Origin of the sequence: Seohaeicola zhoushanensis (genome assembly GCF_014656415.1) — a bacterium.
Taxonomy (GTDB): Bacteria; Pseudomonadota; Alphaproteobacteria; order Rhodobacterales; family Rhodobacteraceae; genus Seohaeicola_A; species Seohaeicola_A zhoushanensis.
In genome coordinates, this window is sequence record NZ_BNCJ01000024.1 from 1 (window position 1) to 56,508 (window position 56,508).

At 64.8% G+C, this 56,508-nt stretch carries 50 protein-coding genes and 2 tRNA genes (1 of these 52 only partly in view); 21 read left to right on the forward strand and 31 right to left on the reverse strand.

Translation table 11 applies throughout. From position 1 onward, the window contains the following. Positions 1-498: 498 nt before the first annotated feature. Both IE266_RS22995 and IE266_RS23000 read right to left on the reverse strand, forming a co-directional pair. A complete protein-coding gene (locus IE266_RS22995) occupies positions 499-957 on the reverse strand; it encodes a DNA polymerase III subunit chi (protein ID WP_189682484.1) in 459 nt (152 codons plus the stop codon). A gap of 1 nt (position 958) precedes the next feature. Then, a complete protein-coding gene (locus tag IE266_RS23000; RefSeq protein WP_189682485.1) occupies positions 959-2,437 on the reverse strand; it encodes a leucyl aminopeptidase in 1,479 nt (492 codons plus the stop codon). Between the two features lie 134 nt (positions 2,438-2,571). Here IE266_RS23000 and lptF point away from each other — a divergent pair, with 134 nt between their 5' ends. The 7 genes from lptF (at position 2,572) to IE266_RS23035 (ending at position 11,097) form a co-directional block, all read left to right on the forward strand. After that, positions 2,572-3,705 (forward strand): LPS export ABC transporter permease LptF, encoded by a 1,134-nt coding sequence (gene lptF, locus IE266_RS23005; RefSeq protein WP_189682486.1) that lies wholly within the window; start codon positions 2,572-2,574, stop codon positions 3,703-3,705. Then, the gene (lptG, locus tag IE266_RS23010; RefSeq protein ID WP_189682487.1) at positions 3,702-4,802 is read left to right on the forward strand and encodes an LPS export ABC transporter permease LptG; all 1,101 of its coding nucleotides are present in this window, start codon (positions 3,702-3,704) and stop codon (positions 4,800-4,802) included. Before lptF ends, lptG begins: the two co-directional genes overlap by 4 nt. Next, positions 4,799-6,943, forward strand: a complete 2,145-nt coding sequence (locus IE266_RS23015) for an LPS-assembly protein LptD (protein WP_189682488.1) — start codon at positions 4,799-4,801, stop codon at positions 6,941-6,943. The genes lptG and IE266_RS23015 overlap by 4 nt, the downstream gene beginning before the upstream one ends. After that, a complete protein-coding gene (locus IE266_RS23020) occupies positions 6,934-8,160 on the forward strand; it encodes a peptidylprolyl isomerase (RefSeq protein WP_189682489.1) in 1,227 nt (408 codons plus the stop codon). The genes IE266_RS23015 and IE266_RS23020 overlap by 10 nt, the downstream gene beginning before the upstream one ends. After that, positions 8,157-9,119 carry a 4-hydroxythreonine-4-phosphate dehydrogenase PdxA gene (gene pdxA / locus IE266_RS23025; RefSeq protein WP_189682490.1) on the forward strand — a complete coding sequence of 321 codons (963 nt, stop codon included), beginning with the start codon at positions 8,157-8,159 and terminating at the stop codon, positions 9,117-9,119. Before IE266_RS23020 ends, pdxA begins: the two co-directional genes overlap by 4 nt. Positions 9,120-9,207: 88 nt before the next feature. After that, positions 9,208-10,362 (forward strand): cytochrome P450, encoded by a 1,155-nt coding sequence (locus tag IE266_RS23030; RefSeq protein WP_189682491.1) that lies wholly within the window; start codon positions 9,208-9,210, stop codon positions 10,360-10,362. Positions 10,363-10,401: 39 nt separating this feature from the next. After that, positions 10,402-11,097 carry a M48 family metalloprotease gene (locus IE266_RS23035; protein ID WP_189682492.1) on the forward strand — a complete coding sequence of 232 codons (696 nt, stop codon included), beginning with the start codon at positions 10,402-10,404 and terminating at the stop codon, positions 11,095-11,097. Here the strand turns inward: IE266_RS23035 and IE266_RS23040 are convergent. Genes IE266_RS23040 through glnE form a run of 4 tightly spaced genes read right to left on the reverse strand, consistent with a single transcriptional unit; the run spans position 11,094 to position 15,932 of the window. Further along, positions 11,094-11,633 carry an RSP_2648 family PIN domain-containing protein gene (locus tag IE266_RS23040; protein WP_189682493.1) on the reverse strand — a complete coding sequence of 180 codons (540 nt, stop codon included), beginning with the start codon at positions 11,631-11,633 and terminating at the stop codon, positions 11,094-11,096. The genes IE266_RS23035 and IE266_RS23040 overlap by 4 nt on opposite strands. Then, positions 11,630-12,838, reverse strand: coding sequence for an RSP_2647 family RNA methyltransferase (locus IE266_RS23045; RefSeq protein WP_189682494.1), 1,209 nt, complete (start codon positions 12,836-12,838; stop codon positions 11,630-11,632). Before IE266_RS23045 ends, IE266_RS23040 begins: the two co-directional genes overlap by 4 nt. Before the next feature lie 39 nt (positions 12,839-12,877). Further along, positions 12,878-13,156, reverse strand: a complete 279-nt coding sequence (locus tag IE266_RS23050; RefSeq protein ID WP_189682495.1) for a hypothetical protein — start codon at positions 13,154-13,156, stop codon at positions 12,878-12,880. Further along, positions 13,149-15,932, reverse strand: a complete 2,784-nt coding sequence (gene glnE, locus IE266_RS23055; RefSeq protein WP_189682496.1) for a bifunctional [glutamate--ammonia ligase]-adenylyl-L-tyrosine phosphorylase/[glutamate--ammonia-ligase] adenylyltransferase — start codon at positions 15,930-15,932, stop codon at positions 13,149-13,151. Before glnE ends, IE266_RS23050 begins: the two co-directional genes overlap by 8 nt. An 86-nt stretch (positions 15,933-16,018) precedes the next feature. Between glnE and IE266_RS23060 the strand changes: the two genes are divergently transcribed. Beyond that, entirely contained in the window at positions 16,019-16,486 is a 468-nt protein-coding gene (locus tag IE266_RS23060) for a YbaK/EbsC family protein (protein ID WP_189682497.1), read from the forward strand. Between the two features lie 55 nt (positions 16,487-16,541). Here IE266_RS23060 and IE266_RS27215 read toward each other — a convergent pair whose 3' ends face one another. The 6 genes from IE266_RS27215 to IE266_RS23090 form a co-directional block, all read right to left on the reverse strand. Continuing rightward, complete coding sequence (locus IE266_RS27215) at positions 16,542-17,939, reverse strand: calcium-binding protein (protein WP_189682498.1); 1,398 nt, start codon at positions 17,937-17,939, stop codon at positions 16,542-16,544. Between the two features lie 105 nt (positions 17,940-18,044). Then, positions 18,045-19,958: a calcium-binding protein gene (locus IE266_RS23070; RefSeq protein ID WP_189682499.1), complete on the reverse strand. Its 1,914-nt coding sequence runs from the start codon at positions 19,956-19,958 to the stop codon at positions 18,045-18,047. A gap of 104 nt (positions 19,959-20,062) precedes the next feature. Next, positions 20,063-21,190, reverse strand: coding sequence for a peptide chain release factor 2 (gene prfB, locus IE266_RS23075; RefSeq protein WP_189682500.1), 1,128 nt, complete (start codon positions 21,188-21,190; stop codon positions 20,063-20,065). 88 nt (positions 21,191-21,278) lie between these two features. Then, entirely contained in the window at positions 21,279-23,870 is a 2,592-nt protein-coding gene (locus IE266_RS23080) for a penicillin-binding protein 1A (RefSeq protein ID WP_189682501.1), read from the reverse strand. Between the two features lie 97 nt (positions 23,871-23,967). Continuing rightward, positions 23,968-25,179: an N-acetylmuramoyl-L-alanine amidase gene (locus tag IE266_RS23085; RefSeq protein ID WP_189682502.1), complete on the reverse strand. Its 1,212-nt coding sequence runs from the start codon at positions 25,177-25,179 to the stop codon at positions 23,968-23,970. Then, positions 25,176-26,321 carry a pyridoxal phosphate-dependent aminotransferase gene (locus IE266_RS23090; protein ID WP_189682503.1) on the reverse strand — a complete coding sequence of 382 codons (1,146 nt, stop codon included), beginning with the start codon at positions 26,319-26,321 and terminating at the stop codon, positions 25,176-25,178. Before IE266_RS23090 ends, IE266_RS23085 begins: the two co-directional genes overlap by 4 nt. Positions 26,322-26,416: 95 nt before the next feature. Here IE266_RS23090 and IE266_RS23095 point away from each other — a divergent pair, with 95 nt between their 5' ends. Continuing rightward, the gene (locus IE266_RS23095; protein ID WP_189682504.1) at positions 26,417-27,169 is read left to right on the forward strand and encodes a DsbA family protein; all 753 of its coding nucleotides are present in this window, start codon (positions 26,417-26,419) and stop codon (positions 27,167-27,169) included. Here IE266_RS23095 and IE266_RS23100 read toward each other — a convergent pair. The 5 genes from IE266_RS23100 to hemA all read right to left on the reverse strand — a co-directional run bounded on the left by IE266_RS23100 (position 27,166) and on the right by hemA (position 32,152). Continuing rightward, the gene (locus tag IE266_RS23100; protein WP_189682505.1) at positions 27,166-27,840 is read right to left on the reverse strand and encodes an RES family NAD+ phosphorylase; all 675 of its coding nucleotides are present in this window, start codon (positions 27,838-27,840) and stop codon (positions 27,166-27,168) included. The two genes, IE266_RS23095 and IE266_RS23100, sit on opposite strands and share 4 nt — an antisense overlap. Next, a complete protein-coding gene (locus IE266_RS23105) occupies positions 27,837-28,331 on the reverse strand; it encodes an MbcA/ParS/Xre antitoxin family protein (RefSeq protein ID WP_189682506.1) in 495 nt (164 codons plus the stop codon). The genes IE266_RS23100 and IE266_RS23105 overlap by 4 nt, the downstream gene beginning before the upstream one ends. 56 nt (positions 28,332-28,387) lie before the next feature. Then, on the reverse strand, positions 28,388-29,509 hold the full coding sequence (gene ispG / locus IE266_RS23110; RefSeq protein ID WP_189682507.1) for a flavodoxin-dependent (E)-4-hydroxy-3-methylbut-2-enyl-diphosphate synthase: 1,122 nt from the start codon (positions 29,507-29,509) through the stop codon (positions 28,388-28,390). A 64-nt stretch (positions 29,510-29,573) separates the two neighbouring features. Beyond that, complete coding sequence (locus IE266_RS23115) at positions 29,574-30,800, reverse strand: helix-turn-helix domain-containing protein (protein ID WP_189682508.1); 1,227 nt, start codon at positions 30,798-30,800, stop codon at positions 29,574-29,576. Between the two features lie 128 nt (positions 30,801-30,928). Next, complete coding sequence (gene hemA / locus IE266_RS23120; protein WP_189682509.1) at positions 30,929-32,152, reverse strand: 5-aminolevulinate synthase; 1,224 nt, start codon at positions 32,150-32,152, stop codon at positions 30,929-30,931. A gap of 557 nt (positions 32,153-32,709) precedes the next feature. On the opposite strand from hemA, the gene IE266_RS23125 reads away from it, so the two are divergent. Continuing rightward, a complete protein-coding gene (locus IE266_RS23125; RefSeq protein ID WP_189682510.1) occupies positions 32,710-34,089 on the forward strand; it encodes a M20/M25/M40 family metallo-hydrolase in 1,380 nt (459 codons plus the stop codon). Between the two features lie 86 nt (positions 34,090-34,175). Next, entirely contained in the window at positions 34,176-35,054 is an 879-nt protein-coding gene (locus IE266_RS23130) for an alpha/beta fold hydrolase (protein WP_189682511.1), read from the forward strand. Here IE266_RS23130 and IE266_RS23135 read toward each other — a convergent pair. Beyond that, entirely contained in the window at positions 35,051-36,670 is a 1,620-nt protein-coding gene (locus IE266_RS23135; protein ID WP_189682512.1) for an acyl-CoA dehydrogenase family protein, read from the reverse strand. The two genes, IE266_RS23130 and IE266_RS23135, sit on opposite strands and share 4 nt — an antisense overlap. Positions 36,671-36,814: 144 nt before the next feature. Here IE266_RS23135 and IE266_RS23140 point away from each other — a divergent pair, with 144 nt between their 5' ends. The 3 genes from IE266_RS23140 (at position 36,815) to IE266_RS23150 (ending at position 39,177) form a co-directional block, all read left to right on the forward strand. Further along, positions 36,815-37,606: a glycoside hydrolase family 25 protein gene (locus tag IE266_RS23140; RefSeq protein ID WP_189682513.1), complete on the forward strand. Its 792-nt coding sequence runs from the start codon at positions 36,815-36,817 to the stop codon at positions 37,604-37,606. 63 nt (positions 37,607-37,669) lie between these two features. Beyond that, positions 37,670-38,566: a 2-dehydro-3-deoxygalactonokinase gene (locus tag IE266_RS23145; RefSeq protein WP_189682514.1), complete on the forward strand. Its 897-nt coding sequence runs from the start codon at positions 37,670-37,672 to the stop codon at positions 38,564-38,566. After that, positions 38,563-39,177 carry a 2-dehydro-3-deoxy-6-phosphogalactonate aldolase gene (locus IE266_RS23150; RefSeq protein ID WP_189682515.1) on the forward strand — a complete coding sequence of 205 codons (615 nt, stop codon included), beginning with the start codon at positions 38,563-38,565 and terminating at the stop codon, positions 39,175-39,177. Before IE266_RS23145 ends, IE266_RS23150 begins: the two co-directional genes overlap by 4 nt. A gap of 123 nt (positions 39,178-39,300) precedes the next feature. Here IE266_RS23150 and IE266_RS23155 read toward each other — a convergent pair. Together IE266_RS23155 and IE266_RS23160 are read right to left on the reverse strand one after the other, a co-directional pair. After that, a tRNA-Asp gene (locus tag IE266_RS23155) sits at positions 39,301-39,377 on the reverse strand. 185 nt (positions 39,378-39,562) lie between these two features. Then, positions 39,563-39,639 (reverse strand) — tRNA-Asp (locus tag IE266_RS23160). Positions 39,640-40,094: 455 nt separating this feature from the next. Here IE266_RS23160 and IE266_RS23165 point away from each other — a divergent pair. Beyond that, complete coding sequence (locus tag IE266_RS23165) at positions 40,095-40,718, forward strand: hypothetical protein (protein ID WP_189682516.1); 624 nt, start codon at positions 40,095-40,097, stop codon at positions 40,716-40,718. 330 nt (positions 40,719-41,048) lie between these two features. Here the strand turns inward: IE266_RS23165 and IE266_RS23170 are convergent, their stop codons facing one another. The 6 genes from IE266_RS23170 to IE266_RS23195 all read right to left on the reverse strand — a co-directional run bounded on the left by IE266_RS23170 (position 41,049) and on the right by IE266_RS23195 (position 50,240). Then, positions 41,049-41,597 (reverse strand): hypothetical protein, encoded by a 549-nt coding sequence (locus IE266_RS23170; protein ID WP_189682517.1) that lies wholly within the window; start codon positions 41,595-41,597, stop codon positions 41,049-41,051. Positions 41,598-41,623: 26 nt separating this feature from the next. Beyond that, positions 41,624-46,012, reverse strand: a complete 4,389-nt coding sequence (locus tag IE266_RS23175) for a calcium-binding protein (RefSeq protein WP_189682518.1) — start codon at positions 46,010-46,012, stop codon at positions 41,624-41,626. A gap of 614 nt (positions 46,013-46,626) precedes the next feature. Further along, positions 46,627-48,174: a relaxase/mobilization nuclease domain-containing protein gene (locus tag IE266_RS23180; protein ID WP_189682519.1), complete on the reverse strand. Its 1,548-nt coding sequence runs from the start codon at positions 48,172-48,174 to the stop codon at positions 46,627-46,629. Next, positions 48,171-48,524: a plasmid mobilization protein gene (locus IE266_RS23185; RefSeq protein ID WP_189682520.1), complete on the reverse strand. Its 354-nt coding sequence runs from the start codon at positions 48,522-48,524 to the stop codon at positions 48,171-48,173. Before IE266_RS23185 ends, IE266_RS23180 begins: the two co-directional genes overlap by 4 nt. A gap of 638 nt (positions 48,525-49,162) precedes the next feature. Further along, positions 49,163-49,531 carry an ankyrin repeat domain-containing protein gene (locus IE266_RS23190; RefSeq protein ID WP_229864414.1) on the reverse strand — a complete coding sequence of 123 codons (369 nt, stop codon included), beginning with the start codon at positions 49,529-49,531 and terminating at the stop codon, positions 49,163-49,165. Further along, positions 49,518-50,240, reverse strand: a complete 723-nt coding sequence (locus IE266_RS23195; RefSeq protein WP_189682521.1) for a hypothetical protein — start codon at positions 50,238-50,240, stop codon at positions 49,518-49,520. Before IE266_RS23195 ends, IE266_RS23190 begins: the two co-directional genes overlap by 14 nt. Before the next feature lie 134 nt (positions 50,241-50,374). Between IE266_RS23195 and IE266_RS23200 the strand changes: the two genes are divergently transcribed. The 6 genes from IE266_RS23200 (at position 50,375) to IE266_RS23225 (ending at position 54,430) form a co-directional block, all read left to right on the forward strand. Then, positions 50,375-52,018, forward strand: coding sequence for a type IV secretory system conjugative DNA transfer family protein (locus tag IE266_RS23200; protein WP_189682522.1), 1,644 nt, complete (start codon positions 50,375-50,377; stop codon positions 52,016-52,018). Continuing rightward, the gene (locus tag IE266_RS23205; RefSeq protein WP_189682523.1) at positions 52,015-52,509 is read left to right on the forward strand and encodes a J domain-containing protein; all 495 of its coding nucleotides are present in this window, start codon (positions 52,015-52,017) and stop codon (positions 52,507-52,509) included. The genes IE266_RS23200 and IE266_RS23205 overlap by 4 nt, the downstream gene beginning before the upstream one ends. Before the next feature lie 140 nt (positions 52,510-52,649). After that, positions 52,650-53,426, forward strand: coding sequence for a vWA domain-containing protein (locus tag IE266_RS23210; RefSeq protein WP_189682524.1), 777 nt, complete (start codon positions 52,650-52,652; stop codon positions 53,424-53,426). Between the two features lie 11 nt (positions 53,427-53,437). After that, positions 53,438-53,599 carry a hypothetical protein gene (locus IE266_RS23215; RefSeq protein ID WP_189682525.1) on the forward strand — a complete coding sequence of 54 codons (162 nt, stop codon included), beginning with the start codon at positions 53,438-53,440 and terminating at the stop codon, positions 53,597-53,599. Then, positions 53,596-54,156: a hypothetical protein gene (locus IE266_RS23220; RefSeq protein ID WP_189682526.1), complete on the forward strand. Its 561-nt coding sequence runs from the start codon at positions 53,596-53,598 to the stop codon at positions 54,154-54,156. The genes IE266_RS23215 and IE266_RS23220 overlap by 4 nt, the downstream gene beginning before the upstream one ends. Positions 54,157-54,169: 13 nt before the next feature. Further along, complete coding sequence (locus tag IE266_RS23225; protein WP_189682527.1) at positions 54,170-54,430, forward strand: hypothetical protein; 261 nt, start codon at positions 54,170-54,172, stop codon at positions 54,428-54,430. A gap of 43 nt (positions 54,431-54,473) precedes the next feature. Here the strand turns inward: IE266_RS23225 and IE266_RS23230 are convergent, their stop codons facing one another. The 5 genes from IE266_RS23230 to IE266_RS23250 all read right to left on the reverse strand — a co-directional run. After that, entirely contained in the window at positions 54,474-54,722 is a 249-nt protein-coding gene (locus tag IE266_RS23230) for a hypothetical protein (protein WP_189682528.1), read from the reverse strand. A 437-nt stretch (positions 54,723-55,159) separates the two neighbouring features. Further along, on the reverse strand, positions 55,160-55,408 hold the full coding sequence (locus tag IE266_RS23235; protein WP_189682529.1) for a hypothetical protein: 249 nt from the start codon (positions 55,406-55,408) through the stop codon (positions 55,160-55,162). A 97-nt stretch (positions 55,409-55,505) separates the two neighbouring features. Beyond that, positions 55,506-55,871 carry a phosphoglycerate kinase gene (locus IE266_RS23240; RefSeq protein WP_189682530.1) on the reverse strand — a complete coding sequence of 122 codons (366 nt, stop codon included), beginning with the start codon at positions 55,869-55,871 and terminating at the stop codon, positions 55,506-55,508. Between the two features lie 283 nt (positions 55,872-56,154). Beyond that, the gene (locus IE266_RS23245) at positions 56,155-56,466 is read right to left on the reverse strand and encodes a hypothetical protein (RefSeq protein WP_189682531.1); all 312 of its coding nucleotides are present in this window, start codon (positions 56,464-56,466) and stop codon (positions 56,155-56,157) included. Then, positions 56,463-56,508 carry the 3' portion of a DUF2958 domain-containing protein gene (locus IE266_RS23250; RefSeq protein WP_189682532.1) on the reverse strand. It continues 359 nt past the right edge of the window, so 46 of the gene's 405 nt are visible here — the last part of the coding sequence; its start codon lies beyond the right edge, outside the window — the gene reads right to left on this strand; the stop codon is at positions 56,463-56,465. Before IE266_RS23250 ends, IE266_RS23245 begins: the two co-directional genes overlap by 4 nt.

Consider the following 56,508-nt stretch of genomic DNA (forward strand, 5'->3'; position numbering starts at 1 on the left):
ATGGCCTCCTTGCCTCAAAATTAGCGAAGAAGGCGTCCACGATACACGGGGCTATTCAGCGCCCTATCATCACCTTCCCCAAAGTGGACATTTTGTGTGCAGCAGACAAAATCATAATAGTGCGCTCCAAACGGCAACTGCGACATGAGACGTCATTCTTCCCCCGCGCCTTACAAGATTTCACCAACACTCCGCCTTCCGTTCCAGAAAGCAGTGCGTTTCCGAGCGGGAAATCTCCCGGAAGCCGTGACGACGGTAGAGCGAGCCGACCGGGTTCCGGTGCAGATGCTTGAGCCTGACAGGCAGGCGCAGGCCATCCGCCACGGCGAAGGCGTGCGCGAGGATGGATGAGCCCGTTCCACGGCCCCAGTGGTCCGCGAACGGATAGAACTCTCCGATTCTTATGTGATCCGGCTGCCTATGGAGGGGTAGCGTCCCGAGTCTCTGCTCCGAACGCCTTGTTTCGAGGAAGGGTTTCTCCCTGACGTGGCGCGCGTCTCAGCCCTTCTCGGCCTTCTTCTCCCAGCGACCCGACTCCTCGGACCAGTATTGCGCGGCGCAGCCGGCGTCAGTGAGCGCCTTCCACTGGGTGCGGGCGCGGTTCAGCGCGGCCTCGTCGTTGCCGTCGAAGAGGATGCAGACCCGCTCCATCCGGGCCACCTCGTCGGGGGCCACATCGGCCCCGTCCACCGCCATCAGGCAGGCGGGGCCATTGGCCGCCTGCCCCGTGGTCAGCAGGATCGGCTGGGCCGCGTCATGCGGCCCGCCCGCCAGCCCATGGGGCAGGAAGCCTTCTTCGGGGCCGAGCCAGAGCCGGTCGTCGAGCCATTCCATCCGCGCCTGTTCGCGCCCGCGCACCGCGATGCGCCAGCCCGCCTCGCGCGCCTTGCCGAGCAGCACCGGAAGGGTCTGCTCCAGCGGGTTGCGGGTCAGGTGGTAGAAATAGGCGGCCCCCATCTCAGCCCTTCTCGCAGGTGTCGGCGATCATCCGGTTCAGCGCGGCAACGCCCCAGCCGGTCGCGCCCTTGGGGGCGAAATCGGTGTCGGACTTGACCGAGGCCATGCCGGCGATGTCGAGGTGGATCCAGGGCATCCCGTCCTTGACGAAGCGTTGCAGGAAGGTCGCCGCCGTGGCGCAGCCCGCCGGGCGGCCGCCGCTGTTCTTGATATCGGCGATGCGCGACTTGATCTGCTCGTTGTAGCCGCCGCCCGTCGGCATCCGCCAGGCGCCCTCGCCCTCGGCCCTGGCGGCCTTGAGGAAGCTTTCGCAGAAGGTGTCATCGTTCGAGAAGACGCCGGCATATTCATGCCCCAGCCCGATGATGATGGCCCCGGTCAGCGTGGCGAGGTCGATCATGCCGGTCGGCTTGAAGCGCTCCTGCGCGTACCACATGACGTCGCAGAGCACGAGGCGGCCTTCGGCGTCGGTATTGACCACCTCGACCGTGTCGCCCTTCATCGAGCGGATGACGTCGCCGGGCCGGGTGGCATTGCCCGAGGGCATGTTCTCGACCAGGCCGACGAGGCCGACGACATTGGCGCGGGCCTTGCGCAGGGCCAGCGTGCGCATGACCCCGGCGACGACGCCCGCGCCGCCCATGTCCATGGTCATGTCTTCCATGCCGACGGCGGGCTTGAGCGAGATGCCCCCGGTGTCGAAGACCACGCCCTTGCCGACGAGCGCCAGCGGGGCATCGCCCTTGGCGCCGCCGTTCCAGCGCATGACCACCACGTAGGAGGGGCTGTCGGACCCCTGCCCGACCGAGAGCAGCGTGCGCATCCCGAGCTTTTCCAGCGCGGCCTCGTCCAGCACCTCGACCTCGAGCCCCACCTCGGTCAGGGCCTTGAGGCGGTTGGCGAATTCGGTGGTGGTGAGCACGTTGGCGGGTTCGTTGGTGAGGTCGCGGGTGAAGAAGGCGCCCTCGGCCACCGCCAGCAGCGGCGCGGCGGCGGTTTCGGCGGCGGCGGGGTCGGCATGGTGGATCACCGTCTCGGCGGCGGGCTTGCCGACGTCATCGCCGGTCTTGTGCGCCTCGAAGCGGTAGTCGCGCAGGGCGATGCCCAGGGCGAGTTCGGCGACGTTCTTCATGTTGCCGGCCATCACCGTCAGGCCCTTGCCCGCCTTCGCCTTGCCGAGCGCCGCGCCGGCCTTGCGCAGGTCGAGCCGCGCGGCATTGCGCGGCAGCACCAGCACGTCGAGCGTCTCGGCGGCGAGGCCCGCGGGCATCTCCAGCGTGATGACCTGCCCGGTCTTGGCCTTGGCGAAACGTGCGCTGGCGACGAGGCGTTCGAGCGCACCGCGGCTCAGCCGGTTCACCCGCCGCGCCACCGTGTCGAGCTTGCCGTCGGGCGGCACGACGATGGCGAGCCGGCCCTCGGCCGAGGCCATCGCGTCGAGATCGGTCGCGGTGAAGCGGATCGGGGTCGGTGCAGTCATATTCAGCTCCTTGCAGGGATCCGCCCAGAGGTAGCGCGCGCCGTGCCCCTTGGCCAGATAGCAGTTTTCCCCGCCCGACTATTGCATTAGGATTGCATCAACGGCCAACACAATACAGGCGCCCGGGGGTCCAAGTGTCACGCTACGACAGATACGTCCTGTCGCAACTGCTGCTTTTCTTTGGATTCTTCGCGCTTGTCCTGGTCGCGGTGTTCTGGATCAATCGCGCGGTTGTGCTCTTCGACAGGCTGATCGGCGACGGCCAGTCGGCGCTGGTCTTCCTGGAATTCACCGCGCTTACCCTGCCCAACCTGATCCGCATGGTGCTGCCGATGGCGGCCTTCGCGGCGGCGGTCTATGTGACCAACCGGCTGAACAGCGAAAGCGAGTTGACGGTGATGCAGGCGACCGGCACCGGGCCGTTCCGGCTGGCCCGCCCCGTGCTGGTCTTCGGCCTGATCGCTGCGGGCATGATGAGCGTGCTGACCCACATCCTGATGCCGGCCTCGACCAGCCAGCTGGCGATCCGCGAGGCCGAGGTCTCGCGCAACGTGACCGCGCGGCTGCTCTCGGAGGGCAGTTTCCTGCACCCGGCCGATGGGGTCACCTTCTTCGTGCGCCAGATCGACCGTGACGGCACGCTGAACGACGTCTTCCTGTCGGACCGGCGCAACCCGGCGCAGAGCGCGACCTATACCGCCGCGCGCGCCTTCCTGGTGCGCGAGGGCGACCGGGCCAATCTGATCATGGTCGACGGCATCGCACAGCGCCTGAACAATGCGGCCAACATGCTCTCGACCACGGCGTTTCAGGATTTCTCGTATGACATCACCGCGCTGGTGCGGAAGGAGACCGAGGCCGCACGCGATATCCGGGCGATCCCGACGGTCGAACTTTTTACCGGCCAGGCCCAGATCCTCGCCAACGAGAAGTTCACCGCAGGCGAGCTGGCCGAAGAGCTGCACCTGCGCTTTGCCCGCGCGTTGATCTGCGTCTCGGTGGCGCTGATCGGCTTTTCCTCGCTGATGCTCGGCGGCTTCTCGCGCTTCGGGGTCTGGCGGCAGGCGCTGGTGGCCTTCGTGCTGCTGATCGTACTTGAAGCGCTGCGCGGCGTGGTCGACGGGCCGGTGCTGGACAATCCGGCCGCCTGGCCGCTGATCTATCTTCCGACGGTGGTGGGGCTGGTGATCTCGGGCATCTTCCTGCGCTTTGCCGGGCGGCCGCTGCCGCGGCTCTTCGGGCGACGCGCGGCGGAGGTGGCAGCATGATCCTCGACGGCTATTTCGCGCGCCGCTTCCTGCAGAGCTTCCTGCTGATCCTGGCGGTGTTCCTGACGCTGATCATGCTGATCGACCTGATCGAGCAGCTGCGCCGGTTCGAGAACGCCGACCTCGGTTTCGGCCAGATGGCGACGCTGATGCTGCTGAACGTGCCCGGGTCGATCAAGGACATCCTGCCGCTGCTGATGATCCTGTCGACGGTGGTGCTCTTCGTCAGCCTGGCGCGCAGCAGCGAGCTGGTGGTGACGCGGGCCATCGGGCGCTCGGGGATCCGGGCGCTGGCGGGGCCCTGCCTGGTGGCTCTGGTGATCGGCGCGCTGGCGGTGACGATGCTGAATCCGATCGCGGCGGCGACCTCGAACCGCTACCAGCAGCTGGCGGATACCTATCAGACCGGCGGCCCGGCGGCGCTCTCGCTTACCGGCGAAGGACTGTGGATGCGCCAGGGCGGCGCGCAGGGACAGGCGGTGATCCACGCCACCGGCTATGGCGGGGCCGAGCCGGTGACGCTCTACGGGGTGACGATCCTAAGCTATGCGCCCGGCGGCGGGCCGGAACAGCGCATCAGCGCCGAGAGCGCGCAGCTGGCACCGGGTGAATGGGTGCTGAGCAAGGTCAAGGTCTGGCCGCTGGCGACCGGGCGCAACCCCGAGACGGCGGCCAAGTCGGTCGACACCCTGCGTCTGCCCACCACGCTGACCGACGACCGCATCCGCGAGAGCATCGGCCAGCCCAACGGCATCTCGATCTACGACCTGCCCGGCACCATCCGCGCACTGCGGCAGGCGGGCTTTGCCACCCGCAAGCAGGAAGTCTGGTACATGGTCGAGCTGGCCCGGCCGCTGTTCCTCCTGTCGATGGTGCTGATCGGCGCGGCCTTCACCATGCGCCACACCCGCTTCGGCGGCACCGGCATCGCTGTGCTTGCAGCCATCCTGCTCGGTTTCGCCTTGTATTTCGTCCGCAATTTCGCGCAGATCCTTGGAGAGAACGGCCAGATTCCCGTGATCCTGGCCAGTTGGGGACCGCCCATAGCGGCGATCTTCCTCGCCCTTGGACTGTTGTTGCACGCGGAGGACGGATGAGTCTGCTTGCCCGTTTCCTGGTGATCGCCGCCCTGGTGCTGCCCTTCGACGCGGCAGCCCAGGGGCGCGAGCCGCTGTCCGCCACCGAGGAGGAGGAAGGCCCCGCCGTCCTGGTGGCCGACCGCGTCTTCATCACGCCCGAACGGGTGCTGGTGGCCGAGGGCCATGTCGAGGCCTTCCAGGGCGATATCCGCCTGCGCGCCCGGAAGATCACCTTCGACCGGACCGAGGGCAAGCTTACCATCGAAGGCCCGATCCGCATCGACCAGGGCGGCACCATGGTGGTGCTGGCCGACTTTGCCGAGCTCGACAAGGGCCTACAGAATGGCCTGCTGACCGGCGCGCGCATGGTGCTCGACCAGCAGCTGCAACTGGCCGCGCTGCAGATGGCGCGGGTGAACGGGCGCTATACCCAACTCTACAAGACCGCCGTGACCTCGTGCCATGTCTGCGGCGACGGACGCCCGCCGCTCTGGCAGATCCGCGCCCGCACGATCACCCATGACCAGGAGGAGCGGCAGCTCTACTTCCAGGGCGCGCAGTTCCGCATCCTCGACGTGCCGGTGATGTATTTCCCCGGAATGCGCCTGCCCGACCCGACGCTGGAGCGGGCAACAGGCTTCCTGATCCCCTCGGTGCGCTCGACCTCGAACCTCGGCACCGGGGTCAAGATCCCGTATTTCTTCCGGCTGGGCGATCATGCCGACCTGACGCTTGCGCCCTATATCTCCTCGGCCACGCGCACGCTCGAATACCGCTATCGCCAGGCCTTCCGCAAAGGCCGGATCGAGTTCGAGGGCGCGCATACGCGCGACGACCTGATCTCGGGCGAGACCCGCGGCTATATCTTCGGCTCGGCCCGGTTCGACCTGCCGCGCGATTACAAGCTTGAGTTCTCGCTGCAGCTGGCCTCGGACAATTCCTACCTGGTGGACTACGGCCTGCCCGATCTCGACCGCCTGCGCAGCGAACTTTCGATCAGCCGCTACCGGCTCGATACTGCCTTCCGCACCCGCCTCATCAACTTCGAGAGCCTGCGCGACGCCGACGACGAATCCCTGCTCCCCACCATCGTTGTCGACGCCTCCTTCGAGCGGCGCTTCTTCCCGAAGGTGATCGGCGGCGAGGTGCGCACCTCGTTCCTGCTGCACACGCACCGGCGGCCGTCGAACATCGATATCCTCGGCCGCGACATACGCCGGGCGACCGCCGATGTCTCGTGGCAGCGCTTCTGGCTGATGGACAACGGTCTGCGCACCGATTTCGAGATCGGCGTGGCGGCGGATCTGTTCCAGGTGCGCCAGGACAGCACCTCGGAATCGCGGTTCAACCGGATCACGCCGCGCAGTGCGATCAAGTTCAGCTATCCGATGGTCATGAGCACCGGCAGGGTCACACATTACCTCGAACCGGTGGTGCAGATCGGCTGGACCAACGTGCACGGCCTGAACCCGCCCAATGACGAGAGCACCTTCGTCGAGTTCGACCAGGGCAACCTGCTGGCTCTCTCGCGCTTTCCCGCGCCCGACCGCCGCGAGAGCGGCACGACGGTGGCCTACGGTCTGAACTGGGCCGCCTATGGCGCCAAGGGCTGGCAGGCCAATGCCACCATCGGCCAGGTGCAGCGGCGCGACGCCAACCCCGACTTCACCAGAACGTCTGGCCTCTCGAGTACCACCTCGGACGTGCTGGTCGCCGGCCAGATACGCTTTGCCGACAAGCTTTCGCTGACGGCGCGGACCCTGCTGGACGATACCTTCAGCCTGTCCAAGGCCGAGGTGCGCGGCGACTGGACCTCGTCCCGCGCGCAGCTGGCCGGCACCTATCTCTGGCTGGGACCCGACCCGGCCGAGGGCCGTGCCCAGGCGCTTTCCGAGATCTGGCTGAACGGCGGCTACCAGATCGCCACCGGCTGGACCGCAAGCGCCAGCCTGCGTTACGACATTTCCGACCAGCGGGCATCCCGCGCCGGCCTTGGCTTCGTCTATCGCAACGAATGCGTAACGGTCGACCTTGGCCTCAACCGGCGCTATACCTCGTCGACAAGTATTGAGCCGTCCACCGATATCGGCTTTACCATCTCGCTGAGCGGGTTTTCGGTGGACGCGGAACCAAACAAGTACAGGCGATCATGCAGTTGAAAGTTTCCATCCTGAGGCGGCCGCTGGCCGCGCTGGCACTGGCGGCCGGTCTCTGTGGCCCCCTCGCGGCGCAGGGTCTGTTCTCGCCGGCGATCACGGTCAACGATGACGTCATCACCAATTTCGAGCTGGAACAGCGGATCCAGTTCCTGACCCTGCTGCGCGCTCCCGGCGATCCGGTCGAACAGGCCCGCAAGGGGCTGATCGACGAGCGGTTGCGGATGCAGGCCGTGTCCAAGACCGACATCGCCATCACGCCCGAGCAGGTCGATGCGGGGATCAACGAGTTCGCGCAGCGCACCCAGCTTTCCGGGGCCGAGCTCCTGAAGGCGCTGGCCGAGGGTGGCGTCGAACCGCAGACGATGCGTGATTTCGTCCGCGTCGGGCTGGCCTGGCGCGAGTATGCCGGCCGCAACTTCCTGGACAGCGCGCGGCCGACCCGCGCCGAGATCGACCGCGCGATAGCCCGTGACAGCTCGACGACCGGGGTTTCGGTTCTGCTGTCCGAGATCATCATCCCGGTGACGCCCGAGACGCTTCAGGATGCCGAGGCGCTGGCGCTGGAGATCTCGACCATTCGCAGCTACGACGCCTTCGCGGCAGCGGCGCGGCAGTATTCCGCTGCCTCGACCCGCGATATCGGCGGCCGGTTGAACTGGCTGCCGCTGACCAACCTGCCCCCGGCGCTGCGCCCGGTGATCCTGGCGCTGAAGCCGGGCGAGACCTCGTCGCCGATCCCGCTGCCCAATGCGATCGCGGTGTTCCAGATGCGCGGCACCCAGGAGACCGCCGGCAAGCCGGCCAGCTATTCGAAGATCGACTACGCGATGTATTACATCAACGGCGGCCGCTCTCCCGAGGCGCTGGCCTTGGCGCAATCGCTGCGCGAGCGGGTCGACCGCTGCGACGATCTCTACGGCATCGCCAAGGGCCAGCCCGTTACCGCGCTCGACCGCGTGCAGGAAGCTCCCGGCCAGATCCCGCGCGACGTGGCGCTGGAGCTCGCCAAGCTGGATGACGGCGAGGTCTCGACCAACCTGACGCGCAACAACGGGCAGACGCTGGTCTTCCTGATGATGTGCGGGCGCACCTCGCAGGAGAATGCCGAGCTGTCGCGCGATGACGTCGCCAACGCGCTGACCCAGAACCGGGTCTCGGAGCTGGCCGACGCCTATATCGCCAAGCTGCGCAACGAAGCCCGCATCGTCGAGCAATGAGCCTCCCCGTCGCGCTGAGCTGCGGCGAGCCGGCGGGCATCGGCCCGGAGATCGCCGTGCGCGCCTGGGAGGCGCTGCGCGAAGATTGCCCGTTCTTCTGGATCGGTGACCCGCGCCACCTGCCGCTGGGCGCGCCGGTGGCGCTGATCGACAGCCCCGAAGAGGCGGAGGCGGTGTCGGCCCGCGCCATGCCGGTGCTGGCCCATGCCTTTGCCGCGCCGACGGTGCCGGGCACGCCGGACCCGGACAATGCCACCGGCGTGATCTCGGCCATCGAGCGCGGCGTGGCGCTGGTGCACCGGGGCGAGGCCTCGGCCATCTGCACCGCGCCGATCCACAAGAAGGCGCTGATCGACGGCGCCGGGTTCGCCTATCCCGGTCATACCGAGTTCCTCGCCGCGCTGGCCGGGGTCGAGCGGGTGGTGATGATGCTCGCAGGCGAGCAGCTGCGCACCGTTCCGGCGACCATCCATATCGCGCTTTCCGAGGTGCCGGCGCAGCTGACGCCAGATCTGCTGCGCGAGACCATCGCCATCACCGACGCCGGGTTGCGCAGCCGCTTCGGCATCGCCAATCCGCGCATCGCGGTGGCGGGCCTGAACCCCCATGCCGGCGAAGGCGGCAAGATGGGGCGCGAGGAACTCGACTGGATCGGCCCGCTGGTGGCGGCGATGGCTGCCGAAGGCATTGGCGTCTTCGGCCCGCTGCCCGCCGATACCATGTTCCACCCGGCGGCACGGGCGCGCTATGACGCGGCGGTCTGCATGTATCACGACCAGGCGCTGATCCCGATCAAGACGCTGGAGTTCGACTCGGGCGTGAACGTGACGCTGGGCCTGCCCTTCGTGCGGACCTCGCCCGACCACGGCACCGCCTTCGACATCGCCGGCAAGGGCATCGCCAGCCCGGCCAGCCTGATCGCCGCGCTGAAACTGGCGCGCGACATGGCGGCGCGCTGACCCCATCCGCGCTTTCCCGCGTTGACAGCGCCGCCCGGCCCGCCTTGACTGGCCGTGACACGCCGCCAGCCTGGGAGGAGCAAGCGCCATGTCCGACGCGCCGGTCGTCCATATCGACCTTGCCGCCTTCGCGGCCGATCCCTACCCCGCGCTGGCGCGGATGCGGGCCGAGACGCCCATCGCCTATGTCCCGGAACTGGGCGCCACGCTGCTGACCCGCCGCGACGACGTCCACCGCGAGGAAAAGCGCATCCATGTCTTCTCGTCCCTGCAGCCGCAGGGGCTGATGACCCGCCTGATGGGCGAGAACATGATGCGCAAGGATGGCGAGGCCCATATGGCCGAGCGGCGCATCCTCTTCCCCGCCGTCAGCCCGCGCACCGTGAACGACCACTGGCGCGCCATCTTCGCAGAACGCGCGGCCGAGATCCTCGACCGTCTCGCGCCTCTGGGCGCCTGCGATCTTGTCCGCGACTATGCCATGCCGGTCTCGGCCGAGGCATTGAAGGCGATCACCGGGCTGACCGGCATGACCGCCGCCCATATGGACGAGGTCAGCCAGGCGATGATCGACGGCTGCGCGAATTACGCGAGCCTGCCCGAGGTCGAGGACCGCTGCAACGCCGCCACCGCCTCGATCGACGAGCATATCTCGCGGATGTGGTCCGACCCGCCGCCGCGTTCGGCCCTGGCGGTGATGATCGCCGGGGGCATGAGCGCGTATTCGGTGCGCGCCAATATCAAGCTCATCATCTCGGGCGGCCAGAACGAGCCGCGCGACGCCATCGCCGGCACCATCTGGGCGTTGCTGAGCCACCCGGACCAGCTTGCCTGCATCCGGAGCGGCCAGAATACCTGGCACGAGGCCTTCTCGGAATACGCCCGCTGGATGGCCCCCATCGGCATGTCGCCCCGCCGGGTGGCGCAGCGCGATACGGTGGGCGGCGTGACCTTCGAGTCCGAGGACCGCGCCTTCCTGATGTTCGGCTCGGCCTGCCGGGACGAGGCGCATTTCGTTTCCCCCGAGCGTTTCGACATCACCCGCGACACGCAACCGGCGATCAGCTTCGGGGCCGGGCCGCATTTCTGCGCCGGGGCCGCCGCCGCGCGCTGCATGATCGCCGATGTCGCCCTGCCGATGATCTTTGACCGCCTGCCGAACCTGCGCCTTGCCGGAGAGGTCGCCGTCACCGGCTGGGCCTTCCGCGGTCCGGTCTCGGTTCCCGTGGCCTGGGACGCCTGACCCCTTGCCGCGCCCCCTCGCCCGCGCCATATCGGTCTTATGCTGCGCCTGACCCCGATCCTGCTTGCCATCCTCTATGCGGTCGTCTGGTACCGTATTTCGGTCTGGCGCACCCATCGCGAGCTTGACCAGAAGTCGACCGAGCTGGCCGACCCGCGCCTGAAGGCGCTGACCGACCGGCTGGCGGCGAGCCTGGACCTGCCGCGCATCAAGGTCTTCATCTACGAGATCGCCCCGGTGAACGGCCTTGCCGCGCCGGACGGGCGGATCTTCATCACGCGCGGGTTCTACAAGAAGTTCCTGAGCGGCGAGGTCTCGGGCGAGGAGATGGCCAGCGTCATCGCGCATGAGCTTGGCCATGTCGCGTTGGGGCACGCGCGGCGGCGGATGATCGACTTCTCGGGGCAGAACGCGCTGCGCACCGTGCTCATCATGCTGCTGGGGCGTTTCGTGCCCATCGTCGGGGTCTGGATCGCCAACATGCTGACCACGATGCTCGCCGCCCGCCTGTCGCGCGGCGACGAATACGAGGCGGACGCCTATGCCGCCGCGCTGCTCACCAAGGCGGGGATCGGGGTCGGCCCGCAGAAATCGCTGTTCCGCAAGCTCGAAGGGCTGACGCAGAGCAATTCGGGCATGGCCCCGGCCTGGCTGATGAGCCACCCCAAGGTCGAGGAGCGCATTGCAGCGCTGGAGGCGCTGGAGCGGCGCTGGGGCACGCTGGAACCCGTCTAGGCCAGCGCCTTGCCCAGGCGCGGCAGCCGCGCCTTCTTCATCAGCGCGCGCATCTCCCAGGGTTCGCCGGAGAGCCGTATCGCCTCGTCGAGCACCGCCTGCGCCACGGCGCGGATGCCCTCTGGGTCGGCCTGCCAGAGCCCGTGCAGGAAGGCGTCGGGGTCGGCCCGGCTCAGGCCCTCCTCGGCCAGCACGTTGCGCGGGAAGTCGGCCGCGTTCATCGTCACGATGACATCGGCATGGCCCGCCACCGCCGCCGCCAGCACATGCACGTCGGCCGGGTCGGGCAGCCAGAGCCGGGCCTCGATCCCCGGCGCGGGCGGCACCTCGGCGTCGGGCCATTGGCGGCGCACCTGCGCGATCTCGCCGCGCGCCTGCTCCTCGCCGCCGGGGCCGAGCTTGCGCGCCGCGCGGGCCCATTCCTCGAGGATCCGCGCCGACCAGAGCGGGGTGTAGCGCCCGCCCTTCGCCGCCCCCAGCAGCACCTCGCGCATCACCGTCGGATAGAGGACGCAGGTGTCGAGCAGGACCTTCACAGCCGGAAGAACACCGCCTTGAGATAGCCGCTTTCGGCCAGTTGCGGCAGCTGCGGGTGGTCGGCCCCGGCGAATCCGGTGTGCAGCAGCTGCGCCGAGCGCCCGGCCCGCCCGATGCCGCGCAGGCTCGCCTCGCGGAAGCGGGCGAGATCGGCGGCATGCGAGCAGGAGCAGAGCACCAGGTAGCCGCCCTCGGCCACCAGCGGCGCGGCCAGCCGAGCGATCCGCTCATAGGCGCGCAGGCCGGCGTCCAGCGCCTGTTTCGAGGGCGCGAAGGCGGGCGGGTCGCAGATCACCAGATCGAACCGCGCGCCTTCCTGTCCCAGCGCGGCCAGCACGTCGAAGGCATCGCCCTGCCGGGTGGTGAACTTGCCCGCCACGCCGCTGGCGATCGCCCCCGCCTCGGACAGCGCCAGCGCCGGGCCCGAGCCGTCGACCGAAAGCGCGCTTTCCGCCCCGCCCGCGAGCGCGGCCAGCCCGAAACCGCCGACATGGCTGAACACGTCGAGCACCCGCGCGCCTTTCGCCAGCCGCGCCGCGAAGGCGTGGTTGTCGCGCTGGTCGAAGTAGAGGCCGGTCTTCTGCCCGCCGGTCAGGTCGGCCATGTAGGTCGCGCCGTTCATCGGCACATGCACGGGCGTGTCCGGCGCGCTGCCCAGCAGCACGCCGGATACATCGTCGAGCCCCTCGAGCGCGCGCGTCCTGCCGCCAGCGTTCTTGAGAATGCAGGTCACGCCTGTCACTCCGGCCAGCGCCGCCGCCAGCGCGTCGAGATGGGTCTCGGCCCAGGCCGCGTTCGGCTGCACCACGCAGGTCTCGCCAAAGCGGTCGATCACCACGCCGGGCAGCCCGTCGGCCTCGGCATGGACCAGCCGGTAGAAGGGCGTGTCGAACAGCCGCTCGCGCAGCTCCAGCGCGCGCTTGAGCCGTACCGCGAACCAGGCCTGGTCCACCACCGCCGCCGGGTCGCGGTCGAGCATCCGGCACATGATCTTCGAGGCCGGATTCACCGCCACCAGTCCGAGCGGCGCGCGCGCCTCGTCCTCGAGCACCGCCAGCGCGCCGGGCAGCAGCGCCTTGGTGCGCCGGTCGGTCACGATGTCATTGGCATAGACCCAGGGGAACCCGCGCCGGATCGCCCGCGCGTCGGATTTCGGTTTCATCCGCACCCGAGGGTGCTCGAACATTTCGGAAGGTGCTGTCATGGCGCCCTCATACGCGCAGACGCGGCGGCGCGGAAGGGCTTACGATGTGCCCCGAGGCCGGCTCCGCCAGCCGCCGCGCCGCCTTGGGGGCGCGGCGCGCTCCAGCCCGGCGCGCAGAACCTCGGTCATCGGGTGCTCCGGATCGCCATAGGTGGCCAATAGAGTCTCGATGGCCGCGCGCACATCCGCCCCCGCCGGCAGGCTCAGCGCCCAGTCGAGAAAGATGCTGCGGCACTCGGGTTCGGTGATTCCCTCGATCCGGTAGGCCTCGCGCACCAGGTGCTTGGGGTCGCTCGGCGGACCCGCCCGTTCAGTCATCCAGGTCCTCCCCGCCGACGACACGGTCGATCCGTTCGGCAGCGTCGGCATAGGCATCGGCCAAGGCCCCGCGCAGCACCTCGATGGTCTCGAACCCCGCGCTGCGGCAGAGGAAGTCCTGCCCGCTCTCTCCCAGCTTCATGTCGTCCGGCGCCTCACCCGAAAGCAGACGCAAGGCCGTCTGCACCTGCCAGTAGAGCCGGTAATGCGTGGTCAGCGCATCGCCATCCGCGGCGGAAAGCCAGCCGCAGGCGACACCGCCCTCCAGCCCCGAGATCACGTCGCGCGCCGCCAGGCCCGCCAGCAGCGCGCCCGACTGCGCCACCAGCTCGATATCCTGCAGCCGTCCTGCGCCGGTCTTGATGTCCCAGAGCCCCGCCGGGACCTTGGCCTCGGCGATCCGCGCGCGCATCTCGCGCACTTCGCGCAGCACCTCGTCCCGTGCGCGGGGCGCGGCGATCACCTCCTGCCGGAAGGCCTCGATATCGGCGGCGAGGCTTTCGCCGCCCGCCACAACCCGCGCCCGGGTCAGCGCCAGGTGTTCCCAGACCCAGGCGCTGGTCTTCTGGTAGTCGCGGAAGCTCGCCCAGCTGGTCGCCACTGGCCCCTGCGTGCCCGAGGGGCGCAGGCGCATGTCGACCTCGTAGAGCCGCCCCTGCGCCATCGGCGCGGTCAGCGCGGTGATCAGAGCCTGGGTGAGGCGCGCGTAATAGGTCCGTGCCGCCAGCGGGCGCGGCCCCTCCGAGCTTTCGACGCCCTCGGGGTCGTAGATCACGATCAGGTCGAGGTCGCTCTCGGTATTGAGCCGCCGCGCGCCGAGCGAGCCCATGCCCAGCACCGCCGCACCCCGGCCCGGAGGCGCGCCGTGCTTGGCCGCGAACTGGGCCTGCACCAGCGGGAAGAGCGCGCCGATCACCGCATCGGCGAGATCGGCATATTGCGCGCCCGCTTCCTCGGCCCCGATCAGCCCGCGCAGGTGGTGCACGCCGATGCGGAAATGCCATTCCTTCATCCAGCGCCGCGCTGTGTCGAGCTGCGCTTCGTAGTCGCGTTCGCGCGCCAGGCGCTCCGCCAATTCGGCGGCCAGCGGCACCTGCCCCGGCCAGTCGTTGAAGAAATCCCCGGCGATCACCGCGTCGAAGACACCGGAGTTGCGCGAGAGGTGCCCGGCCAGCGCAGGCGAAGTGCCGACGATGTCGATCAGCAGGTCGATCAGCTGCGGGTTGGCCTCGAAGAGCGCAAACAGCTGAACCCCCGCGGGCAGGCCCTTGAGGAAGCCATCAAGCGCGATCAGCGCCTCGTCGGGCTTGGCGGTGCGTGCGAGCCGCGCCAGCAGTTCGGGGCGCAGCCGTTCGAAGATCTGCCGCGCCCGCTGCGAGCGCAGCGCCGCATAGGTCGGCCAGCGCGAACAGACCGAGGTATCGAAGTCCTCGGGGACATCCACCCGCCTGGGGGCATCGGGGGCGAAGAAATCCTCGGTGAGCGCGTGGACCTCGGTCAGGCGGCGCACGATCTCGGCGCCGACGCTGCGGATGTCGCTGCCCATCAGGCAGGCCAGCCGCTCGAACTCGGCCTCGTTGGAGGGCAGCTTGTGGGTCTGCGCATCGTGCAGCATCTGGATGCGGTGCTCGACCTCGCGGTGGGCGCGGTAGTGCCCCGTGAGCTGCTCGGCCACCTCGGGCGGCACCCAGCCCTTGGCGGCCAGCGCCGCCAGCCCCTCGACCGTGCCGCGCAGGCGCAGGCTCTCGTCGCGGCCGCCGGCGATCAACTGCCGCGTCTGGGTGAAGAACTCGATCTCGCGGATGCCGCCCCGGCCCAGCTTCATGTCGTGGCCCATGACGGTCAGCGGCCCGCCGAGGCGCTTGCTCTCGCGGATGCGCAGGCGCATGTCGTGGGCGTCCTGAATGGCCGCGAAATCGAGGTGGCGGCGCCAGATGAAGGGGCGCAGCGACCGGATGAAGCGTTCACCGGCGGCAATATCCCCGGCGCAGGGCCGCGCCTTGATATAGGCGGCCCGCTCCCAGGTGCGCCCGAGGCTCTCGTAATAGCTCTCGGCGGCGGCGGTCGAGATGCAGACCGGCGTGACCGAGGGATCGGGACGCAGCCGCAGGTCGGTGCGGAAGACATAGCCCTCGGCGGTGCGGTCGCCGAGCGCGGCGGTGAAGCCGCGCGTGGCCTTGACCATGGCGGCGCGGGCTTCGTGGAAGTCGTCGTGGCTGTAGCGGGTCTCGTCGAACAGGCAGATCAGGTCGATGTCCGAGGAATAGTTCAGCTCGCCCGCGCCCATCTTGCCCATGGCGAGCACCACCATGCCCCCGGCGGTCGCGACGTCTTCCTCGGTCTGCCCCGGCAGCTTGCCGCGCCGGATCAGCGCGGCGATCTCGGCGCGCAGGGTGACGTCGCAGGCGGCGCCGGCGAAATCCGAGAGCCCGCCGGTGATCCGCTCCAGCGGCCAGGCCCCGGCCAGGTCGGCCAGCGCCAGGATCAGCGCGATGCGCCGCTTGGCCTGGCGCAGTTCGCTCATCAGCGCCTCGCGCGGGATCTCGGGCACCCGGGCGAGGATCTGGGCCAGCGCGGCGTCGGGTGCATCGAGCGCGCCGGGCAGCCAGCTGGCCTCGGCCTCGATCAGGCCCTTGAGATAGGGGCTCGACCCGGCAGTGCCGCGGATCAGATCGGCGTGATCGGCGTCGAGGCCAGGCACGGCGGAAAGCGCCTCCTCCCCGAGTTCGGGCTGATAGGGACGCGGCAGGCGGGAGATCTGGAGACGATGCGACATATGGGCAGTCTTGCGGTGGCGCGCGGGAATGGTCAATCGCGCGCGGGGCTTGATCTTCGCCGGGGCCCACCGCAAGACTGCGTGCCATGAGCAAGAGCATGAAACGCGTCCGCGCCGCCCTCGAGGCCGCCGGCATTCCCGCCGAGATCCGCGAGACCGCGCTCGCCCGCACCGCCGCCGACGCGGCGGCCGCCGTGGGCTGCGAGGTCGACCAGATCGCCAAGTCGATCATCTTCCGCGGCGAGACCAGCGGCCAGGCGATCCTGTTCCTGACCGCAGGCGGCAACCAGGTCGATCCGGCCAAGGCCGCAGCCGTGGCGGGCGAGCCGCTCGGCAAGGCCGATGCGGCGCTGGTGCGCGAACAGACCGGCTTCGCCATCGGCGGCGTCGCGCCGGTCGGGCACCTCTCGCCGATCCGCGCCTTCCTCGACCCGCGCCTGGCCGAATTCCCGGTGATCTGGGCCGCTGCCGGCACGCCGCATCACGTCTTCCCGGCAACCGCCGGGCAGCTGCAAGCCGCCGCCGGCGCCGAACTGGCCGATTTCACCGCCTGAGGCGGTGCGGCATCGGCGCGCTGCCGGACTGACATCCAGGCGCGCCGAGCAGTTTTCAGACGAAATCGAAATCCGATGCCGTCAGGGTCACTCCGCCCTTGCCGTCGAGGATGATGGTGCCACCGTCATGCTCGATGATCTTGTTGCCGTTCGAGCGCGAGATCGACAAGGAATCAAAGCCGCCGGCGTGATCGGCGATGCGCAGCGTGTCGACACCATCGACGTAATCCATGACCCTGTCGGTGCCGCTATCGGCGCCGAACACGAAGATATCCCTGCCCGCCTGTCCGCGCAGTATGTCATTTCCCGCGTCGCCCTGGAGCAGGTCATTGCCCTTGCCGCCGATCAGCTTGTCCTTGCCGAGCCCGCCGAAGAGCCGGTCATTTCCAAACCCGCCGTTCAGGGTGTCGTTGCCGGCAAGGCCGAAGAGCTTGTCATTGCCGCCAAGCCCCAGCAGGACGTTCGCATCGAGGTTTCCGGTCAGGGTATCGGAGTGGTTGGTGCCTGTGACGTTTTCAAAGCCGTCGTTGAAAATCCAGCCCGCCGGGGTCTGGCCGACCGTGTCAAGTCCGAAGGTGATCCCCGACGTGAAAGCGGCGAAGCTGATCTTGTCGATGCCACTTCCTGCCCGGAGCGTTGCCAGTTGGTTGGCGTCGGCCGCCTCGGACATGTTCACGGTGTCATTGCCATCGCCCAGCAGAATTTGCCCCGCAAAGCCGACCCCGAGATTAACCGTATCGTTGCCGTCATCCGTGACGATCGAGGCAACCCACCCGGCACCGGTCGTGACCGTGTCAACACCACTGCCCGTGCGCACCGAATGGGCTCCTGCAGCGCCGATCTCGACCGTGTCGTTTCCGGCGCGCGTATTAATGAAATCCACATAGCCACTGGTGGTTTTGACCGTGTCGCTACCCTGCCCGGTCGACACTGTCCTTGCGCCGCCGGAGCCGATGGTGATCGTATCGCCGATGATCACCGAATTCTCGCTCCCCGTCTCGATCGAGCGCACGAAGGCATTGCCGGTGGTGACGATATTCTCGCTGGCGAGCAGGTTGATCGCATAGGTCGACCCGACCTGCTGGTTGCCGAGATTGACCTCGTGCCGATCGCCTTCCCAGCCGAAGATATAGCGCAGGCGGGTGGAAATCAGATCGACCTCGGAGTTGTAGCCGAGCTCGACGAAGTCGATCTTGCGACCTGCGCCTGCGTCCACGTCGGTCAGCCGGGTGATATTGTCGTCGCCGCTGACGCGCAGCGTCTTGACCCGCCAATCGCTGCCGGTCATCGAGACCGTCGCATCCAGGCGCACATCCGTCGGGGCGATGATCCCGTCGCCGAGATAGATGTCATAATAGCCCATATACGGGCCACCAGGCATTACGCTCCAGCCTGGCAGGCGCGGAACGTCATTAACTCCGTCGATAGTGACGTTAAGGAATTGCGTTGCCATTTCTCATGAAACCCCAATTAAAAAATGGCCCGCCAGTGTTCCAGGCGGGCCATTTCACCGTTTCACATGTTCAATACCTTGGCAACTCGGGATCCGGGTCGGAAGTCAGACGAAATCGAAATCCGATGCGGTCAGCGTCACTCCGCCCTTGCCGTCGAGGATGATGGTTCCACCGTCATGCTCGATGATCTTGTCGCCGTTCGCCACCGAAATGGCGAGGCTGGCGAAGCCGCCGGTGTGATCGGCGATGCGCAGCGTGTCGATGCCGTCAGTGTAGTCCTTGACGGTATCGGTACCGCTGTTCGCGCCGAAGACGAAGACATCCTTGCCCGCCTGGCCGCGCAGGATGTCATTTCCCGCATCGCCCTGCAGCACGTCATTGCCCTTGCCGCCGATCAGCTTGTCCCTCCCGAGGCCGCCGACGAGCCGGTCATTGCCGAACCCGCCGTTCAGCGTGTCGTTGCCGGCAAGGCCGAAGAGGCGGTCGTTTCCGCCCTGGCCGAGGAGGAGGTTGGCCAGCTTGTTGCCTGTCAGAACGTCGACCTTGCTGGTGCCATAGATATTGTCCATTCCGGTCTGGGCGAAGTATCCCTTCACCGAAGGGCTGTCGACGCTATCTGCGGGGGTGGTATTGCCCGCGACATCCTGAAGCGTGCCGGGGCTTGCCAGCGTGAACGTGACACCGACGGTGAAATTGCGGAAATCGATGGTATCCGTGCCGAGCCAGCCGTGAATTGTAAGGCCGTAGTTCGGGTCCATTTCGCTGACCAGGATCTTGTCGTCGCCATCGCCGAGCGACACGAGACTCCCGCCGCCGCCGCCATGCACAACGGTGTCGTCGCCGTTGCCCGTGCGTATGTTGCCGACCCAGCCGGTGGAGGTAACGACCCTGTCGTTGCCGTCACCGGTGACAACGGTTTCTGCGCCACCGTCGCCCAAGCGGATCGTGTCGCTGCCCCCTGCGGAATTGATGGTCCCCACGAACTTGTCGCCAGTGCGCACGACGTCGTCGCCATTGCCCAGTATCAGCGCATCGGCCCAGGATTTGATCCAGAGATTGGAGGACTGATCATCCTCTGCGTTGGAAGCACTGTCGGACAGATCAATGAGGTCGATAGCCGCGTTGGTCACGATCTTGTGGGTCTGAGCGGTGTCGGATGTGAACTTGATGGAACTGCCACCGCCGGCGCCGATGACAATGTCAGAGGAGACGTCGTGGCCGGTGATAGTTCTCGTCCAGCCGTCCTCGGACCTGAAGGTGAAATTCGAAAAGAAGACCGCCACCGTTTCGACCCGGCCAGTGCCGTTGACCGTCATGGAGACGTCCCCATTGCCACCGCGAAAGCTCTCGATACGACTGCCATCGCCAATCGTGATACTCGCATTCCCGCCGAAATCGTTGAGGTATTCGATCCGGCCGCCATTCTGCACGATGGTGGTGTCGTTGCCGTTCTGCATGAGGGCCGAAATGACCCGCCCGCCATCGACGGTCAGTTTGTCGTCCTGACCGCCCATGTCGATAGTCCCAGCGCCGCCCCGAACCGTTACCTCACCTCGACCATTATACATGTCCACACCGCCAACCCAGCCAGCCGACGTGTCGATCTTGTTGACGGCAGCGCCAAGGTTGATCCAATGCACCCAAGGAACGTCTGATCCAAGAGTGATGTCGTGCAACTCCCCGTCCCAACCGTTCATGTAGCGGACGCGGGTGGACATCAAATTGACCACAGAGTCATATCCGATGTTCATGAATTCGATTTCGCGCTCGGCCCCATTGTCCAGATCGACAATGCGTGTAATACCCTCGTCGGCGGCCACCTGGAACGTTCGAATGCGCCAGTTCGTGCCTGTGAGATTTACCGTTGCGTCAAGATCGTCGGGCAGTTCGACATAAACCGAGTATCGATCAATCGTTGCGCGGCTGCCGGACATGTACCAAGGCACAGAACCGCCCCCCGGCAGTCGGTCCGCAGGATTAATGCCATCAAGTGTCACATTCAGGAATTGCGTTGCCATCGTAGAATTCCCCCTGATCAAATAAATCGGGGCCCAGATCCCCGATGGGGGACCGTATCACGAAAACGCGCGAATCCGAAAAACTTATTGACGCCAGGTAAAGCCTACGCCCCCGCCTGCGCCTCGGCGCGGCTCTTGCCCGATACGTCGCGGGCCAGGGTGGCGGCCATGAAACCGTCCAGGTCGCCGTCGAGCACGCCCTTGGTGTCCGAGGTCTCGTAGTTGGTCCGCAGATCCTTAACCATCTGGTAGGGCTGCAGAACATACGAGCGGATCTGGTTGCCCCAGCCCGCCTCGCCCTTGTTCTCGTGGGCTTCCAGCGTCGAGGCCATGCGGCGGTCGAGTTCGAGCTGGTAGAGGCGCGATTTCAGGGTGTTCATCGCGGCTTCGCGGTTCTGGTGCTGCGACTTCATCGAGCTGGTAACCACGATGCCGGTGGGGAAGTGGGTGATCCGCACCGCCGAGTCGGTGGTGTTGACGTGCTGCCCGCCTGCCCCGGAGGAGCGGTAGGTGTCGATCCGGATATCGGCCGGGCTGACCTCGATCTCGATGTTCTCGTCCACCACCGGGTAGACCCAGACCGAGCTGAAGGAGGTGTGCCGCTTGGCCGCCGAGTCGAAGGGCGAGATGCGCACCAAGCGGTGCACGCCGCTTTCGGACTTGAGCCAGCCATAGGCGTTGTGGCCGGAGATCTTGTATGTGGCCGACTTGATGCCCGCCTCTTCGCCCGCGCTTTCGGACTGGAGCTCGACCTTGTAGCCCTTCTTCTCGGCCCAGCGGACATACATCCGCGCCAGCATCGAGGCCCAGTCGCAGCTCTCGGTGCCGCCGGCTCCGGCGTTGATTTCGAGGAAGGTGTCGTTGCCGTCGGCCTCGCCATCGAGCAGGGCTTCGAGTTCCTTCTGGGCGGCCTTCTCGCGCAGGGCGCGCAGGGCGTTCTCGGCCTCGGTCACCACCTCGCTGTCGTCCTCGGCCTCGCCCAGTTCGATCAGCTCGATGTTGTCGCTCAGCTCCTGGCGGATCGAGTTGTGGGTGTCGAGCGCATCGACCAGCATCTGCCGCTCGTGCATCAGCTTGCGCGCCTTCTCGGGGTCATTCCAGAGATCGGGCGCCTCGACCCGCGCGTTGAATTCCTCGAGCCGGTGCGGCGCGGTCTCGTAGTCCATCCGCTGGGCCAGCAGGTCCAGGGATTTCTCGATCTCGGCCACGATGTTCTGGATTTCGGCGCGCATGACGGTCCTTCGGGATCTTGTTTGCGGGCGGTGATAGACCACGCCGACGGAGTGGGCAAGCGGCGAGCCGCCTGCCCCCTGTGCTGGTTCAGTAGAGGCCGCCCGAGCTGACGGTGCCGAAATTCGCCTTCGGCCCCACCACCACGGTCTGGCCGGTGGAGGTCTGGACCTGGCGACCGGATTCGACCACTTCCTCGAAGAGCGGCAGGTTCGAGCCCATGCCGAAGCCACCGTCATAGGCGAGGCCGAACATGATGTCCTGGCCGTCGCGGAAGTATTCGGCCACCACGTAGGGGCCGCTGGCGTCGTCGGGCAGCGGGCTGCCGGTATAGCGGTCGATCTTGATGAAATGGCCGCCGGGCGGCACTTCGAAGGGGCCGCCGCCGAACTTCTTGACCGCCTCGGTCATGAACTCCTGGAAGACCGGGCCGCACATCGACGAACCATAGGCGCCGCGGCCCAGCGGGCGGGGCTGATCGTAGCCGATGTAGCAGCCGGCCACCACGTTCGAGGTGAAGCCGACGAACCAGACGTCGCGGGCGTCGTTGGTGGTGCCGGTCTTGCCGGCGGTCGGCACCGGAAGGTTGACGGTGCCGGCGGCGGTGCCGCGTTCGACCACGCCTTTCATCATCGAGGTGAGCTGGTAGGCGGTGATCGCGTCCATCACCCGCTCGCGGTTGCTCTCGATGCGCGGCGCGCGGCCCAGCGGCAGGGCAGCAGAGTCGCAATCGACGCAGGTGCGGCGGTCGTGGCGGTAGATCGTGTTGCCGTAGCGGTCCTGCACCCGGTCGACCAGGGTCGGCACCACGCGCTCGCCGCCGTTGGCGAACATGCCGTAGGCTGCGACCATGCGGTAGAGCGTGGTTTCCTCGGAGCCCAGCGAGTTGGCCAGGAACGGCCCCATGTTGTCATAGACGCCGAAGCGTTCGGCATAGCCTGCGACGACCTCCATGCCCACTTCCTGCGCCAGGCGGATGGTCATCAGGTTCCGCGACTGCTCGATCCCGGTGCGCAGGGGCGTCGGGCCGTAGTATTTGTTCGACGAGTTGCGCGGACGCCAGACGCCTTGGGGCGTATTGATCTCGATGGGCGCGTCGATGACGATGGTGGCCGGGCTGAAGCCGCTGTCGAGCGCGGCGGCATAGACGAAGGGCTTGAACGACGAGCCCGGCTGGCGCATCGCCTGGGTCGCGCGGTTGAAGACCGAGGCCTGGTAGGAGAAGCCGCCCTGCATGGCGATCACGCGGCCGGTATTGACGTCCATCGCCATGAAGCCGCCCTGCACTTCCGACACCTGGCGCAGGCTCCAGCGGACGAACTTGCCTTCCTTGTCGGTGATGGCGCGCACCAGCACCACATCGCCAGTATCGACCAGATCGCCAGGCACCTTGGCCTTGGAGGAAAGCGTGCCGTCCTTCTTCTTCTTGCGCGCCCAGGTGACATCCTTGGCCTCGATCCAGTGGCCGTCCTTGTCTTCGTCGACGTTCTCGATGCCGATGCGGGCGGCCTTGTCGGTGACTTGCAGCACCACTGCCGGATACCACTGGCCATCAAGCACGATGTCGCGCGGGACCGAGACGGCGGCCAGCGCGGCGCGCCAGTCGTCCTCGGACTTGAGCTTGGCGGCCTCGATTGTCTCACCCGTGCCGCGCCAGACGCCGCTGCTGCGGTCATAGCCTTCAAGCTCGCGCCGGAGGGCCTGTTCGGCCACCTTCTGCAGTTCTTCATCGATGGTGCCGCGCACCGAGAAGCCGCCGGTGAAGAACTCACCCTCGCCGAAGTCACGGCCCAGCTGACGGCCGATATCGGCGCGCAGCTGCGAACTCTCGCTCAGCTGGCGGCGGATCTCGTCGGTGAAGTAGCTGCGCGGCGGCAACGCGGTGCGGAAGCCCTCGAAATCGCCGTTCTGGACCGAGCGGAGCGGCTCGGCCACCTCGTGGTCGTAGGTCGCGCTGTCGATGTAGCCGTTCTCGCGCATCTCGCGCAGCACGTAGTTGCGGCGCTGGAGCAGGCGCTCCTTGGCGCGCACCGGGTGGTATTCGCTGGGCGCCTGCGGCATCGAGGCCAGCATCGCAGCCTCGTGCGGGGCCAGTTCGCCCAGGGTCTTGTTGAAATAGGTCTGGGCCGCGGCAGCGACGCCGTAGGAGTTCTGGCCGAGGAAGATCTCGTTCAGATAGAGCTCGAGGATCTGTTCCTTGGAGAGCGTCTCCTCGATCCGCGAGGCGAGGATGATTTCCTTGATCTTGCGTTCGATCTTGCGGTCGCCCGAGAGCAGGAAGTTCTTCATCACCTGCTGGGTGATGGTCGAGGCGCCGCGCACGCTCTTGCCGCGCGACTTGATGGCCTCGACACCGGCCGCCGCGATGGAGCGCAGGTCATAGCCCTTGTGCGTGTAGAAATTCTTGTCCTCGGCCGAGATGAAGGCCTCTTTCACCAGCGGCGGAATCTCGTCGGCGGGCACGAAGAGACGGCGCTCCTGGGCAAATTCGTCGATCAGGTGGCCCTCGCCGGAGTAGATCCGGCTGATCGTCGGGGGCTTGTACTGGGCCAGCGATTCATGGCTCGGCAGGTCGCGGGTGTACATCCAGAAGATGCCGCCGATGCCGACAGCCGCCGCGACGATGCCAAGGGTGACAACCGTAAAGATCGCCCCGAAAAAGGATAAAACGAACCGGATCACGCGACTGCCCTTGTCTCTGGAGTAAGCGTCAATATAGGCCCTGCCGGCGGCAGGGTCAAAACACGTTCCTGCAATGCCTGAGCGCGAAGGCGCGCATCTAGTGGCGCACCAGCGGGCGCAGGGCCGTATCGGCCTCGCGCCAGCGCACCAGCGCGTTGCGGATGCCCTGCGCCATGCCCGCGCGCCATTGCGCATCGCGCAGGTTCCTGAGGTCGCGCGGGCTGGTGAGGAAGCCGATCTCGATCAGCACCGAAGGGATGTCGGCGGCCTTGAGCACCGAGAAACCGGCGGCACGCAAGGGGCGGCGGTTCATCGGGCCGCCCTGCTCGGCCATGCCCTGCACCAGCGCATGGGCCAGCGCCTCGGTCCTGGGCTGCGTCTCCTGTCGGGCGAGGTCGAGCAGCACCGAGGTCACCTCGTCGTCGGCCTCGCTGAGGTCGACGCCAGCAAGCAACTCGTCGCGGTCATGACGCTCGGCCAGTTTCTCGGTCGCCTTGTCGGAGGCGTCCTTGGAGAGCACATGCACGGTGGCGCCATGGGCCAGCCCTTCGGAGAGCGAATCCGCGTGCAGAGAGATGAAGACATCGGCCCCCGCCTCATGCGCGATGGCGATGCGGCGTTCGAGCGAGACGAAGTAGTCGTCGTCGCGGGTGAGGGTCACCTCGAAGCCGGTGCTGCGCACCAGTACCTCCTGCAACTCGCGCGCGAAGGTCAGCATCAGGCCCTTCTCGTCGATATCCGCCGTCTCGGCGCCGGGGTCGATGCCGCCGTGGCCGGGGTCGAGCACGACGCGCAGCGGGTCGCCGGGCTGGCGCTTGGGACGCTGGGGCAGCGTGGCGGGCGCCGGTAGGTCCCAGCGCGGGTCCTGCGGCGCGCCTGCGGCGGCGGCGAAGGCCTCGGGGGTCGTGTGCGCGAGCGTGACCGAGAGGCGGGCCACGCCTGACGCGTCGAGCGTCAGCGCCGCCTGGCCCACCGCCATCGGCGCGGCCAGTTCCGCGACGAGGCGCGACCAGCCGGGGACGTAGGTGCCGAACTGCACGCCGCCGATGCGGCTGGTGGCCAGCAGTTGGGCGGGGGTCAGCCCGGTCCAGTCGACCTCCTGGAAGTCGAGCACGAGGCGGGGCGGCGCATCCAGCGTGAAGACGCGCCAGGGCACGCCCTGGCTGAGCGCGAGGCCGATGCGCACTCCGGTGCCTTCGTCGGCGATCCGGCTCTGCGCGGGATCGATCCGCGCCGCGACGCCGAAGCCCTGCGCGAAGGCCCCGCCGGCCAGCAGGGTCAGCGCCAATGCGGCGAGCAGTCGTCTCATCCGCGCGCGGCCATGAAGCGGGCCAGCCGGTCGAGCCCCTCGGCGATATCCGCCGTCGAGCGCGCGTAGGAGAAGCGCAGCGTGGTCGCGCCGCGGACCGGGTCGAAATCGAGGCCCGGGGTCACGGCGACACCGGCCTTTTCCAGGATCTCGGCGGCAAAGGCGCGGCTGTCGGAGGTCAGGTCGGAGACATCTGCATAGACGTAGAAGGCGCCGTCGGGCGGCGCGATCCTGGTAAAGCCGGCCTTGGGCAGCCCCTCAAGCATCAGGCGGCGGTTCTCGGCGTAGACGCGCAGGTTGGCCTGCAGTTCCTCGTCGCATTCCATCGCGGCGAGGGCCGCGACCTGGCTGGCGTGGGGGGCGCAGATGAACATGTTCTGCGAAATGCGTTCCAGCACGCGGACGTGATCCTCGGGGACCACCATCCAGCCGATGCGCCAGCCGGTCATCGAGTAATACTTGGAGAAGGAGTTGATGACATAGACGTCATCGCTGATTTCCAGCGCGGTGACGGCCTTCGCCTCGTATTCCAGACCGTGGTAGATCTCGTCCGAGATGAAGCTGGCGCCCGCCTCCTGCGTGGCCCCGATCAGGCCGGCCATCGCGTCGTGGCCCAGCATGGTGCCGGTCGGGTTGGCGGGCGAGGCCACCATCAGGCCCGCCAGGTCGAGCCCGGCAAGATCGGCGGGCACCGGCTGGTAGCGGTTCTTCACCGCCGTCTCGATATCCACCGGCACCAGGTCGAGGGCGCGCAGGATCTGGCGGTAGGAAGGATAGCCCGGCGCGCCGATGCCGACGCGGTCGCCGGTGTCGAAGAGCGCGGTGAAGGTCAGCAGGAAGCCGCCGGAGGAGCCGGAGGTGACGATCACCCGCTCGGGGTTCAGGTCGAGGTTGTGGCGTTCGCCGTAAAGCTGCGCGATGCGCCGGCGCAGCGCCGGCAGGCCCAGCGAGACGGTATAGCCGAGCGCATCGGCGTCGAGCGCGCCTTTCAGAGCCTCGATCGCGCCCCTCGGGGCGCCGGTGCCGGGCTGTCCGACCTCCATGTGAATGATGTGACGCCCGGCCTCCTCGGCCTTGCGGGCAGCCTCCATGACATCCATCACAATGAAGGGATCGACACGGGACCGGGTTGAGTTTCGCATGACCATCTTCCATTGTCGCGGCAAGCGCTCTTTGACCGCGTAGAGCCGTTGGCGTCAATCGCCGCAACCGCAATTTTCCCGGGATCCGTGAACACATGATTTTGACTGTCCTTCGCCCTGCCCTGATCGCCGCCCTGCTGACCAGCGCCGCGCCGGCCTTTGCCTTCGACCCGGCCGCGATGTCGGATGCCGAACGCGAGGCCTTCCGCGCCGAGGTGCGGGCCTACCTGATGGAGCACCCGGAGGTGATCTTCGAAGCCGTCGACGCCATGAAGGCGCGCGAGGCGGCGGCGGCCGAGGAATCGGACCGGGCGATGATCACGGCCTTTCACACCGAGATCTTCGAGGACGGCTATTCCTGGGTCGGCGGCAACCCCGAAGGCGACGTGACGCTGGTCGAGTTCATGGACTATCGCTGCGGCTATTGCCGCAAGGCGGTGCCCGAGGTGGCGAGTCTGCTGAAGTCGGACGGTAATATCCGCCTCATCATAAAGGAATTCCCGATCCTGGGCGAGGCCTCGATGATCTCGTCGCGCTTTGCCATCGCCACGCGGCTGGTGGCCGGTGGCGATGCCTATAGCCAGGTGCATGACGCGCTGCTCGAACTCGACGGCGAGCTGAGCGAGGTTTCGCTGCGCCGCCTGGCCGACGGGCTGGGGCTGGATGCCGAGCCGATCCTCGCCAAGATGAACAGCGACGAGGTCACGCGCGAGATCGCCGCCAACCGCGACCTGGCGCAACGCCTGCAGATCAACGGCACGCCGACCTTCGTGCTGGAAGGCCAGATGCTGCGCGGCTACCTGCCCGCGGCGCAGCTGGCGCAGCTGGTCGCCGCCGAGCGCGGCTAGGGTTTCGCCAGCGTCTCGACCAGGACCTTGCCGGTTGCGCCCAGGCGCAGCCGCCAGTGCTGGCCCTGGCGGACGTCGGTGACCAGCGCGGGGCGGTAGCAGACCAGGTTCCAGCCGCCCCTGTCGCGCACGCTGTCATAGCTGATCCCGGCCAGCGGGCCGGCGCGCACCGCCTCGCCGAAGACCTGGCCCGCCGCATGGCTGTCGGGCGCGTGCAGGTCGGGCGCCTGCCCCCGGATATCGGCGTATTCACCACCGAGCCTTGCGACATAGCCGCGATAGTCGGCGGTCATCTCGGCCAGGTTTGACAGCACCACCTCGCGGCGCAGGGCGCTGGCGACTTCGACCAGCGCGGTGGTCGAGGTGGCGGCGGCATACCAGGCGCCGAGATGCCCGCCGGTAAAGCGCGAGCCGTTGGGCGAGCCGTGCAGGAAGGCCGCCATGACCACGCTGGCGTTCGCCCTGCCCCAGACCCATTGATCCGGCGGCAGGCGGCGCAGGCGGTGGGCGACGAGGCGGTCGTTGGTCCATCCTTCCAGTTCCATCACCGCGGCGAGGTCGTCGGCGCTGGCCACAGTCTCGAAGGCATTGACCGGGGGAAAGCGGCTGGGCACGACGCGATGCGTGCGCGCCGGGGCCGCGACGGTCGGGACATCGGCGGGATCGGTCACGCGAAGACGAGGCTGTCGCGGGTGACGGGTTCCATGCCTTCGGGCGGCACGCCTTGGGCGCCGCCGCGCCAGGCGTCGAGATAGCGGCGCAGGCTCATCAACCCGTCCTGGGTGCCGGAGACCGCCAGGTCGAGCGGGGCCTGCCCGGCGAAGGGCAGCCCCTGGTGCGCACCCTTGAGCCAGACCAGCGCCTGCAGCGGATCGTGGAACAGGATCGCCAGCGCCTTGTGGATGCCCAGAACCGCCGAGACCCGCAGCAGCGTGTCGAGCGGCAGGGCCACCTCGGCCCCGGCCTCGGCCTTCTTCACCCAGCCGTAATAGGCCGAGCGCGAGGGCTGGCCCAGCACCGCGAGGCGCTGTTTCTCGGTGAGGCCCCAGAGGTCGGCAATGGCGAGAAAGGCGCGCAGCCCCGGCGCGCCTAGCTGCTTGCGCCGGGCCGGGCCCATCTGCTCGGCGGCGACGATCTCGGGGGCTGTGGCGGGTTTGGCCATGGCGGGCTCCTTTGTCCTGATCCGAACATAATGTCCAGATATGGACAAATCAAGCCTTACTCGGCAGCGGCCGCCAACGCCTCGATCTCGGCGGCCTTCTTCTCGACCTGCTCGACGATATGGTCGACCATCGCCTCGTTGCCCATCTTGTGGCTTTGCTTGCCGGCCAGGTAGACCATGCCCGACCCTGCCCCGCCGCCGGTGAAACCCACATCGGTCATCAGCGCCTCGCCCGGGCCGTTCACCACGCAGCCGATGATCGACAGGCTCATCGGCGTCTTGATGTGTTCCAGCCGCTTTTCCAGGATCTCGACCGTCTTGATGACGTCGAAGCCCTGCCGCGCGCAGGAGGGGCAAGAGATGATGTTGACGCCGCGATGGCGCAGGCCGAGCGACTTCAGTATCTCGAAGCCGACCTTGACCTCTTCCACCGGGTCCGCCGAGAGGCTGACGCGGATGGTGTCGCCGATGCCCATCCACAGCAGGTTGCCAAGACCGATGGCGCTCTTGACGGTGCCGCTCACCAGGCCGCCGGCCTCGGTGATGCCGAGGTGAATCGGCGCGTCGGTGGCCTCGGCCAGCTGCTGGTAGGCGGCGGCGGCCATGAAGACGTCGGAGGCCTTCACGCTGATCTTGAACTCGTGAAAGTCGTTGTCCTGCAGGATGCGGATGTGTTCGAGGCCGGATTCGACCATCGCGTCGGGGCACGGCTCGCCGTATTTCTCGAGCAGGTGCTTTTCCAGGCTGCCGGCGTTGACGCCGATGCGGATGGAACAGTTGTGCTCACGCGCGGCCTTGATGACCTCGCGCACGCGGTCGGGGCTGCCGATATTGCCGGGGTTGATGCGCAGGCAGGCGGCGCCGGCCTCGGCGGCCTCGATGCCGCGGCGATAGTGGAAGTGGATGTCGGCGACGATCGGCACCGGGCTTTCGCGCACGATCTCCTTGAGCGCCTTCGCCGAGGCCTCGTCGGGCACCGAGACACGGACGATATCCGCGCCGGCATCGGCCACGGCCTGCACCTGCGCGACGGTCGCCGCCACATCGGTGGTCAGCGTGTTGGTCATCGTCTGCACCGAGATCGGGGCATCGCCGCCGACGGGCACGTTGCCCACCATGATGCGGCGCGACTTGCGGCGTTCGATGGAACGCCAGGGGCGCACGGGGTTATGCGACATGCGAAAGCTCCCAATTGGGGACCGGGTTTGGCGGGAACATAGGCCGCGCGCGGCCGGGCCGCAATCAGTCGGCGGCGGGTGCGCTGATACCTCGCGCCTCGGCATAGCGCACGAGGCCGGCGTCGGTGCCGATCTCGACCGGCAGGTAGGCTTCCTTGAGGCTCGCCACCGAGAGCGGCAGGTTCGAGGTGATCTGGCCGGACTTGCCGACCGGGCCGTAGAACTTGTTGCTCATCGCGAAATAGATAGCCCCGCTTTCGCCGGTGCGCAGGCGCGGCGGTTCCTCGGTCAGCGGGGCTTCCCAGCTGTCGCCGGGCTGCATGGTGGCCTCGTAGATCACGGTGCCGCTGGCGTCCTTGATCTGCACCCAGCTGGTGCGCACGGCGACGACCTGGAGCGCCGGGCCGGGCGTCTCGACCACCTGCGGCACGGTTTCGGTCGGGCCGGTGGCGGTTGCGGTGGTCGCGGCAGATGCGATCAGGCTGCCGTCGGAGTCCTGCACCTCGGGCAGACCGGGGGCGCGGAAGGTGCCGACGTTGCGCGGGTCGAGCGTGGAGATCGGCGCATCGCGCGCGACCAGCACCGGCACATCCAGCGCCTGCGGGCGGTAGAGCCGGTCGAAGGCCTCGACCGAGGGGGCGACCATGCGGGCATTCTCGGGCCGGGCGTTGCGGGCGGTGGCAAGCGGGTCGAGCTCGGAGAGCACCACCGGGGCCTGGTCCACGGGTGCGAATTTCACCTGCTGCACTTCCTTCAGCAGCGTCCAGCCGCCGAAGCCGATACCGCCGATCAGCGCCAGCAGCACCATCGTCGAGCCGAGTGCGCGGGGTTCGATCCGGCTGAGGAGGCTTTCACCGACCGGCGCGAAGGGCGTATTGGGCGCGGCGAAGATGTCGCGTGCCGGCATCGGATGGCGGGAAGGTCCGCTCCGCAGAGGGTTCTTCACCACCGAGGCCTCGGCAGACATGCCATGCGCGACAGCAAAGCCGCTTTCGCGGCAGAATGTGGTGAAGCTTTCGTCCGGGTCCATGCCCAGATAGCGTGCGTAAGACCGAACATACCCGGCGATGAAGCCGGGCGTGTCGAAAGCGGAAGGGTCTGAATTTTCGATTGCGGCGATGTACGAGGCCTTGATCCGCAACTCGCGCTGGACGTCGAGCAGCGACTTTCCCATTGTCGCCCTCTCGCCCCGCATCATGTCCCCAAGACGTAGCTCGAAGTCGTCAAAGCCTTTCAGCTCGACAACGTCCTTGTCGTCGTCAGAGGTGCGCGGGGATCTGCGCCCAATCATGCCTGCCGCCCCATTCCGCCTGCATTGTCCCAACTCCAGCGTATTGGAATCGTCCCATCGATTCGTCCACGCTTTTCGTTGAGGTCACCTTAACAGGATTCGCGGGTTCTGCCCACGGATCCTTGCAATCAGCCGGCGAGTTCGGCGCGATTCAGCGCACAATGCGACCAGAGTGCATCCATGGCGCGCACCAGCCCGTCGATCTCCTTCGGGCCATGCACCGGCGACGGCGTGAAACGCAGCCGTTCGGTGCCGCGCGGCACGGTCGGGAAATTGATCGGCTGGACGTAGATGCCGTAATGCTCGAGCAGCATGTCCGAGAGGATCTTGGTGTGCTTGGGGTCGCCGACGATAACCGGCACGATATGGGTGCCGTGGTCGATGATCGGCAGGCCCATGGCCTTGAACCTGGTCTTGAGGATCCTGGCCTGGGTCTGGTGACGCTCGCGCAGTTCCGGCGCCCGCTTGAGGAAGGCAACCGAGGCCGCGGCACCTGCCGCGACAGCCGGCGGCAGCGAGCTGGTGAATATGAAGCCCGGCGCGTAAGATCTGATGGCGTCGCACATTTTCGCCGATGCGGCGATATACCCGCCCATCACGCCAAAGGCCTTGGCCAGGGTGCCATTGATGATGTCGACACGGTGCATCAGCCGGTCACGCTCGGCAACACCGCCGCCGCGCGGGCCATACATGCCCACCGCGTGCACCTCGTCGAGATAGGTCAGCGCGCCGAATTCGTCGGCCAGGTCGCAGATCTCCTCGATCGGGCCGAAATCGCCGTCCATCGAGTAGACCGACTCGAAGGCGATCAGCTTGGGCGCGTCGGGGTCGTCGGCGGCCAGCAGCTCGCGCAGGTGCGCGACATCGTTGTGACGGAAGATCCGCTTGGCGCCACCGTTGCGGCGCACGCCCTCGATCATCGAGGCGTGGTTGAGCTCGTCCGAATAGATGATGAGGCCAGGGAACAGCTTGGGCAGCGTGCTCAGCGTCGCGTCATTGGCGACATAGGCGCTGGTGAAGAGCAGCGCGGCTTCCTTGCCGTGCAGGTCGGCCAGCTCGGCCTCGAGCCGCTTGTGGTAGACCGTGGTGCCCGAGATGTTACGCGTGCCGCCCGAACCGGCGCCGGTGGCGTCGATCGCCTCGTGCATCGCCGCGAGCACCACCGGGTGCTGGCCCATGCCGAGATAGTCGTTGCCGCACCAGACGGTTATGTCGCGCTGCGTGCCGTCGGGACGCGTCCAGACCGCATGGGGGAACTGGCCCTTGACCCGTTCGATGTCGATGAAGGTGCGATACCGGCCTTCGTCATGCAGTCGCCCGAGGGCAGCGTCGAGTTTCGCGGTGTAGTCCACCGGAGGTCCTCCATTTATTCGGTGCCGCCTGTGTGGCGGCCGGCCGGCCCGAGCCGTATTCACATTCGCGAATGGATACAGGCCGATTGCGTTTCGATCAACTGCCTAACCGTGGGCAGCATGTCGCAGCCTTGATCTGCATCAAGCCAATAGGCCCGAGGAGGCCCGGTCAGGAATACCTGACTTTACGTCATGCGACAGTAAGCGCAGGCTGCAACCACTGGGTGATTAATGAGTGGGAGTGATGTTAGGGGCGAATTGACCGCCTCGGTTAAGCAATTGATTTTAAGCGACATGACTGCGCCGGTCGTCCCGCCGGCGGATGCAGGTTTCGCATTTCCGGCCGGCTGGTGTCGCCGTCCGGGCAGTCATGATCCGGCAACGGCCAACGTCTCTTCCCCATGGTTCTTGTGGCCGTTGCCGGAGACTTTCCCCTGCAAAAGATGCAATAAATTTTTCGTTTTTCGCCGGCACGGGCCGGATGGCAACTGCACTCTGGACACGGGCGAGCGCGCTGATACGGTCGCGCGGCCATGCCAACAACGGAGATTGCCGGAATGTCCCTGGACGCTGTACTCGCCCGAATCGATGCCGACCTGCCCGCCGCGACCGAGCGGCTGCTGGATCTGCTGCGCATTCCCTCGATCTCGACCGATCCCGCCTTCAAGGCGGATTGCGACGCCGCCGCCGATTGGCTGGTGGCCGATCTGAACGCGCTGGGCATCGCGGCCGAGAAGCGGACCACGCCGGGCCATCCGATGGTGGTGGGCCATATCGAAGGCACCGGCCCGCACCTGCTGTTCTACGGCCACTACGACGTGCAACCGGTTGATCCGCTTGACCTCTGGGACCGCGACCCCTTCGACCCCGAAATCCAGGACACGCCGAAGGGCAAGGTGATCCGCGCGCGCGGCGCGGCCGATGACAAGGGCCAGCTGATGACCTTCGTCGAGGCCTGCCGGGCCTGGAAGGAGGTGAAAGGCGAGCTGCCCTGCCGGCTGACCTTCTTCCTTGAGGGCGAGGAAGAGTCGGGTTCGCCCTCGCTGGTGCCCTTCATGAAGGAGAACGCGGAAGAGCTGAAATCGGACCTCGCGCTGATCTGCGACACCGGGCTGTTCGAATCCCGCGTGCCGGCGATCACCACCATGCTGCGCGGCCTGCTGGGCGAAGAGCTGACGATCACCGGCCCCTCGCGCGACCTGCATTCGGGCATGTATGGCGGCGTGGCGATCAACCCGGTGCGGGTGCTGTCCAAGATCATCGCCAGCCTGCACGACGAGACCGGGCGCATCACCGTGCCGGGCTTCTATGACGGCGTGCCCGAGCTGTCGGACGAGATGCGCGCCCAGTGGCAGGGGCTGGCCTTCGACCATGCGACCTTCCTCGGCGATGTCGGCCTGTCGCAACCGGCGGGCGAGCAGGACCGCACGCCGCTGGAGATGATCTGGTCGCGCCCAACCTGCGAGGTGAACGGCATCTGGGGCGGCTATACCGGTGCCGGGTTCAAGACGGTGCTGCCCTCGAAGGCCCATGCCAAGATCTCCTTCCGGCTGGTCGGCACCCAGGATCCTCTGAAGATCCGCGAGAGCTTCCGCGAGATGGTGCGCGCGATGCTGCCGCCCGACTGCGAGGTCGAGTTCAAGCCCCACGGCGCCTCGCAGGCCGGGGCCTTCGACACCTCGGACCCGGTCTTCGAGAAGGCGCGCCAGGCACTGAGCGACGAATGGCCGGATACGGCGGCCTATATCGGCTGCGGCGGTTCGATCCCGATTGCCGGGCATTTCGCCAATATCCTCGGCACCACGCCGATGCTGATCGGTTTCGGCAAGGACGACGACCAGATCCACTCGCCGAACGAGAAGTATGACATGGAGAGCTTCCACAAGGGCATCCGCAGCTGGGCGCGGGTGCTGGCGGCGCTGACCGGAAAGGGCTGAGCGATGGGCGGGGGTGTCCGGATTTCTGCAAGAAATCCGTCCGGAATTCGGGGCGAATTCCGGCTCCCGGCGGGACGGGGCGCGCCATGAGCGGCCCGATCCCCGGATTTGCCGATGCGCTGGCCGAAGTGAACGGCCAGACCATCGCCTATTCGATCGCCGGCAGCGGCCCGCCGGTGCTGCTGCTGCACGGCTTCCCGCAGATGCGGGCCATGTGGCGCGAGATCGCGCCGGTGCTGACCGACCGCTTTACCGTGGTGGCCGCCGATCTGCGCGGCTACGGCGAGAGTTCAAAGCCCGAGGGCACCGCCGCCTATGCCTTCCGCGAGATGGCCGCGGACCAGCTGGCGCTGATGCGGGCGCTGGGGTTCGACCGCTTTCACCTTGTCGGGCACGACCGGGGGGCGCGCACCTCGCACCGGCTTGCGCTGGATGCGCCCGAGGCGATGGCCAGCCTGACCTTGATGGATATCGTGCCGACGCACCTGATCCTGACGGAGCTGCAGACCAGGGTTGCGCGGGCCTATTACCACTGGTTCTTCCTGGCCCAGCCCGCGCCTTTCCCCGAGAGGATGATAGGCCACGACCCGGATTACTTCTTCGAGACCGCCATGGCCGGGTTCGGGGCGGCGGGGCTTGACGCATTTGACCCCGAGGCGATGGAGTTCTACCGGCGCAACTGGCGCGCGCCCGCGGCCATCGCGGCCATGTGCAACGATTACCGCGCGGCCATCGACATCGATATCCACCACGACGCCATCGACCTGGGGCGCAGGGTCGCCTGCCCTGCCCTTGTCCTTTACGGCGCCGACGGGGTCATGGCGCGCGAATATGATGTGCCGGCCACCTGGGCCGACAGGCTGGCCGACATGCGCACCGAGGGCATACCGGGCGGGCATTTCTTCCCCGACACCGCCCCGCGCGAGACGGCGGCGGCGCTGATGGCGTTCCTCGGCGGGCTTTAGGGTTCCAGCCGGGCGAGAATGCCTACCTTATCGACCCCGCCGATTGCGCCGGTGATGCGCCCGGCCTCGCCCAGGCGGGTGGCGGTGAAGCCGTCGGCCACGGCGGGCGGCGCGTGGCGGATCAGGATCGAGGCGGTGAGCAGCAGCGCGGTGCGCTCGGCGAACCAGCGGGCCTCGGCCTCGGGCGGGAGCGTCGGCCAACGCTCGTGATGCGCCCTGAGCGCCGCGTCGTAACGGGCATCCGCACCACGGGCGGCGGCGAGTTCGGCGCGTAGCGTCTCGACGGCGAGGGGTTCCTTGGCCAGCGTGCGCAGGATGTCGAGGCAGATGACATTGCCCGAGCCTTCCCAGATGCCGTTCAGCGGGGCCTCGCGGTAATACATCGGCATTGGCGTGTCCTCGACATAGCCCATGCCGCCCAGCACCTCCATCGCCTCGTAGGTCACCTGCGGGCAGCGCTTGTTGTTGAGGAATTTGGCCAGCGCCACGCCGATCCGGGCAAAGGCGCGGTCTTCCTCTGTCGTGCTGTCAAAGGCGCGGGCGACGCGCAGCCCCAGCGCCAGCGCGCCCTCGACGTCGAGCGCGAGGTCGGCCAGCACCGCGCGCATCAGCGGCTGGTCGATCAGGCCCTTCTGGAAGGCGCGGCGATGGCGCGCCCAGTGCAGCGCCTCGGCCAATGCGCCGCGCATCAGCCCGGTGGGGGCCATGGCGGTGTCGAGCCGGGTGTGATGCACCATCTCGATGATGGTGCGCACGCCCTGCCCCTCGTCGCCCAGCAGATACGCCAGCGCGCCCTGGTATTCGATCTCGGAGGAGGCATTGGCCTTGTTGCCGAGCTTGTCCTTGAGCCGCATGATCTGGATGGGGTTGCGCTCGCCGTCCAGCCAGCGCGGCACCAGGAAGCAGCTGAGCCCGCCCGGCGCCTGGGCCAGGGTGAGGAAGCCGTCGGACATGGGCGCCGAGCAGAACCACTTGTGGCCATGCAGCCGCCAGTGATCGCCCGCGCGGGTGGCGGTGGTGGCATTGGCGCGCACGTCCGAGCCGCCCTGCTTCTCGGTCATCGCCATCCCGAGCGTGGCGCCGGATTTCTGCGCCAGGGGGCGGGCCGTGGGGTCGTAGCGCCGGGAGAGCAGCTTGGGGCGCCATTCGGCCGCAAGGCTCTCGGAGGCCGCCAGCGCCGGGACCGCCGCATAGGTCATGGTCATCGGGCAGCAGGTGCCGGGTTCGACCTGGCTGTGCAGATAGACCATGGCGGCATGGGTGACATGGCCTCCGGGCGCGCTCTCCCAGGCGAGGGCGGCATAGCCCGCGCCCAGGCCCGCCTGCATCAGCTGGTGGTAGGCCGGGTGGAAATGCACCTCGTCCAGCCGCCGGCCGGAACGGTCGAAGAGCCGCAGCTCGGGCGGCACGCGGTTGGCGTCGCGGGCCGCCTCGCGCATCGCCTTGGTGCCGAGCACCGCGCCATAGGCGGCGAGCGGTGCCTCCTGTCCGCCTTCGCGGGCGATGCCTTCGCGCAGGGGCGTGTCACTCGCCCAGAGATCGGTATCGCCGCGCGGCGGCGGTTGGTTGGTGACCTCGTGGGTCGGCAGGGCGCTGCGGGGCGGTGAGGTGGTCATGGGCTCCTCCTGTGGCGGCAGGATAGACCCATTGCGGGAGCCGGGCCAAGCCGGGTGGCAAGGTCGCGCGCATCGCAGAGGCAAGGCTTGCCAGCCGGGGGGCGGCGCGGGTTTACTGGGCATACGCCGAAGGAGATCTCCGACATGCGCCATTCCATCCTGATCCCGCTCGCGCTTGCCCTGTTGGCCGCCTGCGGGACGCGCAGCGTGCCGCCGGTGACGGTGGCGGATGGCGAGCGGCTCTCTTTTATCGAGACGCCCCGCTTCGAGGATCTGGACCCGCACGACTGGGTGGCCGGGGCGCCGCATCACTATCCGGTGCATGGTATCGACGTCGCCCGCTACCAGGGCGCGATCGACTGGCCGCAGGTGCGGCGGTCGGGGGTCAGCTTCGCCTATCTCAAGGCCACCGAGGGCGGCGACGTGGTCGACCCGATGTTTGCCGACAACCGGCGCGGGGCGGCGCGCGCGGGGGTGCGGCAGGGCGCCTATCACTATTTCTACTTCTGCCGACCGGCGGCGGAACAGGCGCGCTGGTTCATCCGCAACGTTCCCAGGGACGCCTCCGCCCTGCCCCATGTGCTGGACATGGAGTGGAACCACCGCTCGCCCACCTGCCGCACCCGGCCCGATGGCGCGACGGTGCGGGCGGAGGCACGGCGCTTCCTCGACATCCTGGAGCGCCACTATGGGCGGCGGCCCATCGTCTATACCACGCCCGATTTCTACCGCGAGACCGGCATCGGCAAGCTGGCTGGAACCGAGTTCTGGCTGCGCTCGGTCGCGGGGCATCCGCGCGAGGTCTACCCGGGCGCGCGCTGGACGTTCTGGCAGTATACCGGGACCGGGGTGGTGCCGGGCGTCTCGGGGCCGGTCGACATCAACGTCTTTGCCGGCTCGCCCGAGAGCTGGCGGGCCTGGTCGGGGCCGCTCTGACGATTGCGCGCGGGCGTTCGGGCTGGCAAGACAGGGCCGGAACAGCTGCCTGCGGAGGAACGGATGCCGGAGAGGGCCGAATGGATCGCCGTCGACTGGGGGACCAGCGCGCTGCGGATCTGGGCGATGCGCGGGAGCGAGGTTCTCGCCGAGACGCGCGGCAGCGAGGGCATGGGCCAGCTTGCGCCCGAGGACTACGAGGCCGTGCTGCTGCGCCATGCCGAGCGCTACCTTGCAGGTGATCGCGTGACCGAGGTGCTGGTCTGCGGCATGGCCGGGGCGCGCACCGGCTGGCGCGAGGCGCCCTATCGCGCGGTGCCCTGCACCCCGGCGGGCGAAGGCGCGGTGAAGGTGCCGGTGCGGGACGAGCGCCTGAAGGTGCGCATCCTGCCTGGGCTGAGCCAGGCCCGCCCGGTCGACGTGATGCGCGGCGAGGAGACGCAGATTGCCGGCTTCCTCGCCGGGCGGCCCCGCTTCGACGGGGTGATCTGCCTGCCGGGCACCCATACGAAATGGGTGCAGATCAGTGCCGGCGAGGTGGTGAGTTTCCGCACCTTCATGACCGGCGAGCTGTTCGCGCTGCTGGCGGGGCAATCGGTGCTGCGCCTCTCGGTCGCCAGCGACGGCCATGACGCCGACGCCTTCCGCGATGCGGTAGGCGATGCGATCTCGCGCCCCGAGTCGCTCGGCGCGGCGTTGTTCTCGCTGCGGGCGGGGTCGCTGCTGGAGGGGCTGGACCCGGTGGTCGCGCGGGCGCGTCTCTCGGGGTTGCTGATCGGGCTGGAGCTGGCCGGGGCGCGGCCCTGGTGGCTGGGGGCCGAGGTGGTGCTGATCGGTTCGGCCGCCGTGGCCGAGCCCTACCGCGAGGCGCTGGCGGCGCAGGGGCTGGCCGCCGAGCTGGTCTCGGGCGAACGCATGGCGCTGGCGGGGCTGATCGCGGCGCGGGAGGTCATGGCATGAGCCGGGCGATCATCGCGATCCTGCGTGGCGTGCGCCCCGAGGAGGTCGAAGACATCGGCGCGGTGCTGATCGCGGCGGGAATCGACCGCATCGAGGTGCCGTTGAACTCGCCCCGTCCCTATGACTCGATCGCCCGGCTGGCGCGGCGGTTCGGCGATGCCGCGCTGATCGGCGCGGGCACGGTGCTGGAGCCGGAACAGGTGGCCGAGGTACAGGCCGCCGGTGGGCGGCTGGTGGTCTCGCCCGACATGAATCCCGAGGTGATCCGTGCGACCAAGGCGGCGGGGATGTTGTCGTATCCCGGCGTGATGACGCCGTCAGAGTGCTTCGCCGCCCTGCGCGCCGGGGCGGACGGGCTGAAGCTCTTCCCCGGTTCGCTGATCGGCCCCGCCGGATTGGCCGCTCTGCGCGCGGTGCTGCCCGAGGGCACCGAAGTGCTGGCCGTGGGCGGCGCGGCGCGGGGCAATTTCGCCGAATGGTTCGCGGCCGGGGCCAGCGGGTTCGGCATCGGCACCGCGCTCTACCGGCCAGGAGACAGCGCGGCGACGGTTGGCGAAAAGGCCGTCTCGGTGATCGCGGCCTTTGACGCGAGTTGTCCCGCGGCTGACTGAGCGCGGGCGGGCTTCCACCAGGACACGTACATGAAGAAAATGCGGCAACACACTGTTCAAGCGGTGTTTTGCAGTCTCTGGATTGCGACGCCGGGAGGAAGGATCACCCACTGAAGGGAGAAGTGGCGCGGTTGACGGGGCTCGAACCCGCGACCCCCGGCGTGACAGGCCGGTACTCTAACCGACTGAGCTACAACCGCGCGATGAGGGCGGAATAGGCTATGCCCCGGGTGGCGTCAAGCGCCTTTGGAACACAGTCTGAACAGAGGGCAAATTCCACCATGGCATGCACATGATAACCCGGAACGGAGGCCCTGGAAAAACGGTCATTACGATTGTTGGGATGTCTGCGCCGGGAGAGGTATCTACCGACCGAGGGGAGAAGTGGCGCGGTTGACGGGGCTCGAACCCGCGACCCCCGGCGTGACAGGCCGGTACTCTAACCGACTGAGCTACAACCGCGCGATGAGGGCGAGATAGGCTATGGCCCAAGTGGCGTCAAGCGCCTTTTGGCAGGAATTTCCAACCTTTTTCAGATGCCCCCGGATGGGGGCGATGATCGTCATGGCTGGCAGGCGGTTGGGGCCAACCGCCGCTTGGCCGGCGAGACCTTGTGTAGGAGGCTTTGCCGAACCCCTCCCGCCTTGATCCCCCGACGGATCGGGTTGATGCTCCGTTTCAAGGGCCGTGGGCGGAACGTCAGGCTTCGGGAACCGTGCCGAAGACAGTTGGTGGCGCGGGCTGCCGATCAGGGCATGTCGCAGTCCTCGTTTCCTGCGATTGCCGCCTGAGACGCAGTCAGCACTGCCCAAGTGCTCAGCTTTGCGCGAAGTTGCAGACTGCAATCTGTTAATAATTCACTTGCGAAGAATCGAACATGGCCACAACTTGGTTACGTTTCGACCGTGGGGGTATTCATGAAACTGATTATTGCGCTCTTCGCGCTCCTTTTTGCTTCGTCCGCGCAAGCTGCACCGGTTCAATTCAACAAGGAACTCTTGAACGTACAGGCCAGATTAGAAAGCGTAACCTATTATCTTTGGCGAGGCACAGACCTAGAGTCGGGAGAATACATCCCAGGCGTTGGAGCAATCACATTTTTATCCGACAGCGTACCCAGCTATGCCGCCAGTAACTGGACAGGCTTTTGGGGCACACGGTCGCTCGCCGCCACGATATCCATCGAAGCGGTAGGCCGGGACTATCGGCTCAGGTTCGTCACGCCGGGGAACTCCTCGTTCAGCTATTCGATCTTGGGCTTCGGCGTACTGACAAGGCATGACGGCACGCTTTTTTCGGACATTATGAATGAATCCGCGACCGCAGTAATCGAACTTGAATACAATCCCAGGACGGGCGGGAAACTTACCATTGCGCACGACTATGAAGTTGGCTGGGTATTCGATGGGGTCGAATACTACGGGGTCGGTGCCGATTACAATTTCGCCCTGGTCCGCCCGGTTCCGATCCCGGCAAGCGGTGTCTTGCTTGCCTGCGGGCTTGCAACCCTTCTGCTTCGTCGCCGCCACAGGCAACGGTAGGCGACGGATTTCCCCGATCATTTGCGCCCGGCGGCCGTGATTTGAACACCGAATCTGTATGGTCATAATCGCTCGTCCGCACCCGCCGGGCATGAATACCCGGTTCGCCAGCGAAACAAGGCGGCTCCGGCTTGGACATAAGAGGTCTGCATGTGGGAAAGATGGCGCACCCGACAGGATTCGAACCTGTGACCTCTGCCTTCGGAGGGCGATCCCAAGCCCTTGATGATGAAAGGTTTTTTCATCTTATCAATAGCTTAGTTGTCGCCGTATGTCGCTCTTTGTCGCCCGAATCGGCTACCGAGTGTCCCATATTTGTCCCAAGGGACATCAGTCCTGGGGCAGCCAATCAAGCTCCGCCTCGATGCGAGTGCGATAGGGGGTCCTGACCTTCGGCGGCGCGCGCCGGACATACTCCTCGGCCTTGACACGCGCTTCACCGTCGAGCGCCTTCAGATGCTCAAGGACGACGTCAGCGCTCGGAAAGTCATGGTTCTTTTCTGTTGCAGGAGACTTCGGCGGGAGTCCCGTCCAGACGACGCCATCGAGCTTCCTCCCTATCGCCCACGCTTCGATGATCTCACCACCAAAGTGATCCGACCGGTCGCCAGGTGACCAATATGCCGCGTTGCGTGTCGACGGTAACCGCTCGCGCGTCTTGAGCGCTGAACGAGCCGCTTCAACATCAGGAACATCAAGCTCCGCCCAAAGACAGGTGCAGGGAGTGCCGCTCTCACAGACAACAAGTGTGATGTGCCGTTCGCCTGATTGCCGCGCGAATTCAAGTGGCAGGACAGGCCCATCGGCCTGCCAGCCACCTTTGATAGGCAAGTCTCCGGGGTTCCAGATCAACGATCCCCAACCCAGACAAACGATCATCGGCCGCTCCGTCGCAAAGCATGGACCTAGTGTGTAACCAATGCCCCACTGGTTTCCAGAGCCGACTCGTTCGTAAGGCCGGTGACACCGAGCAAGGTCGCGACTGCAGTGAAGTTGCTGCCGTTCGCAGTACCGTCCTGATCAATAGCAAGGGTGCTGTCGGTGCCGACGTCCGTGATCAGAACGAAGTCGGTAAGGACGTCCGTGCCAAACGTGTAGTAGCCATCAAGGATGTCCGAGATGTCGATGATGTCGCCATCACCTTCACTGAAATCGGAGATCACATCAACATCGTTAAACGCGCTTGCCGCCTCAAGGGCGAACGTATCCGCTCCACTGCCGCCAAGCAGCGTATCGAGACCGTCCTCGCCGTAGAGCGCGTCATCGCCAGTGCCGCCATGAAGCAGGTCGTCGCCATCGCCGCCATACAGCGTATCGGCATCAGCTCCGCCATGAACGGCGTCAGCACCCGCACCTGCGTTCACGGTGTCGGTCCCGGCCTTGCCAACGATCGTGTCTGCGCCGGATGTGCCGTTTAAGGTTTCGCCGCTTGTTGTCCCCCACTGCCAAGAAGCATATGATGGAAGGTCGGCTTGGAACCCGTCTTCGAAGCGAATGATCTCCACTTCATTTGTAGCGCTCTGACGGAAATAGTTCATGGTTATCTCGTCAACGCCAGAACTGAACACTAGCTTTATGTGATAGGTACTATAATTTGAAATGCTGACATCGCTGACGGTATAATTCTCGATGTGAAGTGTGTCAGTGCCACCCGTGTCACTCACCGTGTCCAACCCCGAGGTATAATATACAATATCGTCGCCACCACGCCCGTAAATTATATCGTTCCCTGCATAAGGCCTAAATACTCCGTTTGAACTGTCACTATTGTCCAAGACGTTGTTCCCGGAAGTTCCCCAAGTCTCGTATGAAATAGCCCCTAAGTCCCAGACCGTTGTATCGGAGAATTCTGCATACTCAATGAGTCTGGATGATATATCGAAGAAGTCAGGCACAATCGTCTTGTTGCCGAGATGATCAACGACGACAAGATCATCTGCGTTAGAGCCAGTGCCATAGGCTGACTGCCGATACATTGTGATATTTTCGGGCAACCAATCTTCCCAAAACACAATCGTATCAGTACCGCCGGTGTCGATGAAGATGTCCTGCCCCACTGAGAACACATAGGTATCGTCTCCAAGTAGACCTTGTAAGGTGTCGTTGCCAGCCATACCATTCAGAACGTCGTTCGCAGAGACGCCGCTTGAGATACCACTCAAGTTATCATTTCCATCGCCTCCACGCTGCTCAATACTCAAGGAAGAAAAGAGAACAGAACTTGAGCTCTCCTCGAGATATATTTCTTCGACGCGGTAGCTGGACGACTGGAAAAACTTATCTATTTCGACCTGACCTAATCCAGCGGCAAACACTAATAGATCAACGCCGCTTTTAGTGAACGTAAGATCATTGATGGTATACCCCACGGGAATTACGAGTGTATCTATATCGGTGCCGGATTCGTTGATAGTGTCAAAACCTGGACTGAAGATGTATCGATCTGCCCCCGCGGCCCCCTGCAGAACATCGTTTCCAGAACCACCATCAAGTATGTCGTCACCCGTGAAGCCTCGCAAACGGTCGTTCCCCGCAAAGCCGTACATCGTGTCTTCTACGTAGTTCGAACCGTCTATGAAATCATCGCCATCTGTTCCCAACACGGATATTTCTGAGATCGCGGTAAGGTCGAGTGTTGTTGAATTCGAAAATTGGATGGTTTCAATCCGAAAAGTCGTCCCATAAAAGAACTCATTTACCTCGATCGTCCCCAATCCATCAACAGAAATTAGGAGATTGTCTTGATTGATACGCGCGAGAGAAATATCCGCCGAAGTGATCCCGGTGGGCATTAGGATGACATCAGTTCCTGCGCCCGCCCACTCTGAATACCAGTCGTTACCCGACGTGTAAACGTATGTATCGTTTCCGTTCCCACCTATAGCAATATCATCACCTGTGCCGGAATCAAGCAGGTCCGCATCGTCTCCGCCAACAAGATGGTCACTACCTCCCTCCCCGTAGAGAGTGTCGGAACCGACGCCACCATCCAATTCGTCGTTACCCGTACCGCCATAGATTGTATCGTCGCCGCCGTGGCCTTCTACAATGTCATTGCCGCCCTCAGCGTAGATGGTGTCGTTACCTCCGTCCGCGTATACATGATCAGCACCGTTGTCTCCTGTGATTGTCTCACCGACGTTCGTTCCGTAAATGCTCTCTGGCTCTAGGCCGTTAACTGCCAGATAGGCAAGCTCCGTCCATGTAAGTAGGCTTGAGGAAGCAGCCACAGCATCTCCCAACCACGTATTTTCGTCAGTTGAAAGATTATCGAGCCCGGCCGTAAATTCCAGAAATTCCGCGACAGCGATCCAGTATGCCTCGGTGTCCGTGGCATTGTCAGCAAAAGCGGTGAGGCTCGCAATCGCCGACGAGGAAAGGGACATTGTCCCGCTCACTTCGCCCGCATAAAGGTCGTATGTCACATTGCTGGCAAAGAGTGAGTGCGCACCGGATTGGACCAAGATCGCAGCTTTCAGATGACCAAAGATGCTAAGCCAGGCCGCATGAAGTGTGGCTGACTGTTGTAACTGGGGCGTAACTTGTGTTTGAGACCACGCCTGAGCGAAGTAGACCTCCATAAAGGCCAAGCTTCGGCTATCGAGCACGCCGCCGTAAACACTCGGGGAGCTATCTGTCACTCCCGCCCACTCGTACAAGATTTCAGAGACTGCGTTGTCGAGAGCGCTTGGGTCCTCCCAGGCATCAAATCCCCAACCCGTCGTCAAGTCAGCGACTAGGTCCAGTAGGTCCTCGTTCACGCTCATCGCGATGTGTAGAGCGGCAACTTCGCCGAAACCCCGCAAGGTCGGCAGAAAGATCGCATCCACATCCAACGTGTAGTCGGCAGCGTAGGTGGTGTTCACGTTGTCGTGGACAAACCACGCATCGACGATCGCCGCAGTGGTGTTGTTTTCATAGCGGAAAGTGCTCGTATGGCTTATCGGGTTGCCGCTGATGGTAGTCGTGCTTGCCGTCACACCAGCCAAGTCGATGCTGACGATGTCCAGAGAAGCAAGCGTGACCAGTTCCTCCGCCTGCGATGTTGCGTCACCGTTCACATCCTGCCAGATCAGCAGTTCGTCCCAGGCATCGTCATACTGGTTGATGATGAGGTCACCGTTGCTGTCCAGCAGCGCTAACTTGGCGAAACCATCAACCGTCGGGCTACCGAAGAGCTCCGTCACATCATCGATGGACCCGTTCTCATTCACGTCCCTAACGAGAAAGCCATCATCTGACGAGACCCAAGCTGTCTGTTCGGCAAATCCGTCCCCGTCGATATCGAAGAAAGTAGTAGTCGTGGCGGCGCTAAAGGTCGTTAGCTCGACCCCATCACCGTCTAGGTCGAGCACCAGCGGAGAAACAATGTCTTTTGCCCCACCAAAAAGCGGAAGCGGACCATCAAGCCAACCAGGAAGCCCAAATCTCGGCGCTTCCGGAACCCACTTATCAAGATAAGGCTTGATCGCGTCAGCGAAATCCTGCGGATCAACCAGGCCGTCGAACAAGTCATCGAGATAATTTTCGCCGTATTCAAGAACCTTACCAAGGAACCAACTATAGTCACTTTGAAGCTGTCCTGAGTGCAGTTGCTCAGCAAGCTTCCAAGCTTGATCGAATGCAAAGTAAGCCGATCCTGCAAAAAGAAGACCACCAGAGGCTTGAACAAATTTGCTTCCAAAGAACGATAACTTAGATCCGGAGACAGGACCATATAAACCGTCTGCCAATGCTTTCGCAAAACCCTCCATTCCAACTTGACCAATCTTCGCCGCCTGGAATGTGATACCAAAGCCAGCCATATCATGCGCGACACCAACCCAGTCTTGATCGAGAGCCTCGAGCGCCACCTGAGATGCCACACCAACCACTGCGCCCTTAAGCGCCCACTTCGAGGCAGCTCGAGAAAAATCACTGAATGCTGACTGTGCCTGAGCCGTAAGAGGAGGATTGTTTGCCGTAGCGGCTGCACCGAAATCATCGACTATCTCTGCCATATTCTTTGTGGATAGCATCTTAGACAAATCGTAGGCGCCGGCTCCACCTAATGTAATCATGAAGTCATTAACGACCGTATTTGCGGTATCAACTACGTCAGGTAAGTAAAGTTGTGCTGCCGTACCTGTCTCCGACATGCGATCCAATATCCAAGGGGATGCAGCTCCTCCATTGGAGTTAAAGTAGCTTTCGATCTCAGTCGCTAAAGCGCTCTCAGACCCATACTCATCGTCAAGCTCAGCAACATAAGCATCATACAACTCAATATAGTCTAATTCTGAAAACCCACTCATTAAAGAATCCCCTAAACATACTCAAACAAAACGAAGATAAGAACTGCTGCTCCAGCGAAGTAGACGAAGCGCCCTTCGAAAACACCCCAAGAGACCATTACGAGAACTACCAGCGTGTTCCAAATTGTGACGAAATATGATACGGCCAGTGAAGCAACAACGGCTGAGAGGGTGCCCAGAACCAACTGATCCAACTTGGCGCATATGGCTGCAAAAAGAATTCCGCTGATAACTCCGACTATTGTGAGTTCGAGTGACCAGCGGTTACTCTTAGAAGAAACGACTGTCTGGATACTTTCTAGCTTTTTCCTTATTAGCATCCCTATAGGCAACCACATCATCAAGCATAGGCTCGCAGCACTTCCTAATGTGGGCAGCGCGCCAAATACAAGAAATGTAGTAATCGAAAGAAAGCATAACGTGAAGTTCATAGAGAATAATTGCGAGACGACTTTTGAAAGTTCGTCTTCAGTGACAAAAGGGGCGTAAAGTATGCTCGTCGCTCTGCGCAATATGAAAATTTTCTTTTATTTAATCTCGAAATATAATGAACGATTCAAATATCATGTCAATTGTCAAAAAGGTTTTGTGCTGCATCACATGCAAGATCGACCCTATGGCAGATCATCTCGGTTATAGCCCTTCTTTCTCGATCTATTGGTCTTGTAATTGTGCCGCTCTTGATAGCCGCTCGTATCTGTCGGTGAGTCATTACCATCATCTGAGTCCGATCGATCAACACCTTCTACGAAGTCCCCAGCATTATTGAATTCCACCTGCAGGTTGCCACGCTCGAACGCACGCCGTTGTGGCGTCTCGTCCTGATGTAGCTGATGATCCGTACCTGAATTCTCCAACGACAGCGCCCGATCGTCCCGCTCCAACGCCGCGATCTTGCGCTCCATCGCCATTGCTTCCCGCTGCTCGATTCTCGCCAGGAAACGCTCTTTCCGCTCCGTCAACTTCTTCTCGCGCTCATGGCGCCGCACCAGCGCTTCGCCCTCGCGCGTGTGCCGTTCCAGCGGATCGAGGCCGGTCAGCTTCTGCAACGGGGCAAGGATGCTGCGCAGCGCCGGTGTCTTACCGATCAGATCGGCAACGGCACGGCGCGCGCGGAAGAGCAGCCCTGACTTCTCCCTGGCCTGGGCAGCATGAAGCGCCATGCGCTCCTGCTGCTGGCGGATCAGCAGTTCCTGCGTCTGACCACGCAGCGTCGCCCGCCGCCGCTCATGCTGACGCTGCAGCTCGCGCGCGATTTCCTTACGACGGCGAACTATTGCGCCATCATCAACGTCGCCGCTATCACCTTCGCCTTGCTGCTGCGACTGATTCCGCTGCCGCTCGTGGATCAGCTCCTTGGCCGCATCCACATCCGGCAGATCATCGAGCTCGATGGCAGCGAGCTTCGCCTTGATGTCCTTCGCCTTGTGGCCTTTGACGTAGCGCGTGAGGCTGTGCACATCGCACTGCTCATCGACAACGACAAAGGCGCGGCGGTCACCGCGCGCAAGGACATAGCCCTGGTCGGACAGCGCAGCACGGAACGCCTCGGCAGTATCAGACTGCTCATAGGCTTGCGTGATGGCATCGCGGCGCTCGTCGGGCGTGATGCCGGACTTCTCGGCCTGGGCTTTTTCAGCGAGCGAGGGTTCGAGCTTGTCTTTCTCGAAGGTGCGGGAATTCTCCTCCCACGCCTTCAGACCCGGCGGCAGCTCCAGCCCGAATTTCCGGGCAAGCTGCACCGCGCAGTCCATCAGCCGTGAGCGGTCGTGCGAGAGATGAACCGCCTTCATGCGGTCGACATCGATGCGCGACCAGACGACATGACAATGCTCGCGGCCGATGCCCTGCCCGTCGGGTTTGACGTGAAAGACAACAGCGCGCGGCTGCCCCTGCAGGCCGAGCCGTTCCTCGATCAGCGCGATCGCCTCGCCGTACTGCTCTCGGGTCAGCGGCGACGGCGGATTGATCGACAGGCTGTAGAGGTATTTCGAGGCTTTGGTGCCGGAGGCAACGGCCTCGAATTCGGCGAAGGCCCCGAACAGATCATCGGCGACCGCGCCGTGAATTTCTGCGATCTCGACGCGTTCGTTGTCGTAGGAATTCATGAGATGGACGGCAAGATCGCTGCCGTTGCCGCGCTGGCTGCCCTTGAGGATCATGGCAGCCTGCCAAGCGCCTCGAAGAGCGCGGCGCGCATGTCGGCAAGATCGCGATGGGCGGCATCGATGATGGCAGCACACTGCACCGCATCGCTCTGGTCAGCGGCGGCGCGCAACGCGCCCGCGACCTGACCGAGCTTGCCGATCATCTGCGCAGCGGCCTCGCGGTCGAGCGGCGGTATGCGGGATGATTTTGGCGGATGCTGGTGCAGAACGGCAAAGCGGATAAGCGCAGCCACAGAAACGCCGGTGCGGGCGGCCTGGTCCCTGATCAGGGCGGCCTCCGCATCGTTAAAGCGCGCCTTCAGGCTGATCGCGCGCTGGCGTTTCTCGCTGCCGCTTTTGCTCATGTCGTCCTTCTTTCTGCGCCATGCACGAAGCGGCAGCTTGCGGCATGGCCCGGTCCCAAACGGGCCGGAGCGGGTTTCCAAGGGGCGCGCCCCTCGGTGCTGATGGAACGGGCAAACGTTCCGCGATGGTTCAGGAGAGCGCCGTCTCCTGATCGTCCTCCAGCGGCGAAACGGTGGTCTATGGGGGCAACCGGAAACCTCACGCAGCGGCGTGAATTTCCGGATTGCGGGGAGAGAGACATCTCCCCTCGCCATCGTTTGTAGCTGTCAGCTGAGAAGGTGGCGCAGCAGCGCGGTCGCAGCCAAGGTCATGAACTGGTCACAGTGAACTGACGGCATGGCGGAGGAGCGCGCTGCGATCGTCTTTTCAGGGCTCGATGCCCGGCAAAAGACGATGACCTGGGGGATGCAACGGGGGGCGGAGCACACCCTTGCCAAGATGGCGCGGGGACCCCGCGCACATCTTGTATTCGCCCTTAAGCTTCTCTTTCACCAGTATGCGGCATGGGGATTAAGGAAACCTTAACCATTACGCGCAAACCGGCTCTCAGAGCCAGCTTACACTGCCCTAATTTTGCGGCTGGGTCAAATTCCCCGACCGGATTTATCCTCTCCGGCCCGTCAATTAGACCGCCAAATTATGCGGAGCGCTCCTGTTCCAGGAAGCGCGCTTCTGCTTCTGTGATATAGTCGGCAAGTTCCTCGTCGACGTCACATTCAATGGCGATCAGGCTCGGCCAGCGTCCGGCCCGATCAGGGAAAAAGCCTGCCCGATAGTGCTCCACCAGAGCACGGGTCAGCTTCAGATTATTGGTGCCGACGGCGATGTGCAGGGCAGTCAGACCCGTCGGCGCATCGACCATGTCGACCTCGGCACCGGCAGCGAGCGCGGCCAACACCTTGTCGGTGTCCCCACGATAGGTGCAGGCGAGCAGATCGTCATCATCGTAGCGCTGCCGGTCGGCCAGCTTCGGACGACCCTGCGCATCGACCTCAATCCACAGCACCGACGCCCCTCCCGGATTCGATCATAACGCGTTCGCTCGTTATGCAGGTGCCGTTATCGCCTTCGACACGGAACAGGGCCTGTGTAACGTGCCCGTGCAGATAGGTGCCCCTGTACTGCGGCGGCGAAGACAGACGTTCCAGCCAGTAGCTGCGCGGCAGACCGGTGAGAGTTTCCCGCATCGCGATCAGGATCAAAGCACCTGCGCGCACCAGCACGCCTTCGAAGTTGTAGCGCAGCTCCGGCACGATGCCGCCGCGCTGCTCGTGCGCTTTCATGTAGCGCTCGGCAGGCACTTCACTGACGGTGAGCACGTAGTCTGCCTGCTCCCCGTCCTTGCCTTCGACAGGGACATAGCTGCCGATCAGCGGCGCATAGACAGACGCATCGATCTCCGCCCCTGACCAGAAGCCTGCCATCGCGCCGCCGAGATCGGCAAGCGGATCGCGCTCTTCGGCCAGCATGAAGCCTTCGCGCTCCAGAAACTGCGCACACTGCGTGACATAGGCATCGCCCGTCCGATGTTTGCCGCGCAGGAACCGTTGCAAGGTCGAGAGCGGCATCTCGCGCTGTCGTGGATCACGGTCGATGACCAGCGCGCAGAGCGTCGGCACACCGATGCGATGGGCGCGCATATAGCCCTGCAGCGCGGCGCGGACACGCGCGCGCTCTTCCTCGCTGACCGTGATGAGACCGCCGGTCTCGTTCATGCGCGCGTCTCCGCAATAAGCGCGGCGCAGCGTGACCAGTCCTTGCTCAGGAATTCCGCGCGGGCGGACGGCAGGTTTGTGGGCAGCGCAATGCGCCGGCGCGAGCCGGACCAGAATAGCAAGGACGCCCGCAAATGGAAGCGATCAGACCGGACTATGTCGCCTATGCGATTATAATCATCGTGGCGCTGGTGCTGCTGTGCTGGCGCTTCGAGAACAACAGCAAGATCACGCATGGCGCGGCTGCCTGGTGCCGTGTGTTCACCGCCTTCCGCAAGGGGCTGTTCAAGAAGCGCGGCCTGTATGTCGGTGATTGGACCGGCCGTCTGGCCGTCCACTATCAGGGCGCGCACGCGATCACTTTCGGCATGACCGGCTGCGGCAAGGGCACGGCAGCGATCCTGCCGAACCTGCTGAAGCTCAAGCGCGCCTTTGTCGTCGATCCCGGCGGCGAGAACGCCGCCACGGCGATCAAGGCGTGGCGCAAGGACCGGCTTGAGATCGCCTGCATCAATCCGTTTGCGATGCACACGGACAAGCCCTGGGTGCTGCCGGTGCACGGCTTCAATCCGCTGGCGCTGCTTGATGCAAACAGCGCGACCTTTGCGGCCGATGCCCTGCTGTTCGCAGAGATGCTAACCCCGCGCACGGGCAAGGAAAGCGGCAGCTCCGGCTACTTCAAAGACGCGGCAACGAGCGCCAAGCGGGCAATGCTTGTCCATATCAAGACAGCAGAACCGGCGCACCGTCAGAACATCGCGACGCTCTATGAATACGCCTATGCGGGCATCGCCAATTGGAACGCGCTGCTGCGCGCCATGAAAGCCAATCCGGCCTGCGGCCATCTGGCGAAATTCGAAGCTGATAAACTTTCGCGCATCGAGGCTACGGCGCCCGAAGAGTTCTCGGCGATCATGTCGACGATCCAGCAGGACCTCGCCTTCCTTGCCGATCCGCTCGTGCGGCAAAACCTGTCGCGGAATGATGTCGAATTCCGGAAGTTGAAGGCGCGCGGCAATTCCGTAAAGGGCTGCATCATCAGCGTCGTCATGCCGCTGGAATATATCGAGAGCCATGCGGCGATCACGCGGCTGGCGATGGCCTGCGCGATCCTCACATTGCAGCGCGAGCCCTATGCGCCCGAACCGGTGACCTTCCTGATCGATGAAGCGGCGGCGCTCGGCAAGATCGCGCGGCTGCCGAACTGGCTGGCGACGCTGCGCAAGTACAAGGTCCGTGTCTGGACGATCTGGCAGAATATCGGCCAGGTGGTCGAGCTCTACGGCGCGAACTGGCAGACGATCATCAGCAACTGCGCGCTGATGCAGATACTCGGCGTCAGCGACCTGCAGACAGCGCAGTACACGCGCGACATGATCGGCCAGAGCACGGTCGCGACTGAGACCGTGAATGCGCGCGGCGAGCGGTCGGTGTCGCATACCGCGCGGCCGCTGCTGATGGCTGAAGAACTGCTGCGCACCAAAGACGATGTGCAGATCGTGCTGCTGGGCAATCTGTGGCCAATGAAACTCAAGAAGGTCGCGTACTGGAACCGGCCCGCGCTGCAAGGCCGCTACCATCCGGGTCCGTTCTATGACGGCAAGATGCCAAAGCGCAGCCCGTTCAACGGCATCAGCTCATTCTGGGGGCGGCTCTATTACGCGCTCGTCTGCCTTATGGCCCCGCACCCGCTAGTCGCGCTGACGATGACCGGACTGATGCTCATCTACGGCCTTCCCTACCTGCAGGATGCCGGACTGATCGGCGGTGCAAAATGATCTGGCTGCTGATTGGCTGGGTGCTGATCTCGATGATCTTTGCCGAGATCGCCCCGATCCTGCTGACGGGGATCGGCTATCTGCTCTGGTTCATCGTGCTCGTGATCTGGACGGCACTCAAAACGATGATGCGCCTGCCGGTGCTGATCATCGTGCTGCCGTTCCGGCTGGTGGCGGACGGGCTTCTGTTCGTCCGACTCCTGGCCAACGAGATGCGCCGCAGCGAAGCTGATGATCAGCACGATGATGATGACGTTCATCGGCATCATCAGTCCGATGACCATCAAGCCGACGATGACGGCGATGATGATCATGAATTCGCGATGCGGCTGCTCGGCCTCGAAGCGGGCTATAGCGACGACGCCCTGAGCAAGGCATATCGCCAGGCCATCGCGGCGGCGCATCCCGATGCCCCCGGCGGCAGTGAAGAAGCGGCCAAGCAGATCAATGCCGCGCGCGATGTTCTGAAGAAATCGCGCCGCCGCATGTGACCAGTCTGTGCTCAGGACGCGGGGTGACCCGCGTCCGTAAGCTCTTCCCATCAGAACAAAATCTTCCGGTGGAAGGAGCCCGACATGAAACGCAGCAAACCCGATTACGCCCGGATGAGCGATCCCGAGCATAACCCGCAATGGCGGCGACGTTGGACGGAACCGCCACTGCCGACCTTCCCGCCGATGAAGAACAGGATCGTCAGCTGGCGCAGCAACCAGAACGAAACCCCGAACAAGAAGGCACGATGACCATGTTGCCTGCCATCATCAGACCGACCAAGACCACGGCGCTGACGCGCGCCGTGGCAGCCTTCAAGGCGCAGCGCCGCCCCGTGCATATCGGCATGATCATCGATGCCACCGGCAGCCGTGAACACAGCTGGGAACAGGCCCAGACCGCTCAGCTGCGGATGTTCAAGGACCTCGCCGGCCTGAAAGCGCTGCAGCTGAGGCTGCTGGAATTCGGGGGCGGCAAGCTGAGCGATTATGGCTGGCAGTCTGATGCGCTGCAGGTCGCGAAGAAGATGGCAGCGGTGCGCTGCCGCCAGGGCCTGACGCAGTTCATCCCGGCGCTCGAAGCTTTCGCGAAGGACGAGACAAAGGCCGACGCGCTGATCCTGATCGGCGACGCGTTCGAAGAGTGCAGCACCGCCGTGCTGATGCCGTCATGGAACCTGCGCGATCGCGGCACCCGCGTCTTCTGCTTCCACGAAGGCGACGATCCGGTCGCGCGGAGTGCCTTCAATGCCATCGCCGAAACCACCGGCGGCCGGTCGATCAAACTGGGCGATCAGCTGCCGCTGGCAGACCTCTGCAGCGGGGCGGCGCTGCTGGCCGCAGGCGGGAAGGATGCGCTCAAGCGCCTGCCCAATGCCAAGGCGCGGCAACTGCTGCTGCCGCCGCCCAAACCCTGAAAGGAGAGACCATGACCAATCCCAAAATCCCGAATGAACGGGAACGCGAACGCCAGCGCGAGCTGCGTGAGCAATTCATCGAAGACCCCGGCGGCGGCGTCTGGCACGTCGATGATTTTCCCGCCGAAGACGGCCACCCCGAAACCAAAGATGATGAAAGGAATGTGAAATGAAAAGACTGACCAAAGCCCGCGAGCGTGGTTTGTACCCCATTCCGGAGCCGATGACCTATCACAACCAGAGCCGCGTCGAGATCACCGTGTCCGTGAATGAAGACGTGTATGACTTTCTTGCCGCGAATATCCAGCCAACGAATACCTTCTGGAGCATCGAGACAATCGTAAATGAAGCGCTCGACACTATCGTCGGCAAAAAGGTCGGCATCAATCACATGGTGGACATTGCGCAGCTGCGGCGCTCCCGCCCTGAAACCATCATGTTCGGCAAGATCAGCGGTGCGGCCGAAAGAAAGGCCATGATGGACTTGTTCGAAGCCTGCTGGGCACTCGCTGTCCATCTCACCAGCGAAGACAAGGGCGATAGCAAGCTGCCGATCCGCAATCTGCTCGCGATGCTGAGCCTGGCGATGCACGACCAGCGTGAACTGGCGGCAGAACTCGCGCGCACGCCTGTCTATGACAACGAAGACCTCAAGCTTCTGGAAATGGGACAGAAAGTAGCCCCGCGTTGGTTCTGGTGTGAAAAGGCAAACAAGACGTTTCCATCCTAGCTAAGGAGTAAATATGACGAACCACATCATCATTGACCCGGGCGGGGGCGTATCGCAGGAGCGTGCGCCCCGCCTGCAAGACAGGTCCGATGCGGAATTACAGGACCTGATAGCTGAAGCGGGCGCGCTGCTCGCAGAGCGCGCGGCCAAGCGCAAGCAGGACGCGATTGAACAGATTCAGCGCCTTGCCAAAGAGCAAGGCCTGAACGTGAAGATCGACAAGCCGAAACGGCGCCGCGGGCGTCCGCCGAAAGCCAAGCCCGCAAATAGCTGACAGGGACGCGGTCACCCGCGTCCCTGTTTTTCGCGAAGGGCGCTTACGCGCCCTCCTCTTCGATCACTTCCCCATCTTCATCGCGGGGTTCGCGAAGGACGATGCGACCGCCACCGGCGGGAAGCAGTTCGAGCTGCAGCGTCAGTCCGCGGGCGTCTTCGTGGTCCCAGGCTGCGCCGATGCGGGTCCAGAATTTCTTCTTGCCGCGTTCGCTGACATGGTAGGCGATCAGGCTCGGCGGTGTGGTTTCACGAGCTTCGGTGCGGCGGGTGTTTTTGTTACGAGTCGTCATGGTATTCTCCTTTTCGGTTGATGTTTTCCTCGATACGCCTTCCGTCCAACGGGGCGGCAAAGCCGGCGGGTCAATGGACAACACGGCCTTTCGCCAAGGCTTCAGGCCGCAGGCGGGAGGGTGGTGCGGGCAGCCATTGACCGGACGGCGCGCCCCGTCAGGTTTGGCGTGACCTTCGAGGGAAACAGCAGCGAAAGGGGAAACGGCGACAGCAGTGACGCGCACCCTGCCGCTTGCCCGTCAAAACCCAATCGCTGCCGGCCCGCCGCAACAGATGAGACCGGCATTCCGAAATTCTGGACACGGCGCGACCGTCGGCACAGACGTCCGTCGTCGCTCGCAGCGGGCTCACCGCCCTGGCGCGTGAGAAACCTTCAGTGAGATTAATGAAGATGGGGAGCTGATCGAAGAAGTGAAAACGTTGCAGCACCGAAAGACTAGCGGCCAAGCTCCCGTCCCGGATCGTTGTCATGTGATCTTTCGGCTTTGTCTCGCGCCTTTCGGGCGCGAACGCGAGCGGCTGCGCGCAGAAGGAACGCGTGTTCGTCGAACGCCTGCTTGGGAGCCAATTGCTGTTCGTGCGGCCCGATAAAGCGGCCCTGATCATACGAATAAGGAATACGCTCTGACGTTTCGTCGGAGTCCTGCGGGAGTTTATCTTTCAGCTTGTCGTTCTCGGCGTCCATAATTGTCTGCTCCTCAATGAGTCATTTTACCATCGCGGAGGCCAAGAACGCAAAATTAGGGAAACTGGCCGGAGGACAGAGCCTCCGGCCGGAATGGTCACCACCACGAGTCATAGTAGACCGTGTAGCCGTCGACGATCGCCTGACGGGCCTTGGCGATAAAAGCAAGATCGTCATCGCACTCACTGCCGTCCGAGTCGCCGAAGAAGAAACCGGCGGTATCGGGTAGCTCCTTCGCATGGATCGCTTTCTCCAAGCGGTCCAGATCGAAGGCGGTCAGAACCACACCGACGCAGTTGAAACAGTCGGCGCTACCGCCCTTGTCGAAGTAGAGCTGCTCCATCCAGCCGTGCAGGTCGGGATGCTTGCGCCAGTAGTGGATTTCGGTGGATTCGGTGACCGTAAAATCGACCTCGGTGTCGAGCTTTTCGGCAGTGATTTTTGCGTACATATCAAGTCCCATCGTCTTTTCCTTTCGTTGCGGGTTACGTCCTGATGGACGCGCCCGAAAAAGGCGGCGGGGACAGCGCGGCGGTCATGGCCAACACGGCCCGAAGGGGCGGTGCGGGCAGGCCATTGACGGCAGTGCGACCGCTGCCACGGTCGCGGCAATCCAGATGGACGAAACCCGTCGATGGAAAGCGAGGCAGGGGGCAGATGCACCGCAATGATCATCGGCGCAAAACGGGGTCGCAACGTCGGTATCAGGAACGAGGAAGAAGAAAGGGCGCCGAAGCGCCCTCTCGTTAGAACAGTGAATACTGGCGGGCGGCATCCTCCTGCCGCTTCCACGCAGGATGGCTCGCAGCCTGCTCGATAGCATCCAGCATAAAGGCAACGGGACCACCGGCGGCATGAATGTCCGCGTCCGCGATGAAGTGTGAGCGGTAGCCTGTCTCGGTGATCGGCAGCACGGCCCTTGCGGGCTCGATGCTTTCGACTTCGAGATGGGCGAGCTGGTAGCCGTAGACCTCCGACAAATCCATCCAGTTCGGCGCGTAACGGATTTCGATCATGATGCCGCGCCAGTCCACGCGGAAATGTTCGCAGCTGCTCATAGCGCACCTCCTGCGAACGCGGCCTGTGCGAGCGCATCCGGC

What these genes read in the sequence shown, in the direction of transcription:
- pdxA (WP_189682490.1), top strand. Translation starts at nt 8,157, where the DNA reads ATGAGCCTCCCCGTCGCGCTGAGCTGCGGCGAGCCGGCGGGCATCGGC.
- IE266_RS23085 (WP_189682502.1), bottom strand. Translation starts at nt 25,179, where the DNA reads ATGAGACGACTGCTCGCCGCATTGGCGCTGACCCTGCTGGCCGGCGGG.
- IE266_RS23020 (WP_189682489.1), top strand. Translation starts at nt 6,934, where the DNA reads ATGCAGTTGAAAGTTTCCATCCTGAGGCGGCCGCTGGCCGCGCTGGCA.
- IE266_RS23035 (WP_189682492.1), top strand. Translation starts at nt 10,402, where the DNA reads ATGCTGCGCCTGACCCCGATCCTGCTTGCCATCCTCTATGCGGTCGTC.
- IE266_RS23165 (WP_189682516.1), top strand. Translation starts at nt 40,095, where the DNA reads ATGAAACTGATTATTGCGCTCTTCGCGCTCCTTTTTGCTTCGTCCGCG.
- IE266_RS27215 (WP_189682498.1), bottom strand. Translation starts at nt 17,939, where the DNA reads ATGGCAACGCAATTCCTTAACGTCACTATCGACGGAGTTAATGACGTT.
- IE266_RS23170 (WP_189682517.1), bottom strand. Translation starts at nt 41,597, where the DNA reads ATGATCGTTTGTCTGGGTTGGGGATCGTTGATCTGGAACCCCGGAGAC.
- IE266_RS23060 (WP_189682497.1), top strand. Translation starts at nt 16,019, where the DNA reads ATGAGCAAGAGCATGAAACGCGTCCGCGCCGCCCTCGAGGCCGCCGGC.
- IE266_RS23115 (WP_189682508.1), bottom strand. Translation starts at nt 30,800, where the DNA reads ATGATTGGGCGCAGATCCCCGCGCACCTCTGACGACGACAAGGACGTT.
- IE266_RS23000 (WP_189682485.1), bottom strand. Translation starts at nt 2,437, where the DNA reads ATGACTGCACCGACCCCGATCCGCTTCACCGCGACCGATCTCGACGCG.
- IE266_RS23105 (WP_189682506.1), bottom strand. Translation starts at nt 28,331, where the DNA reads ATGGCCAAACCCGCCACAGCCCCCGAGATCGTCGCCGCCGAGCAGATG.
- IE266_RS23245 (WP_189682531.1), bottom strand. Translation starts at nt 56,466, where the DNA reads ATGAGCAGCTGCGAACATTTCCGCGTGGACTGGCGCGGCATCATGATC.
- IE266_RS23150 (WP_189682515.1), top strand. Translation starts at nt 38,563, where the DNA reads ATGAGCCGGGCGATCATCGCGATCCTGCGTGGCGTGCGCCCCGAGGAG.
- IE266_RS23140 (WP_189682513.1), top strand. Translation starts at nt 36,815, where the DNA reads ATGCGCCATTCCATCCTGATCCCGCTCGCGCTTGCCCTGTTGGCCGCC.
- IE266_RS23235 (WP_189682529.1), bottom strand. Translation starts at nt 55,408, where the DNA reads ATGGACGCCGAGAACGACAAGCTGAAAGATAAACTCCCGCAGGACTCC.
- IE266_RS23090 (WP_189682503.1), bottom strand. Translation starts at nt 26,321, where the DNA reads ATGCGAAACTCAACCCGGTCCCGTGTCGATCCCTTCATTGTGATGGAT.
- prfB (WP_189682500.1), bottom strand. Translation starts at nt 21,190, where the DNA reads ATGCGCGCCGAAATCCAGAACATCGTGGCCGAGATCGAGAAATCCCTG.
- IE266_RS23240 (WP_189682530.1), bottom strand. Translation starts at nt 55,871, where the DNA reads ATGGGACTTGATATGTACGCAAAAATCACTGCCGAAAAGCTCGACACC.
- IE266_RS23195 (WP_189682521.1), bottom strand. Translation starts at nt 50,240, where the DNA reads ATGAACGAGACCGGCGGTCTCATCACGGTCAGCGAGGAAGAGCGCGCG.
- IE266_RS23180 (WP_189682519.1), bottom strand. Translation starts at nt 48,174, where the DNA reads ATGATCCTCAAGGGCAGCCAGCGCGGCAACGGCAGCGATCTTGCCGTC.
- IE266_RS23225 (WP_189682527.1), top strand. Translation starts at nt 54,170, where the DNA reads ATGACGAACCACATCATCATTGACCCGGGCGGGGGCGTATCGCAGGAG.
- IE266_RS22995 (WP_189682484.1), bottom strand. Translation starts at nt 957, where the DNA reads ATGGGGGCCGCCTATTTCTACCACCTGACCCGCAACCCGCTGGAGCAG.
- IE266_RS23130 (WP_189682511.1), top strand. Translation starts at nt 34,176, where the DNA reads ATGAGCGGCCCGATCCCCGGATTTGCCGATGCGCTGGCCGAAGTGAAC.
- IE266_RS23135 (WP_189682512.1), bottom strand. Translation starts at nt 36,670, where the DNA reads ATGACCACCTCACCGCCCCGCAGCGCCCTGCCGACCCACGAGGTCACC.
- IE266_RS23145 (WP_189682514.1), top strand. Translation starts at nt 37,670, where the DNA reads ATGCCGGAGAGGGCCGAATGGATCGCCGTCGACTGGGGGACCAGCGCG.
- IE266_RS23045 (WP_189682494.1), bottom strand. Translation starts at nt 12,838, where the DNA reads ATGACAGCACCTTCCGAAATGTTCGAGCACCCTCGGGTGCGGATGAAA.
- IE266_RS23185 (WP_189682520.1), bottom strand. Translation starts at nt 48,524, where the DNA reads ATGAGCAAAAGCGGCAGCGAGAAACGCCAGCGCGCGATCAGCCTGAAG.
- IE266_RS23200 (WP_189682522.1), top strand. Translation starts at nt 50,375, where the DNA reads ATGGAAGCGATCAGACCGGACTATGTCGCCTATGCGATTATAATCATC.
- IE266_RS23205 (WP_189682523.1), top strand. Translation starts at nt 52,015, where the DNA reads ATGATCTGGCTGCTGATTGGCTGGGTGCTGATCTCGATGATCTTTGCC.
- IE266_RS23125 (WP_189682510.1), top strand. Translation starts at nt 32,710, where the DNA reads ATGTCCCTGGACGCTGTACTCGCCCGAATCGATGCCGACCTGCCCGCC.
- IE266_RS23215 (WP_189682525.1), top strand. Translation starts at nt 53,438, where the DNA reads ATGACCAATCCCAAAATCCCGAATGAACGGGAACGCGAACGCCAGCGC.
- IE266_RS23175 (WP_189682518.1), bottom strand. Translation starts at nt 46,012, where the DNA reads ATGAGTGGGTTTTCAGAATTAGACTATATTGAGTTGTATGATGCTTAT.
- IE266_RS23015 (WP_189682488.1), top strand. Translation starts at nt 4,799, where the DNA reads ATGAGTCTGCTTGCCCGTTTCCTGGTGATCGCCGCCCTGGTGCTGCCC.
- IE266_RS23220 (WP_189682526.1), top strand. Translation starts at nt 53,596, where the DNA reads ATGAAAAGACTGACCAAAGCCCGCGAGCGTGGTTTGTACCCCATTCCG.
- glnE (WP_189682496.1), bottom strand. Translation starts at nt 15,932, where the DNA reads ATGTCGCATCGTCTCCAGATCTCCCGCCTGCCGCGTCCCTATCAGCCC.
- IE266_RS23030 (WP_189682491.1), top strand. Translation starts at nt 9,208, where the DNA reads ATGTCCGACGCGCCGGTCGTCCATATCGACCTTGCCGCCTTCGCGGCC.
- IE266_RS23210 (WP_189682524.1), top strand. Translation starts at nt 52,650, where the DNA reads ATGGCGGCGACGTTGGACGGAACCGCCACTGCCGACCTTCCCGCCGAT.
- IE266_RS23230 (WP_189682528.1), bottom strand. Translation starts at nt 54,722, where the DNA reads ATGACGACTCGTAACAAAAACACCCGCCGCACCGAAGCTCGTGAAACC.
- IE266_RS23050 (WP_189682495.1), bottom strand. Translation starts at nt 13,156, where the DNA reads ATGACTGAACGGGCGGGTCCGCCGAGCGACCCCAAGCACCTGGTGCGC.
- lptG (WP_189682487.1), top strand. Translation starts at nt 3,702, where the DNA reads ATGATCCTCGACGGCTATTTCGCGCGCCGCTTCCTGCAGAGCTTCCTG.
- ispG (WP_189682507.1), bottom strand. Translation starts at nt 29,509, where the DNA reads ATGTCGCATAACCCCGTGCGCCCCTGGCGTTCCATCGAACGCCGCAAG.
- IE266_RS23070 (WP_189682499.1), bottom strand. Translation starts at nt 19,958, where the DNA reads ATGGCAACGCAATTCCTGAATGTGACACTTGATGGCATTAATCCTGCG.
- IE266_RS23095 (WP_189682504.1), top strand. Translation starts at nt 26,417, where the DNA reads ATGATTTTGACTGTCCTTCGCCCTGCCCTGATCGCCGCCCTGCTGACC.